The organism is Janthinobacterium sp. PSPC3-1, from assembly GCF_049896105.1.
Lineage (GTDB): Bacteria > Pseudomonadota > Gammaproteobacteria > Burkholderiales > Burkholderiaceae_D > Janthinobacterium.
On sequence record NZ_JAFCTQ010000010.1, the window covers coordinates 1 to 56,277 of the forward strand.

At 62.4% G+C, this 56,277-nt stretch carries 55 protein-coding genes and 1 pseudogene (1 of these 56 only partly in view); 29 read left to right on the forward strand and 27 right to left on the reverse strand.

Annotated features, from left to right (window positions below; genetic code table 11):
• Together ACP7B7_RS12585 and ACP7B7_RS12590 are read left to right on the forward strand one after the other, a co-directional pair.
• Positions 1 to 160: transposase domain-containing protein (locus ACP7B7_RS12585; protein ID WP_426076998.1), on the forward strand; the 160-nt coding region annotated here is incomplete at its 5' end.
• An 85-nt stretch (positions 161 to 245) separates the two neighbouring features.
• A pseudogene (locus ACP7B7_RS12590) lies at positions 246 to 617 on the forward strand (integrase core domain-containing protein); the annotation flags it as partial.
• A gap of 215 nt (positions 618 to 832) precedes the next feature.
• On the opposite strand, the gene ACP7B7_RS12595 reads toward ACP7B7_RS12590, so the two are convergent.
• Positions 833 to 1,141 carry an IS66 family transposase gene (locus tag ACP7B7_RS12595; protein ID WP_308925769.1) on the reverse strand — a complete coding sequence of 103 codons (309 nt, stop codon included), beginning with the start codon at positions 1,139 to 1,141 and terminating at the stop codon, positions 833 to 835.
• Entirely contained in the window at positions 1,026 to 1,427 is a 402-nt protein-coding gene (locus tag ACP7B7_RS12600) for a DUF6444 domain-containing protein (protein WP_426076999.1), read from the reverse strand. Before ACP7B7_RS12600 ends, ACP7B7_RS12595 begins: the two co-directional genes overlap by 116 nt.
• 134 nt (positions 1,428 to 1,561) lie before the next feature.
• Between ACP7B7_RS12600 and ACP7B7_RS12605 the strand changes: the two genes are divergently transcribed.
• The 4 genes from ACP7B7_RS12605 (at position 1,562) to ACP7B7_RS12620 (ending at position 3,564) form a co-directional block, all read left to right on the forward strand.
• Positions 1,562 to 1,927: a hypothetical protein gene (locus ACP7B7_RS12605; protein ID WP_426076897.1), complete on the forward strand. Its 366-nt coding sequence runs from the start codon at positions 1,562 to 1,564 to the stop codon at positions 1,925 to 1,927.
• 105 nt (positions 1,928 to 2,032) lie between these two features.
• Positions 2,033 to 2,395: a hypothetical protein gene (locus ACP7B7_RS12610; RefSeq protein WP_426076898.1), complete on the forward strand. Its 363-nt coding sequence runs from the start codon at positions 2,033 to 2,035 to the stop codon at positions 2,393 to 2,395.
• Between the two features lie 42 nt (positions 2,396 to 2,437).
• Entirely contained in the window at positions 2,438 to 3,079 is a 642-nt protein-coding gene (locus tag ACP7B7_RS12615) for a hypothetical protein (protein ID WP_308921234.1), read from the forward strand.
• Complete coding sequence (locus ACP7B7_RS12620) at positions 3,076 to 3,564, forward strand: GNAT family N-acetyltransferase (RefSeq protein WP_426076899.1); 489 nt, start codon at positions 3,076 to 3,078, stop codon at positions 3,562 to 3,564. The genes ACP7B7_RS12615 and ACP7B7_RS12620 overlap by 4 nt, the downstream gene beginning before the upstream one ends.
• A 79-nt stretch (positions 3,565 to 3,643) precedes the next feature.
• On the opposite strand, the gene ACP7B7_RS12625 is transcribed toward ACP7B7_RS12620, so the two are convergent.
• The 7 genes from ACP7B7_RS12625 to cyoA form a co-directional block, all read right to left on the reverse strand.
• Positions 3,644 to 4,201 (reverse strand): response regulator transcription factor, encoded by a 558-nt coding sequence (locus ACP7B7_RS12625; RefSeq protein ID WP_426076900.1) that lies wholly within the window; start codon positions 4,199 to 4,201, stop codon positions 3,644 to 3,646.
• The gene (locus ACP7B7_RS12630) at positions 4,191 to 5,540 is read right to left on the reverse strand and encodes an ATP-binding protein (RefSeq protein WP_426076901.1); all 1,350 of its coding nucleotides are present in this window, start codon (positions 5,538 to 5,540) and stop codon (positions 4,191 to 4,193) included. The genes ACP7B7_RS12625 and ACP7B7_RS12630 overlap by 11 nt, the downstream gene beginning before the upstream one ends.
• Complete coding sequence (locus tag ACP7B7_RS12635) at positions 5,524 to 6,348, reverse strand: SURF1 family protein (RefSeq protein WP_374694189.1); 825 nt, start codon at positions 6,346 to 6,348, stop codon at positions 5,524 to 5,526. Before ACP7B7_RS12635 ends, ACP7B7_RS12630 begins: the two co-directional genes overlap by 17 nt.
• The gene (cyoD, locus tag ACP7B7_RS12640) at positions 6,345 to 6,749 is read right to left on the reverse strand and encodes a cytochrome o ubiquinol oxidase subunit IV (RefSeq protein ID WP_308921239.1); all 405 of its coding nucleotides are present in this window, start codon (positions 6,747 to 6,749) and stop codon (positions 6,345 to 6,347) included. The genes ACP7B7_RS12635 and cyoD overlap by 4 nt, the downstream gene beginning before the upstream one ends.
• Positions 6,746 to 7,381, reverse strand: coding sequence for a cytochrome o ubiquinol oxidase subunit III (gene cyoC / locus ACP7B7_RS12645; RefSeq protein WP_308921240.1), 636 nt, complete (start codon positions 7,379 to 7,381; stop codon positions 6,746 to 6,748). Before cyoC ends, cyoD begins: the two co-directional genes overlap by 4 nt.
• The gene (gene cyoB / locus ACP7B7_RS12650; RefSeq protein ID WP_308921241.1) at positions 7,374 to 9,377 is read right to left on the reverse strand and encodes a cytochrome o ubiquinol oxidase subunit I; all 2,004 of its coding nucleotides are present in this window, start codon (positions 9,375 to 9,377) and stop codon (positions 7,374 to 7,376) included. Before cyoB ends, cyoC begins: the two co-directional genes overlap by 8 nt.
• Before the next feature lie 87 nt (positions 9,378 to 9,464).
• Positions 9,465 to 10,448, reverse strand: coding sequence for a ubiquinol oxidase subunit II (cyoA, locus tag ACP7B7_RS12655; RefSeq protein WP_308921242.1), 984 nt, complete (start codon positions 10,446 to 10,448; stop codon positions 9,465 to 9,467).
• 216 nt (positions 10,449 to 10,664) lie between these two features.
• On the opposite strand from cyoA, the gene ACP7B7_RS12660 reads away from it, so the two are divergent.
• On the forward strand, positions 10,665 to 12,011 hold the full coding sequence (locus ACP7B7_RS12660) for an MFS transporter (RefSeq protein ID WP_308921243.1): 1,347 nt from the start codon (positions 10,665 to 10,667) through the stop codon (positions 12,009 to 12,011).
• Between the two features lie 74 nt (positions 12,012 to 12,085).
• On the opposite strand, the gene ACP7B7_RS12665 is transcribed toward ACP7B7_RS12660, so the two are convergent.
• Positions 12,086 to 12,541, reverse strand: a complete 456-nt coding sequence (locus ACP7B7_RS12665; protein WP_308921244.1) for an Hsp20/alpha crystallin family protein — start codon at positions 12,539 to 12,541, stop codon at positions 12,086 to 12,088.
• A gap of 421 nt (positions 12,542 to 12,962) precedes the next feature.
• On the opposite strand from ACP7B7_RS12665, the gene ACP7B7_RS12670 reads away from it, so the two are divergent.
• The 4 genes from ACP7B7_RS12670 to ACP7B7_RS12685 are packed head-to-tail and all read left to right on the forward strand — an operon-like array spanning position 12,963 to position 21,043.
• Positions 12,963 to 16,454 (forward strand): response regulator, encoded by a 3,492-nt coding sequence (locus ACP7B7_RS12670; RefSeq protein WP_308921245.1) that lies wholly within the window; start codon positions 12,963 to 12,965, stop codon positions 16,452 to 16,454.
• Positions 16,454 to 17,365, forward strand: a complete 912-nt coding sequence (locus ACP7B7_RS12675) for a CheR family methyltransferase (RefSeq protein WP_308921246.1) — start codon at positions 16,454 to 16,456, stop codon at positions 17,363 to 17,365. Before ACP7B7_RS12670 ends, ACP7B7_RS12675 begins: the two co-directional genes overlap by 1 nt.
• Complete coding sequence (locus ACP7B7_RS12680; RefSeq protein WP_308921247.1) at positions 17,355 to 18,539, forward strand: hybrid sensor histidine kinase/response regulator; 1,185 nt, start codon at positions 17,355 to 17,357, stop codon at positions 18,537 to 18,539. Before ACP7B7_RS12675 ends, ACP7B7_RS12680 begins: the two co-directional genes overlap by 11 nt.
• 2 nt (positions 18,540 to 18,541) lie before the next feature.
• Complete coding sequence (locus ACP7B7_RS12685) at positions 18,542 to 21,043, forward strand: response regulator (protein ID WP_426076902.1); 2,502 nt, start codon at positions 18,542 to 18,544, stop codon at positions 21,041 to 21,043.
• On the opposite strand, the gene ACP7B7_RS12690 is transcribed toward ACP7B7_RS12685, so the two are convergent.
• Positions 21,040 to 23,481, reverse strand: coding sequence for a response regulator (locus ACP7B7_RS12690; protein WP_426076903.1), 2,442 nt, complete (start codon positions 23,479 to 23,481; stop codon positions 21,040 to 21,042). The genes ACP7B7_RS12685 and ACP7B7_RS12690 overlap by 4 nt on opposite strands.
• 165 nt (positions 23,482 to 23,646) lie before the next feature.
• On the opposite strand from ACP7B7_RS12690, the gene ACP7B7_RS12695 reads away from it, so the two are divergent.
• Genes ACP7B7_RS12695 through ACP7B7_RS12705 form a run of 3 tightly spaced genes read left to right on the forward strand, consistent with a single transcriptional unit; the run spans position 23,647 to position 25,198 of the window.
• Positions 23,647 to 24,552, forward strand: a complete 906-nt coding sequence (locus ACP7B7_RS12695; protein WP_308921250.1) for an alpha/beta hydrolase — start codon at positions 23,647 to 23,649, stop codon at positions 24,550 to 24,552.
• Positions 24,549 to 24,767 (forward strand): DUF7661 family protein, encoded by a 219-nt coding sequence (locus ACP7B7_RS12700; protein ID WP_308921251.1) that lies wholly within the window; start codon positions 24,549 to 24,551, stop codon positions 24,765 to 24,767. The genes ACP7B7_RS12695 and ACP7B7_RS12700 overlap by 4 nt, the downstream gene beginning before the upstream one ends.
• Complete coding sequence (locus tag ACP7B7_RS12705; protein ID WP_308921252.1) at positions 24,764 to 25,198, forward strand: DUF6678 family protein; 435 nt, start codon at positions 24,764 to 24,766, stop codon at positions 25,196 to 25,198. The genes ACP7B7_RS12700 and ACP7B7_RS12705 overlap by 4 nt, the downstream gene beginning before the upstream one ends.
• A 372-nt stretch (positions 25,199 to 25,570) precedes the next feature.
• Here the strand turns inward: ACP7B7_RS12705 and ACP7B7_RS12710 are convergent, their stop codons facing one another.
• Positions 25,571 to 26,080: an SRPBCC family protein gene (locus ACP7B7_RS12710; protein WP_308921253.1), complete on the reverse strand. Its 510-nt coding sequence runs from the start codon at positions 26,078 to 26,080 to the stop codon at positions 25,571 to 25,573.
• A 131-nt stretch (positions 26,081 to 26,211) separates the two neighbouring features.
• Between ACP7B7_RS12710 and ACP7B7_RS12715 the strand changes: the two genes are divergently transcribed.
• From ACP7B7_RS12715 to ACP7B7_RS12730, 4 genes are read left to right on the forward strand one after another with little or no spacing between them, the layout of a single operon-like run.
• Positions 26,212 to 26,646: a MarR family winged helix-turn-helix transcriptional regulator gene (locus tag ACP7B7_RS12715; protein WP_308921254.1), complete on the forward strand. Its 435-nt coding sequence runs from the start codon at positions 26,212 to 26,214 to the stop codon at positions 26,644 to 26,646.
• Between the two features lie 59 nt (positions 26,647 to 26,705).
• Positions 26,706 to 28,211, forward strand: coding sequence for a DHA2 family efflux MFS transporter permease subunit (locus ACP7B7_RS12720; protein WP_308925770.1), 1,506 nt, complete (start codon positions 26,706 to 26,708; stop codon positions 28,209 to 28,211).
• Positions 28,212 to 28,234: 23 nt separating this feature from the next.
• Positions 28,235 to 29,662 carry an efflux transporter outer membrane subunit gene (locus ACP7B7_RS12725; RefSeq protein WP_308921255.1) on the forward strand — a complete coding sequence of 476 codons (1,428 nt, stop codon included), beginning with the start codon at positions 28,235 to 28,237 and terminating at the stop codon, positions 29,660 to 29,662.
• A gap of 18 nt (positions 29,663 to 29,680) precedes the next feature.
• Entirely contained in the window at positions 29,681 to 30,841 is a 1,161-nt protein-coding gene (locus ACP7B7_RS12730) for an HlyD family efflux transporter periplasmic adaptor subunit (protein ID WP_308921256.1), read from the forward strand.
• 111 nt (positions 30,842 to 30,952) lie between these two features.
• On the opposite strand, the gene fusA is transcribed toward ACP7B7_RS12730, so the two are convergent.
• Complete coding sequence (gene fusA / locus ACP7B7_RS12735; RefSeq protein WP_426076904.1) at positions 30,953 to 33,058, reverse strand: elongation factor G; 2,106 nt, start codon at positions 33,056 to 33,058, stop codon at positions 30,953 to 30,955.
• A gap of 237 nt (positions 33,059 to 33,295) precedes the next feature.
• Between fusA and ACP7B7_RS12740 the strand changes: the two genes are divergently transcribed.
• A complete protein-coding gene (locus ACP7B7_RS12740) occupies positions 33,296 to 34,414 on the forward strand; it encodes a phospholipase A (protein WP_426076905.1) in 1,119 nt (372 codons plus the stop codon).
• A 57-nt stretch (positions 34,415 to 34,471) separates the two neighbouring features.
• Here the strand turns inward: ACP7B7_RS12740 and ACP7B7_RS12745 are convergent, their stop codons facing one another.
• From ACP7B7_RS12745 to mltG, 9 genes are all read right to left on the reverse strand, one after another.
• Positions 34,472 to 34,672, reverse strand: coding sequence for a hypothetical protein (locus tag ACP7B7_RS12745; RefSeq protein ID WP_426076906.1), 201 nt, complete (start codon positions 34,670 to 34,672; stop codon positions 34,472 to 34,474).
• A gap of 167 nt (positions 34,673 to 34,839) precedes the next feature.
• Positions 34,840 to 35,118: a hypothetical protein gene (locus tag ACP7B7_RS12750; protein WP_426076907.1), complete on the reverse strand. Its 279-nt coding sequence runs from the start codon at positions 35,116 to 35,118 to the stop codon at positions 34,840 to 34,842.
• Positions 35,119 to 35,188: 70 nt separating this feature from the next.
• The gene (locus ACP7B7_RS12755; protein ID WP_308921261.1) at positions 35,189 to 36,112 is read right to left on the reverse strand and encodes a methyltransferase domain-containing protein; all 924 of its coding nucleotides are present in this window, start codon (positions 36,110 to 36,112) and stop codon (positions 35,189 to 35,191) included.
• Between the two features lie 240 nt (positions 36,113 to 36,352).
• Positions 36,353 to 37,000 carry an ankyrin repeat domain-containing protein gene (locus tag ACP7B7_RS12760; protein WP_426076908.1) on the reverse strand — a complete coding sequence of 216 codons (648 nt, stop codon included), beginning with the start codon at positions 36,998 to 37,000 and terminating at the stop codon, positions 36,353 to 36,355.
• A 19-nt stretch (positions 37,001 to 37,019) separates the two neighbouring features.
• Positions 37,020 to 37,799 (reverse strand): TatD family hydrolase, encoded by a 780-nt coding sequence (locus ACP7B7_RS12765; protein ID WP_426076909.1) that lies wholly within the window; start codon positions 37,797 to 37,799, stop codon positions 37,020 to 37,022.
• Between the two features lie 236 nt (positions 37,800 to 38,035).
• Positions 38,036 to 38,551: a GNAT family N-acetyltransferase gene (locus tag ACP7B7_RS12770; RefSeq protein WP_308921264.1), complete on the reverse strand. Its 516-nt coding sequence runs from the start codon at positions 38,549 to 38,551 to the stop codon at positions 38,036 to 38,038.
• Between the two features lie 35 nt (positions 38,552 to 38,586).
• Positions 38,587 to 39,615, reverse strand: a complete 1,029-nt coding sequence (locus ACP7B7_RS12775; RefSeq protein WP_308921265.1) for a DNA polymerase III subunit delta' — start codon at positions 39,613 to 39,615, stop codon at positions 38,587 to 38,589.
• Between the two features lie 5 nt (positions 39,616 to 39,620).
• Entirely contained in the window at positions 39,621 to 40,262 is a 642-nt protein-coding gene (gene tmk / locus ACP7B7_RS12780) for a dTMP kinase (protein WP_308921266.1), read from the reverse strand.
• A 21-nt stretch (positions 40,263 to 40,283) separates the two neighbouring features.
• Positions 40,284 to 41,270 (reverse strand): endolytic transglycosylase MltG, encoded by a 987-nt coding sequence (gene mltG / locus ACP7B7_RS12785; protein ID WP_308921267.1) that lies wholly within the window; start codon positions 41,268 to 41,270, stop codon positions 40,284 to 40,286.
• 192 nt (positions 41,271 to 41,462) lie between these two features.
• On the opposite strand from mltG, the gene ACP7B7_RS12790 reads away from it, so the two are divergent.
• The 3 genes from ACP7B7_RS12790 to ACP7B7_RS12800 are packed head-to-tail and all read left to right on the forward strand — an operon-like array spanning position 41,463 to position 43,565.
• Positions 41,463 to 42,539, forward strand: a complete 1,077-nt coding sequence (locus ACP7B7_RS12790; RefSeq protein WP_426076910.1) for a YgfZ/GcvT domain-containing protein — start codon at positions 41,463 to 41,465, stop codon at positions 42,537 to 42,539.
• Between the two features lie 7 nt (positions 42,540 to 42,546).
• Positions 42,547 to 42,837 (forward strand): DUF4936 family protein, encoded by a 291-nt coding sequence (locus ACP7B7_RS12795; protein WP_308921269.1) that lies wholly within the window; start codon positions 42,547 to 42,549, stop codon positions 42,835 to 42,837.
• Entirely contained in the window at positions 42,828 to 43,565 is a 738-nt protein-coding gene (locus ACP7B7_RS12800; protein ID WP_308921270.1) for an NRDE family protein, read from the forward strand. The genes ACP7B7_RS12795 and ACP7B7_RS12800 overlap by 10 nt, the downstream gene beginning before the upstream one ends.
• A gap of 33 nt (positions 43,566 to 43,598) precedes the next feature.
• Here ACP7B7_RS12800 and ACP7B7_RS12805 read toward each other — a convergent pair whose 3' ends face one another.
• Positions 43,599 to 44,360, reverse strand: a complete 762-nt coding sequence (locus ACP7B7_RS12805) for a substrate-binding periplasmic protein (RefSeq protein WP_308921271.1) — start codon at positions 44,358 to 44,360, stop codon at positions 43,599 to 43,601.
• 246 nt (positions 44,361 to 44,606) lie between these two features.
• On the opposite strand from ACP7B7_RS12805, the gene ACP7B7_RS12810 reads away from it, so the two are divergent.
• The 6 genes from ACP7B7_RS12810 (at position 44,607) to ACP7B7_RS12835 (ending at position 51,711) form a co-directional block, all read left to right on the forward strand.
• Positions 44,607 to 45,608 carry a LacI family DNA-binding transcriptional regulator gene (locus tag ACP7B7_RS12810; protein WP_308921272.1) on the forward strand — a complete coding sequence of 334 codons (1,002 nt, stop codon included), beginning with the start codon at positions 44,607 to 44,609 and terminating at the stop codon, positions 45,606 to 45,608.
• Positions 45,609 to 45,638: 30 nt separating this feature from the next.
• Positions 45,639 to 47,120: a xylulokinase gene (gene xylB, locus ACP7B7_RS12815; protein ID WP_308925771.1), complete on the forward strand. Its 1,482-nt coding sequence runs from the start codon at positions 45,639 to 45,641 to the stop codon at positions 47,118 to 47,120.
• 12 nt (positions 47,121 to 47,132) lie between these two features.
• The gene (gene tal / locus ACP7B7_RS12820; RefSeq protein WP_426076912.1) at positions 47,133 to 48,086 is read left to right on the forward strand and encodes a transaldolase; all 954 of its coding nucleotides are present in this window, start codon (positions 47,133 to 47,135) and stop codon (positions 48,084 to 48,086) included.
• Positions 48,087 to 48,160: 74 nt separating this feature from the next.
• Positions 48,161 to 49,096, forward strand: a complete 936-nt coding sequence (locus ACP7B7_RS12825) for an ABC transporter substrate-binding protein (RefSeq protein ID WP_308921274.1) — start codon at positions 48,161 to 48,163, stop codon at positions 49,094 to 49,096.
• Between the two features lie 80 nt (positions 49,097 to 49,176).
• Complete coding sequence (locus tag ACP7B7_RS12830; RefSeq protein WP_426076913.1) at positions 49,177 to 50,676, forward strand: sugar ABC transporter ATP-binding protein; 1,500 nt, start codon at positions 49,177 to 49,179, stop codon at positions 50,674 to 50,676.
• A gap of 24 nt (positions 50,677 to 50,700) precedes the next feature.
• Positions 50,701 to 51,711 carry an ABC transporter permease subunit gene (locus ACP7B7_RS12835; RefSeq protein WP_308921276.1) on the forward strand — a complete coding sequence of 337 codons (1,011 nt, stop codon included), beginning with the start codon at positions 50,701 to 50,703 and terminating at the stop codon, positions 51,709 to 51,711.
• A gap of 107 nt (positions 51,712 to 51,818) precedes the next feature.
• Here the strand turns inward: ACP7B7_RS12835 and ACP7B7_RS12840 are convergent, their stop codons facing one another.
• The 4 genes from ACP7B7_RS12840 to ACP7B7_RS12855 form a co-directional block, all read right to left on the reverse strand.
• A complete protein-coding gene (locus tag ACP7B7_RS12840; protein ID WP_426076914.1) occupies positions 51,819 to 52,256 on the reverse strand; it encodes a GNAT family N-acetyltransferase in 438 nt (145 codons plus the stop codon).
• A gap of 60 nt (positions 52,257 to 52,316) precedes the next feature.
• A complete protein-coding gene (locus ACP7B7_RS12845) occupies positions 52,317 to 53,312 on the reverse strand; it encodes an NADP-dependent oxidoreductase (RefSeq protein WP_426076915.1) in 996 nt (331 codons plus the stop codon).
• An 83-nt stretch (positions 53,313 to 53,395) separates the two neighbouring features.
• Complete coding sequence (locus ACP7B7_RS12850) at positions 53,396 to 53,698, reverse strand: Dabb family protein (protein WP_308921279.1); 303 nt, start codon at positions 53,696 to 53,698, stop codon at positions 53,396 to 53,398.
• Between the two features lie 64 nt (positions 53,699 to 53,762).
• Positions 53,763 to 54,941, reverse strand: a complete 1,179-nt coding sequence (locus tag ACP7B7_RS12855) for an acetyl-CoA C-acyltransferase (protein ID WP_308921280.1) — start codon at positions 54,939 to 54,941, stop codon at positions 53,763 to 53,765.
• Positions 54,942 to 55,154: 213 nt separating this feature from the next.
• Between ACP7B7_RS12855 and ACP7B7_RS12860 the strand changes: the two genes are divergently transcribed.
• On the forward strand, positions 55,155 to 56,277 hold the 5' portion of the coding sequence (locus ACP7B7_RS12860; RefSeq protein ID WP_426076916.1) for an MFS transporter. It continues 578 nt past the right edge of the window; the window shows 1,123 of its 1,701 coding nt (coding positions 1-1,123); the start codon lies at positions 55,155 to 55,157; its stop codon lies off the right edge, out of view.

The window sequence follows — 56,277 nt, forward strand, 5'->3', positions numbered from 1 at the left end:
GGCGGCCGCGATCTACTCGCTGATCGGCACCGCCAAGCTCAATGGTATCGACCCCGAAGCCTGGCTGCGCCATGTGCTGGCCAACATCGCCGATCATCCGGTCAACCGGGTTGACGCCTTCCTGCCCTGGAACTGCACCGCGCAGCTCCCTTCAGCCTAAACAACACGCCGCTTCCCAGCGGTGTGAGGCCATCATCTAGCAAATCAACACCCAGTTCAAGACGGCGCTGGCTTTACGCTTACCCTCGTTCTGCGTGGATTGCCTGGAAGAGGCGCTGATCGGCCACGGCAAGCCAGACATCTTCAATACCGACCAGGGCGTCCAGTTCACGAGCCAGGCGTTCACCGGGGTGTTGCTGCGGGAAGGTGTGGCGATCAGCATGGACGGCCGGGGCCGGGCGCTGGACAACATCTTCGTCGAGCGCCTGTGGCGCAACGTCAAGCACGAAGATGTGTACCTGAACGGTTACGCGACGATGGGCGACCTGACGGTCGGGCTGACGCGCTATTTCACCTTCTACAACGAGGAGCGGCCGCACCAGTCGTTGAACTACCAGACGCCGGATGTGGTGTACGCCAGTGGCGAGGGCGGCGGCGCGATGATTGTGGATAAATACGGCGGGGCCTCGGTCACGACGGTGGTAATTTCAGGCACTGCGGCGGGGGATGGGGCTCCGCCCCAAACCCCGCCCTGCCGGGAGCGAGCCGCGATCAATTCTGCTGTCGCGGGAGTTGGAAATTAAGCAAGGCAGGACAGCGCTGTTCCGCTGTAAGCAGTGGCATGACCATAGCTTAAACTCTGGTACGAATTGTCTTGACGGTGGGGTCCACTTTATCCTGACGGGCCAGCGCTCGCCGGTGACCTCTTCAACATAAAGCAGCTCGCGCAGCAATAGGCATTGCACAGAGCGTGCGGGCCGGCTAGTTGCCAGTACGGCGCCCAGCAATTATGGATCAGTACGCCAAGCCGTTGCGGCAAAATCACTTGCGCGGTGATCGCCTCCATGCCGCGCTTGGCGGGTACGTCATACCAAGTGTGGCTGTCGTTGGCGGCCACATGCAAACAATGCAATTTCCCGGCGACGCGCAGAACCGATTCGTCGGAGTGCAGCAGGCGGGCAGTCGCAGCGCTCGCATTGATTGGACAGTTGGTGAATGTCGATCCGGCTCGGCTTGCCAATCTGTTTGAGTGTGCCGCCCTTGTGACCAGGCTGGGAGTTGGGCTTGTTGCCAGATGGCTCGCGCAGCGAATTGGTCTTGCGCAAGCCATCGGAAGACGGCGGCTGGCAGAAGTTGCGGCTGTTCTTGCCGACCTTCGATTCAAGCTCCTCCAGCCGCTCCCAAAGCGTCAATACGACGCCCTCAAGCTTGCCGCGCGTGAGCGCGGAGAGATCGGGAGGAGCGCGTTTTTGCGATGTTAGTATGATGAGCCGGTTTAAAAAGGGTTACAACTGTTTTGTAAAAAACGTTCATCCTGAACAGTGACGAATAATCTAGATATAAGAGCGTTCAACCACTTGCTACAACACAAGCGAAATTATCGAAATAGAAGGATTAAAGCATGCTGGGATGGTGGACCGTGATTTCAACTGAAACCCTGGCGCAGCGCGCCCTGCCCGGTGGCGGCAACAAGGAAGCAATCCTGGCGACCTGGGAAGCGGGTTTGGGCGGCATGGACTGGATTGTGGATCTGTGCAAGCAGGGCAAGGCCGAGCAGCACAGCTTTAACGGCTATCCGAACCGCTTTACGGCGCTGGCCAGCGAGATCACGCCGATTCTCGCGCAGGGCATTCCGGATGGCACCATGCGCGATTTCCATGGCAAAGGCCCGGTCGGCTGGAAAGGCAGCATCAAGGTCCATCAGGACCGGATCACGGCCTGCGCGCCGGATCAGCTGTTGACGGTGGAAGTGTGGGACCAGTCATAAGCGACGACGCCCACACAATCACAAGTTTCCCGCCAAAATCTCCCTGTGGAAATGCTAATATTGCTCAAAGCAATCCATCTCGCGATTGCACCACTGGAGAAGACCGTGATCATGAAAAAACTGGTGTTGGGCGCGGTTGCGTCCCTGTGCATGCTGGGTGCCCATGCCGAAGGCGTCGATGACTATATCGGCACCTGGCAACTGGCGCGCACGACCGTGCCGAACATGGTGGTGATCAAGAAGGATGGCACGGACCTGGTCGCCGTGCGCTACGTGCGCAATACGCTGACCGGCAAGCTGGTCGAGACGCGCTTTCCCGCCACCTATGCCGATGGCGCGGTCAACGTGCCTGCGCTTGAAGCGAAGCTGGAAACCGCGCTGGTCGCCGGCGCTCCCACATTGACGGTGATGGGCGAACCTTTCCAGAAAGTCTCGTCCGCCACCGGCACCTCCAAGCTCGGCAGCTAAGCTCCCACGCACACACTCACGGACCGAATAAGGAAACACAGCATGGGACTGGCAATTTCAGTCGGCGCACTGGCCGACCTGCAGGACGAAGACCCGGAAGGCGCGCAATGGCTGCAGGACGCCATCGGCGAGGCAAACGTCCTGCTGCAACAGGCAGGCCTGCCGCAGCATACGGAACCGGCGGCATTGCCTGACCTCGCTTCGCGGGCGATGCTCGACTCCTTCCCCTACAGCTTTTTGCACTATCTGCGTCGTGCCTACGCGCATGCGGCGCTCGACGGCCAATGGCGCGCCACGCCGCTGCCTGACGGCGAAGAGCCGGCCGACGATCCCGTACTCGACGAAGCCCAGACCATGTTCGACAGCCATCTGATCTGCCATTCCGACTGCGAAGGGTTTTATTTCCCCATCGTTTTCGACGACGTCATCTTTGCCGACGACGACCATCCGCTGCTGGGCGGCATGCTGGGCTCCTCCTACAAGCTGCGCGAAGAACTGGTGACGGTGGCGCCCGCGCTGGGCATCTTTTTGCTGGGCGATGTTCTCGGCGACGAGGAAGCCGAGCGCATCAACACGCGCATCGAGGCGGAAGAAGGACTCGATCGCGAGCTGGCGGCCTGGCTGGCGGCCTATGAAGCTTGCCGGCTCAGCATCGAGCACAAGACGGCGATCGTGTTCAATTGAAGCTGGTCATACGCGCCACCGAAGCGGCGGACTGGCAGGATCTGAAGACCACCCGCCTGGCCGCCCTGCTGGACGCACCGACCGCGTTTGGCGTCAGCCATGCCAGCGCGGCGGCCTACCTTGACGAGGACTGGCAACGCCGTGCAGCCAGTATGCCTGAGCGTGCCTTCCTGCTGGCGTATATCGCTGGCGTACCGGTCGGCATTGCCGCGCATGCCGTCAGCGGCAAGGGCGAATGCAATCTGCTGGCGATGTGGGTGCGGCCTGAGTATCGCGGCATGGGGATAGCGGCAGCGCTGGTCGACGCCGTCAAGCAGCGCGCCGTGGCCAGCGGCCATGATCGGCTGGTGCTTGATGTGTCGCCCGACAATGCGCGGGCGGTGGCCTTCTATGAAAAGCAGGGGTTTGTGTTTTTGCCGGAGTGGGAACCGCTGGACAGCCATCCGCATATCCAGGTGCAGAAGATGGAGTGGGTGGACAGTTAGCGTTACATCGACCCGAGACTAACATCCGGGGTCAGTCGCTTCGCGATCGTGGTGCGCCCCCAGTCCTTGCTTTCGGGTTTCACTTCACCCGCTGCTTCTCCAGCTTCCTCGCCAAAGTCCTGCGGTGCATGCCCAGCCGCCTTGCCGTTTCCGAAATATTGAAATCGGTCTCGGCCAGCATTTCGTGGATGCGTTCCCATTCCAGGGTCTTGATATTGGTGGCGCGGCTGGTCAGTTCGATTTCGGCGGCGCCGGCAATATGACCGAAAGCCGCTTCGATATCGTCGGTATTGGACGGCTTGGCCAGGTACTGGCAGGCGCCCAGCTTGATCGCCTCGACGGCCGTGCCGATGCTGGCGTAGCCGGTCAGCACCACGATCAGCATCTCGGGGTCGTGCTGGTGCAGCATCTGCACGCAGGCCAGGCCCGAGGTGTTGCCGTTCAATTTCAGGTCGACCACGGCGTAGTCGGGGCAATGCTGCTCCAGCAAGGCGCTGGCCTCGTCGAAATTGGTGGCCAGGATCACCTGGTAGCCGCGCCGTTCGAACGAGCGGCCCAAGGTGCGCGCAAAGGCGGCGTCGTCTTCGATGATCAGCAGCAGGCGGTCGTGGCTTGCTGGCTGTACTTCAGTGGTCATGGCTGTCGCTTTCTCTTTCCAGTTTGATGGCCGCCAGGGGCAAGGCCAGGTGCACGGCCGCCCCGCCCTGCACCCGGTTGCGCGCCGTCACGGTACCGCCCAGGGTGCGTGCCACGTTGACCACCAGGAACAGGCCAAGCCCACTGCCCGGCTTGCCCTTGGTCGACTGGTAGGGCTTGCCCAGGTGGTTCAGCATCGATGGCTCGAAGCCGGGGCCGGCATCCGTGACGATCAGGTGCAGCGCATCGGCTTCGCGCGTGGCCTCGAAACGCAGCCAGTCGGGCGACGCTTCCAGCGCATTGTCGAGCACATTGCAGATGGTCTGTTTCAGGGTGGAGTCGAACACCACCGGCACGTCATGCTCGATGCGGTTATCGTACTCGAAATTGTGGATCGGCCGGCTGCTGCGCCATTCGGCGGCCAGGTCATCCAGAAAGGTGTTGATGGTGGTTTTCACGGAAGACTCCCCGCGCGCCTCGCCGGCCGACAACAGAATGCCGCTGACGATGCTTTTGCAGCGCTGCAGCTGGGCCTGCATTTCGGTGATCTCTTCCAGCATCTCTTCGTTCTTGCTCAGTTCCGGCATGCGGCGCCAGTCGCCAAGGATCACCGACAAGGTGGCCAGCGGCGTGCCCAGCTCGTGCGCGGCGCCCGAGGCCAGCAGGCCCATGCGGATGATATGTTCTTCTTCGGCCGCGCGCTGGCGCAAGTCGGCCACCTTGGCGTCGCCGGCGCGCTGGTTGCGGTTGATGCGGGTGATGAACAACACCAGCAAGGCGGCGTTGAGCATGAAGCAGATGAGCAAACCCTGCACATACAGGCTGGCAAAACCGCGTTCGGGGTCGATCGGCAGGATCAGGGGGCCGGGCAGCAAGGCCAGGCCGGCCAGGCACAGGCCGGTGATGGCCACCATGATCCAGGTCGACCATACTTCCAGCAGCACCGCGCTGAGGATCACTTGCAATAAATACAGGAAGGCGAACGGGTTGCTGATGCCGCCGCTCAGATAGAGCTGGGCGGTCAGCACGGTGACGTCGACCAGCAGGGCCAGGAACAGCGCCGTGTTCGACACGGGCTGGCGTTCATGCCAGCGCAGCAGGCTGGCGAGGTTGAAGGCGATCAGGCAGGACAGCACTTCGAGCATGTAGGGCACGGGCAGTGCGATGCCCAGCCCCACGCCGACGCCGAAGATGGTGCTGATCTGGCCGATCACGGCCAGCCAGCGCAGCTGGATCAGCAGCTTCATGTTCTGGTGACCGGCCGGATGTTCCATCTCGGCCGCCACCGCGCCGCGCTCCAGTACTTCGCGGTTGGGGACTATTTCAATCTTGCCCGGCATGGTAGACAGGAGAGTTGGCGGCCACCGGCCGCCGGCGACGGCGTGCTTCGCGCACGATCCACCAGCTGATGCCGGCCACCATCAGGGCCAGCGCATACCAGGTCAGTGCATACACCAGGTGGCTGTTGTGGAAGGAAATCACGGTCAGCCCGCCCACCGGTGCGTCCGGTGCGCTTTCCAGTCCCTTGGCGGCATCCACAAAGTATGGCGCCACATTGGTCAGCATGTTCGACTGCGCAATGGCCGCCACGTCGCGCGAATACCAAAGCTGTTTGGCCGCATCGTTTTCACGCAGGAAGCCGCCACGCGGTTCGCTGATGCGCAGCAAGCCGTCGATGGTGACCGTGCCCGCCGGCGTGCCGGCGGCGATGCCCTTGCGGTCCTTCACGAAGCCGCGGTTGACCAGGATGGTCGTGCCGTCGGCCTGGCGCAGCGGCGTGATCAGCCAGAAGCCGCTGCCGAGTTCCGTGGTGGCTTGCACCAGGGTATTGAATAGGGGGAGATAGATACCGGAGAGGCGCACATGGCGGTACTCGTCCGTTTGCTGCGTGACATTGGCCCAGCTTGCGGGACCAGGTGCGTCCGTTGCCGGCGCATGTACACGTTGTTCGACGCGCTCGATCAGGTCAAGCTTCCATTGCAGGCGCATGACTTGCCAGGTGCCCAGGGCACAGAATCCGGCAAAAACGATCACCGCAAGCACGGCCAACGCAGTGCGTATGGCCGTGCCGCGTGGGCCTGGCATGGCATCTTGCGATGCCGTGCCAGGAGCGCGCCCGGTGTTGCCTGGGCGCGGTTGGTTCATCATGGAGCCGATTGCGAATGCATGGCGTCAGGCATCATGCTTGGCATCATGTTGTGGTTCATGTGGTACATGACCCACAGCGAACCGGCCATGGCGATGACGACGATCATGATGGTGAAGATCATCGCCATCATGTTCCAGCCGCCTTCCGATTTGCTGTTCATGTGCAGGAAGTACACCATGTGCACCACCACTTGCACCGCAGCGAAGCCCAGCAGGACCAGGCCCATGGTGCCGGTGTTGGTGATGGTTTTGTTCATCACCAGCCAGAACGGGATGGCAGTCAGGATCACCGACAGGATAAAGCCGATGGCGTAGGTTTTCAGGCTGCCATGGTCATGCTGGTCATGGTAGTGGCCGTCATGGCCGTGGCCATGGTCGTGGTGATTATCGTGGCCGCTCATGGCAGGACTCCCATCAGGTAGACAAAGGTGAAGACGCCGATCCAGATCACGTCCAGGAAGTGCCAGAACAGCGACAGGCACATCATGCGACGGCCGTTTTCCGGGGTCAGGCCATGCTTTTTCAACTGGAACATCAAGGTCACGAGCCAGATCACGCCGAACAGCACGTGCAGGCCGTGGGTACCGACCAGCGCGAAGAACGAGCTCAGGAAGGCACTGCGCTGCGGGCCGGCGCCTTCGTGGATCAGGTGAATGAACTCATACATTTCCAGCGACAGGAAGGCGACGCCGAACACGCCGGTGATGCCCAGCCACAGCAGGGTCGAGCCCAGGTTCTTGCGCTGCATCGCCAGCATGGCGAAACCGTAGGTAATCGACGACAGCAGCAACATGGCCGTGTTGACGGCCACCAGTGGCAGGTCGAACAGCGCGGCGCCGGTCGGGCCGTCCGCGTAGTTGCGGCCCACCACCGCGTAGGTGGCGAACAGACAGGCGAAGATCAGGCAATCGCTCATCAGGTAAAGCCAGAAACCCAGCAGGCTGCCGTTTTCCGGATGGTGCTCGCGCACAAAGAAGTTCTTGCGCTCTCCGGCGGCGGGTGCGCCGGTGTTATGGACGATGGTTTCAGACATGGCTGCTCAGCAATTTAGTGTAAGCGTTTTCGGTACGGATGACTTCGTCGGCCGAAATGTAGTAATCACGCTTGTAGTTAAAGGTGTGGACGATGATCGCCACCATCATGGCCAGGAAGCCGACACCGGCGACCAGCCACATTTGCCAGATCAGGCCAAAGCCGACCACGGCCGCCAGTGCGGAGACCACGAAACCTGCCCAGGTGTTCTTCGGCATGTGGATCTTCGTGAAGCCCGACGTCGGACGCTCGTAGCCGTGCTTCTTCATGTCGGTCCATGCATCGAGTTCATGCACTTGCGGCGTGAAGGCAAAGTTGTAGTCTGGCGGTGGCGACGAAGTCGACCATTCCAGCGTACGGCCGCCCCATGGGTCGCCGGTCACGTCGCGCAGTGCGGCGCGGTTGCGGAAGCTGACATAGAACTGCATGATCATCGAGCCGATGCCCAGTGCGATCGAAACGGCGCCAAACCAGGCGATGATGGTCCAGATCTGCAGCGATGGATCGGTGAAATGATTCATGCGGCGGGTCACGCCCATCAGGCCCAGCACGTACAGCGGCATGAAGGCCAGGTAGAAGCCGACCAACCAGAACCAGAACGAGCATTTGCCCCAGAAGGTGTCCAGCTTGTAGCCATAGGCTTTCGGGAACCAGTAGTTGATCGCGGCGAACACGCCGAACACCACGCCGCCGATGATGACGTTATGGAAGTGGGCGATCAGGAACAGGCTGTTGTGCAGCACGAAGTCGGCCGGTGGAACCGCCAGCAGCACGCCGGTCATGCCGCCGATGGTGAAGGTGACCATGAAGCCGATCGTCCACAGCATCGGCAGTTCGAAGCGGATACGGCCGCGGTACATGGTAAACAGCCAGTTGAAGATCTTCGCGCCGGTCGGGATCGAGATGATCATCGTCGTGATGCCGAAGAAGGAGTTGACGCTGGCGCCCGACCCCATGGTGAAGAAGTGGTGCAGCCATACCAGGTAGGACAGGATCATGATGACGCACGTCGCGTACACCATCGAGGCGTAGCCGAACAGGCGTTTCGAGCTGAAGGTGGCGACGACTTCCGAGAACACGCCGAAGATCGGCAGCACCAGGATGTAAACCTCAGGGTGACCCCAGATCCAGATCAGGTTGACGTACATCATGGCGTTGCCGCCCAGTTCGGTCGTGAAGAAATTGAAACCGGCGGTACGGTCCAGTGCCAGCATGGCCAGCACGGCCGTCAGCACAGGGAAAGCGGCAACGATCAGCACGTTGGTGCACAGCGCGGTCCAGGTGAATACCGGCATTTTCATCCAGGTCATGCCTGGCGCGCGCATCTTGACGATGGTGGCGATCAGGTTGACGCCGGACAGCAAGGTACCGACCCCGGCAATCTGCAAGGACCAGATGTAATAGTCCACCCCCACGTCCGGACTGGCGGCAATGCCCGACAGCGGTGGATACGCGAGCCAGCCGGTACGGGCGAACTCGCCGACGAACAGCGAGGCCATCACCAGCACGGCGCCCATGGTCGTCATCCAGAAGCTGAAGTTGTTGAGGAACGGGAAAGCCACGTCGCGCGCACCGATCTGCAGTGGCACCACGTAGTTCATCAGGCCCGTCACGAAAGGCATCGCCACGAAGAAGATCATGATCACGCCGTGAGCGGTGAAGACCTGGTCGTAGTGATGCGGCGGCAGGAAGCCGGCATTGTCGCCAAAGGCGATCGCCTGCTGGGTACGCATCATCAGCGCATCGGCAAAGCCGCGCAGCAGCATGATGATACCGAGGATCATGTACATGATACCGATTTTTTTATGGTCGATACTGGTGATCCAGTCGCGCCACAGGGTACCCCAGACGCGGAAATACGTCAGCGCCGCGACCAGCGCGATGCCGCCCAGGGCGACGCCTGCAAAGGTCGCCAGCAGGATAGGTTCGTGAAATGGAATTGCATCCCAAGTCAGACGGCCGAAGATAAGCTTCGTCAGATCAATATGGTCTAGCATTGTTACTCTCAGAAAAAAGGGAGGCGCCAGGCAAGCGGCGCCAGTATCTGCCGCGCTAACTGACGCGCGGCGGGATTCATGCGGTTGTTACTTGGCTTGAACGCCCTTTTCAACCACTGCATCGCCAGCGACTGCCGCCGTGACAGACGCTACCGGGCTATCCGCCAATGCCAGTTTGTAAGGCTGGACCGGCGTCACGCACAGCGCGTCGGAAACGATGGTGCGATTCAGGATGGCCTTGTACAGATCGACCGGCACATTGCTGTAGCGGCGCACGGGATCGCGCTCGCTCGGCTGGACCAGGGTCAGGTAATCGTCGCGGTTCAGCGCGCCGCCACCAGCACGGGTGGTCGCCACCCATTTGTCGAAGTCCGCATCGTTCACGCCATGGAACTTGAAGCGCATGCCCGAGAAGCCGGCGCCGCTGTAGTTGGCGGAGAAACCGTCGTAGACGCCCGGCTTGTTGATCACGGCGTTGAGCTTGGTCTCCATGCCCGGCATGGCGTAGATCTGACCTGCCAGCGCCGGAATGAAGAACGAGTTCATCACCGACTGGGCGGTAATCTTGAAGCGGATCGGACGATCGACCGGCGCATACAATTCATTGACTGTGGCAATGCCTTGCTCTGGATAGATGAACAGCCATTTCCAGTCCAGCGCGACCACTTCGACGATCATCGGCTTGGTGCTCTCCGGAATCGGACGATTCGCGTCGATACGGCTCAGCGGACGATATGGGTCCAGGGTGTGGGTGCTGATCCAGGTCAGCAGGCCCAGCACGATGATGATCAGCAGGGGTGCGCCCCAGATGATCAGCTCGAGACGCGTCGAGTGGTCCCAGTCCGGCTCATATTTGGCCGCGGTGTTGTTTTTTCTGTAGCGCCAGGCGAACAGCAGGGTGAGAGCGATTACCGGAACGATAATCAGCAGCATCAGCAGAGTGGAAATGACAATCAGATTGCCTTGCTGGACTGCGATGTCACCGGACGGATTCAGTACCACCGTATTGCAACCTGCCAATAAGGTAAGGGGTAACAGCGCCAGTCCGTGACGAACTTTGAGTGAAAACATACAGGAAAGTCCAGTACAGGGGATGAAGATATGGTACTTTATTCTTACTGGAGCACAATGGCAATTGGACGTTTTGTCCACCCCTGGGCTCGGACTCCATTCAGCAGTTAAGGACTTGTCCTACAGCTACTGTCTGAGTAGTCCTACTCCGGGCTTGAGACTCCTGGGGTAAGTTATACGTGTTGTCGAACTCGAAACTATATAAAGAGGCTCATCATGTCCAGCACGCGCACCCATAGCGGCGATGTACCCGCTGATTTCTCCCCCCACTCTCTGCGCGACGCACGCGGAGCCGGCACCGTCGAATCCCATATCGACCCCGGTGAGATCGCCGTTGGCGTGATCATCGGCCGCGCTTCCGAATACTTTGACTTTTTTGTCTACGCCATCGCCTCGGTGCTGGTGTTCCCGCAGGTGTTCTTCCCGTTCGAGGAACGCCTGGAGGGCACATTGTACGCGTTCCTGATCTTTTCCTTTGCCTTCATCGCCCGTCCCTTCGGCACCGTGATCTTCATGGAAATCCAGCGCCGGCTCGGGCGCAGCGCCAAGCTGACCATCGCCCTGTTCCTGCTGGGCGTGTCCACCGCAGGCATCGCCTTCCTGCCGACCTACTCGCACCTGGGCTTTGCCGCCATCGTCTGGCTGGCCGTCCTGCGCATCGGCCAGGGCGTGGCGCTGGGCGGCTCATGGGATGGCCTGCCGTCGCTGCTGGCCCTGAACGCGCCTGAAAACAAGCGCGGCTGGTATGCCATGCTGGGCCAGCTGGGCGCTCCGGTCGGTTTTTTGATCGCCGGCGGCCTGTTCTGGTACATGCTGACGGCCCTTTCCACGGAAGAATTCCTTGACTGGGGCTGGCGCTATCCTTTCTATGTGGCGTTCGCCATCAACGTGGTCGCGCTGTTTGCCCGCCTGCGCCTGGTGTCGACCAATGAATACGCCAAGCTGCTCGACGAGCGCGAGCTGCAGCCCGTCAGCGTCTTTGAAATGAGCCGCGGCCAGGGCCGCAACGTGATGATCGGCGCGCTGGCCGCGCTGGCCAGCTACGCGCTGTTCCACCTGGTCACCGTGTTCCCGCTGTCGTGGGTCTCGGTCTACCAAACCCGCGCCGCCTCGGACTTCCTGCAGGTGCAGATGGTGGGCGCGATACTGGCCGCCGTCGGTATCGTGCTGTCGGGCCTGCTGGCCGACCGTTTCGGCCGCCGCACCACCCTGGGCACGCTGGCCGTGCTGATCGCCATCTTCAGCGCCTTTATTCCCAGCCTGATGGGTGGCGGCAATACCGGCCAGGACGCCTTCATCCTGATCGGCTTCAGCCTGCTGGGCCTGTCGTATGGCCAGGCAGCCGGCGCCGTGACGGCCAACTTCCCTGCCCGCTTCCGCTATACCGGCGCGGCGCTGACGTCGGACCTGGCCTGGCTGGTCGGCGCCGGTTTCGCCCCGCTGGTGGCGCTGGGCCTGTCGGCCAACTTCGGCCTGGCCTACGTCAGCTTCTACCTGCTGTCGGGCGCCGTCGCCTCGCTGGCGGCACTGAGCCTGAACCGGGCGCTGGAGATACGCAACTGAGTGCTATATAAGTAGCGAAAAAAACGGGACCCGATCGGGTCCCGTTTTTTATTGCCTGATGATTTACACCGTCATTATTGTATTTGCAGCTGCTTGCCGCCCGTCCCCGCTTTTTTCTGCAGGGTCAGCTGCAGCACGCCGTCCACATAGCGGGCTTGCGAATTGCTGTCGTCGACTTCCTGCGGCAGGCTGAAGCTGCGGTATTGCTGGCCATACATCCTTTCGTTGCGCACCGCCTTGCCGGCCTCGCCATCCTCATGCTCCTGTTTCAGTTCGGCGCTGATCGACACGCGGTGGCCGTCGATGGCCACCTTGATGTCGTCGCGGTTGACGCCGGGGATTTCGGCCTTGACCAGGTAGGCTTGCTCGGTTTCGGAAATATCGACGCGCATGCGCGGCACGGCGTCGCGCGCGCGCAGCACGGGGCTGAAAAAATCGCGCATCAGCTCGTCCATGTCGCTGAAGGGATCGAAACGGCTCAGTGCATGAAAGGGATCGCGCGGATCGCGGGACATCAGTTGATTGGCCATGATAATCGCTCCTGTTCGGTTGGTTGCGGCGGCAGGCCGCGCCTATTAATACTAGGCGGGCAACGCACGCAATGTTTGAGACCGATCAAATAAGCACCACGCCATTATGCTAGCGTCCGCCTCTCCCCACGCAGGATGTCAAGGCACCATATCATCCGCCCCGCCACTCTGTGGCTGCATCGGTGCCTTGCCGCCGGCATCGACGCCCCCTGCCGGAATGTTTCACGCGCCCGGCTTTCTGGCAGCGCGCAAATGACCGGTTTCCCTGACATGATTCCTCATCTTTTTGATCACACCGCACGCGTGCGTCATTGCCGCGCTCGCGCCGCCTGCTATGCTAGCGCCTGCCGCACGTTTGCGCCTCAGAAATATTGCTTTTCAGTTAAAATTATTTACCTCTGATTATTCTTCCACGGACCCGATGAATACCAAGACCCCGATCGACACTTTCAGTTTCCGGCGCATTCTTGCCCGTAATGTTACCTTGCCGCTGGTGGTCGGGGTGCTGACCGCCCTGGTCTTCGTCGGCCTGATTGCCTATTTGCTCAGTGCGCTGCGCTCGGTCGAGCATTCCGAGCGCGTGATCGGCAACGCCAATGAAGTGATGAAACTGTCGGTCGACCTGGAAACGGGCATGCGCGGCTATCTGCTGACGGGCGACGAGACCTTCCTGGCGCCGTATAAATCGGGCAAGGCCAAGATCGCGGTGGAGATGACGACCTTGCTGGAGCTGGTGGCGGACAGCCCGATCCAGCAGGATCGCCTGCGCCGCATCCGCGCGCTGCAAAGCCAGTGGACCGAGTACGCCGAATCGATCATCAGCCAGCGCCGCAACAACCAGGAATACCTGGCGCGCGTGCGCCAGGGCGAAGGCAAGCTGGAATTCGACGAAATCCGCCGCGAATTCCTGTCCTTCCTGGGCATGGAACAGCGTTTGCGCCAGGAGCGCGGCGACTCGGCCGAAGCGCGCACCATGATGGCGGTGGTGGTCTTCCTGCTGCTGAGCCTGGGCTTGTCGGGCTTGCTCGCCTTCCTGGGCCGGCGCGAACTGATGCGCTTGTCCGATATCTACAATGCGGCGCTGGAGCAGCGCGGCAAGGATAACGATGTGCTGCAGGAGCAAGCCTGGCTGCGCACCGGCCAGACCGAACTGGCCGACTACACCAGCGGCCAGCTGGCCCTGCCGCAGCTGGGCCGGCAGGTGCTGGACTTCCTGGCCAACCGCCTCGAAGTGGCGGTGGCGACGATCTATGTCACCGAAGACGACGGCAGCCTGCGCCGCGCGGCCGTGTATGGCTTCAGCGACCAGCATATCCAGGACAAGCAGGTCTTCAAGCAAGGCGAAGGCCTGGTCGGCGAAACCGCGCGTGAAAAACGGCTCAAGCATATCAAGCAGGTCCCCGACAATTATCTGATGGTGAACTCCAGCCTGGGCCACGGTTCGCCGCTGGAACTGGTGCTCACGCCGGTGGACAACGAAGGCGTCGTCAACGGCGTGATCGAACTGGGCTTTACCCGCCCCGTGGCCCAGCGCGAACTGGAACTGCTGCGCCTGATCGCCGCCAACGTCGGCACCTCGCTGGAAGCGGCGCTGTACCGCCAGCGCCTGCAGAACGTGCTGGAAGAAACCCAGCAGTTGAATGAAGAACTGGAAGTGCAGCAGGAAGAGCTGCGCACCGCCAATGAAGAGCTGGGCGAGCAGTCGCGCGTGCTGGAACAATCGCAGTCGCACCTCGAAGAGCAAAAAGCGGCGCTGGAGCAATCGAACGAGCAGCTGGCCGTGCAGGCCCTGGCGCTGGACCAGAAGAACGTCGCCATCGGCCAGGCCCACGACCAGCTCGAAGCGCGCGCCGAAGAGCTGCAGCGCGCCAGCCGCTACAAGTCGGAATTTTTGGCGAATATGTCGCACGAGCTGCGCACGCCGTTGAACAGCTCGCTGATCCTGTCCAAGCTGCTGGCCGACAATAGCGGCGGCAACCTGACACCGGAGCAAGTGACGTTTGCGCAAACCATTTATTCGGCCGGCAATGACTTGCTGACCCTGATCAACGATATCCTCGACATTTCCAAGGTCGAGGCGGGCAAGCTGGACCTGACGCCGGAAGCCATCCCCTTCAATGAACTGCTGAGCAGCCTGAAGATGCTGTTCGGCGCCCAGGCACAGCAAAAGAAACTCGCTTTCACCGTCGCGGTCGCGCCTGGCACGCCGCCGTCGTTCGTCAGCGACCGCCAGCGCCTGGAACAGATCCTGAAAAACCTGTTGTCGAACGCCATCAAGTTCACCGATACCGGCAGCGTCTCGGTGCAGGTGGCGGCGGACGCGGCCGGCCATGTGCGCTTCCAGGTACAGGACAGCGGCATCGGCATCGCCGACGATCAGCAGCAAAAAGTCTTCGACGCCTTCCACCAGGCCGATGGCACCACCAGCCGCCGCTACGGCGGCACGGGCCTGGGCCTGTCGATTTCGCGCGACCTGGCCACCCTGCTGGGCGGCGCCATTGAATTGTCGAGCACGCCGGGCCAGGGCAGCACATTCACCCTGGTGCTGCCGATCGACTGGCAGGAACGCGCCGTGCCGGAGGATGAGGCACCGGTGCCCGCCAGGTCCGCGCCGCCGGCCCATATCCGTACCAGCGCGGCCGCCATCGCGCCCCTGCCCGTGCCGAAACCGGTGCCGGTCGCCACCTTCAAGGATGACCGCGAAAGCGTGCCGGCCACGCGCAGCGGGCAGCGCTCGGTGCTGGTGATCGAGGACGAGCCGGCGTTTGCCGGCATCCTGTTCGACCTGGCGCATGAAATGCATTACCAGTGCCTGGTGGCGCACGGCGCCGAGGAAGGCTTGCGCCTGGCGGCCGAGTTCCTGCCCGACGCCATCCTGCTCGATATCGGCCTGCCTGACCGTCCGGGCCTGCTGGTACTACAAAAGCTCAAGGAAAACCCGCTGACCCGCCATATCCCCGTGCATATCGTCTCGGGCAATGACCAGGTGCAGGCGGCGATGCAGCTGGGCGCCGTCGGCTACGCCACCAAGCCGCGCACGCGCGAGCAATTGAAAGACGTGTTCCTCAAGCTGGAATCGAAATTTACGCAGAAAATGAAACGCATCCTGCTGGTCGAGGATGACGAACGCCAGCGCGAAAGCGTGGTGCACCTGATCAGCGACGACGATGTGGAAATCACCGCCGTGGCGCTGGGCGAAGAAGCGCTGGCCCTGCTGAAAACGCAGATTTTCGACTGCATGATCATCGACCTGAAGCTGCCCGATATCCAGGGCAACGAGTTGCTGGAGCGCATGGAGCATGAAGAGCTGTGCTCGTTCCCGCCCGTGATCGTGTATACCGGCCGCAACCTGAGCCGCGAAGAAGAAGCCGACCTGATGAAGTATTCGCGCTCGATCATCATCAAGGGCGCCCGTTCGCCCGAGCGCCTGCTCGACGAAGTGACCCTGTTCCTGCACAAGGTGGAGTCGGAACTGTCGACCGAGCGCCAGGGCATGCTGCAGCAGGTGCGCAGCCGCGAGCGCGTGTTTGAAGGGCGCAAGATCCTGCTGGTCGACGACGACGTGCGCAATATCTTTGCCTTGACCAATGCGCTGGAGCAAAAAGGCGTGGTGGTGGAAATCGGCCGCAACGGTTTTGAAGCGATCAGCAAGCTCAATAGCGTGGACGATATCGACCTGGTGCTGATGGATGTGATGATGCCGGGCATGGACGGCCTGGAAGCGACGCGCCAGATCCGCGCCGACGGCCGCTACAACAAGCTGCCGATCATCGCGATTACCGCCAAGGCCATGAAGAACGACCAGGAAGAATGCCTGCAGGCCGGCGCGTCCGACTACCTGGCCAAGCCGATCGACCTGGACCGCCTGTACTCGCTGCTGCGCGTCTGGATGCCGAAGATGGAACGCATCTGATGCTGATCGACTACACGGAGGCGCAGCTGCAGGCGTTGATGGATGCCATCTATCAGCGCTACAGCTACGATTTCCGTGATTATTCCGCGCCCTCGCAACGGCGCCGCCTGAACCACGCCTTGGGTCGCCTGCACTGCAGCACCCTGGACGAGCTGCAACGCAAGGTGCTCAAGGATGCGGGCGCCTTTGGCCAGCTGCTGCAGATGCTGACCGTGCCCGTCACCGAGATGTTCCGCGATCCGGCGTTTTTCCTGGCCCTGCGCGAACAGGTGGTGCCGGTGCTGAAAACCTATCCGTCGCCGAAGATCTGGGTGGCAGGCTGCTGTACTGGCGAGGAGGCGCTGTCGCTGGCCATCATCCTGCACGAGGAAGGCTTGCTCGAGCGCAGCCTGATCTATGCCACCGACATCAATCCGGTGGTGCTGGACAAGGCCCGCCTGGGCGTTTATCCGCTGCTCAGCATGCAAGACTACGGCGCCAACTACACGGCGGCAGGCGGCCTGGGCAGCCTGGACGAGTATTACACGGTGGAACATGCGACGGCGCGCTTCGACAGCCGCCTGCTGGACCGCATCAATTTTGCCGACCACAGCCTGGCCACCGACAGCGTGTTTGCGGAAACGCAGTTGATCTGCTGCCGCAACGTGCTGATCTATTTTAATAAAGCCCTGCAGGACCGCGCCCTCGGGCTGTTCCATGAATCGCTGTGCCACCGGGGATTCCTGGGGTTGGGCAGCAAGGAAAGCACGAATTTCAGCGCCTTTGCCACGCAATTCGAGCAGCAATCAGGACCGGAAAAGCTGTACCGCAAGCGCCCTTCGTTCGGCGCCCAGCGACAAGAGACGCGGCACAAGCCGCGCCAGGATGCACAGCGAGACGAAGCAACACCAGGAAACCGCCATGATGAATGAAACCCGCACCAAACTATTGATCGTCGACGACCTGCCGGAAAACCTGCGCGCGCTGAACGCGCTGATACGCGAAAACGACCGCAGCGTCTACCAGGCCTCGTCCGGCGAAGAAGCGCTGGCCTTGCTGCTGGAACACGATTTCGCGCTGGCCATCCTCGACGTGCAGATGCCGGAAATGGACGGCTTCGAGCTGGCCCAGCTGATGCGCGGCACCGACAAGACGCGCCATATCCCGATCGTGTTCGTCACGGCGGCCGGCAAGGAAATGAATTTCTCGTTCCAGGGCTATGAAAGCGGCGCCGTGGACTTTTTGCACAAGCCGCTCGATATCAATGCCGTGCAAAGCAAGGTCAATGTCTTCGTTGCCCTGCACCAGCAGCGTGCCGAGACGCGGCGCCAGGTGCAGGCGCTGGAACACAGCCGCCAGCAGCAGGAAGCGCTGCTGCAAGAGTTGCGCGCGACGCAGGCCGAGCTGCAGCGCTCCCTGCGCATGCGCGACGAATTCATGTCGATGGTGGCGCACGAGCTGCGCACGCCGCTCAACACCCTGTTCCTGGAAACCCAGATGCGCACCCTGAACCTGGAACGCGGCAACCTGGCCGCTTTCGCGCCGGAAAAATTGCCGAAGATGGTGGCGCGCGACGCACGCCAGATCCGCAGCATGGTGCGGCTGATCGACGACATGCTCGACGTCTCGCGCATCAGCAGCGGCAAGCTGTCGATACGGCGCGAACCGGTCGACCTGGCCGCGCTGGTGCGGCGCGTGGCCGAGGACCTGGCGCCCGGCCCGGACCAGTTGCGGGTGCAGGTGCAGGAAGACGCGTGCATCGAAGGCTATTGGGACGGTTTCCGCGTCGAACAGATCGTCGTCAACCTGATCAGCAACGCCCTGCGCTATGGCGACGGCAAGCCGGTCGACATCAGCCTGGCGAAAACCCGCAACAGCGCGGTGATCGAGGTGCGCGACCATGGCATCGGTATCGGCCCCAAGGACCAGGAGCGCATCTTCGACGCCTTCGAGCGCGTGATGCACCAGGACCGCACGGGCGGCCTGGGCCTGGGCCTGTTCATTACCAAGCAGCTGGTCGACGCCCACGGCGGCGCCATCACCCTGCAAAGCCAGCCCGGCCATGGCGCGCTGTTCAGCGTGACCCTGCCGCTGGCGGGATCGTGACCATGGCGACCATCCCTGCCCCGGCGCAGTTCCCTGCGCAGTTCCATGATTTCCTGTTGCGGCTGGACCGCAGCCTGCGCCAGCTGGAAGATACCGGCGAAATCCTCTCCGTCTCGGCGCGGCTGCTGGGCCAGCAATTGCAAGCCCAGCAAGTGGCCTGCTTCGATATCGGCCAGCAGTTGCGCTATGCCACCTTGCAACATGCCTGGAGCGACGGCCTGGCGCCCGGCGCGGCCGGCGAATATTTCCTCGGTGAATACGCCGCCGGCCTGGCGGCCGAGCTTGAAGCGGACCGCCCGGTGGCGGTCGACGATGTGAGCGGCGACCCGCGCACGGCCGCGCCAGGCGCCCTGGCCACCTTCGCGCGGCTGGGCATCCAGGCCTTTTTGAATATTCCCATCGTCAAGGACGGCCGGCTGGCGGCCTTGTTCGTGGTGCACAGCCGCGCGCCGCGCGCCTGGCAGGCGGTCGAGATCGCGCTGGCCGTGCAGGCGGCCGAACGCATCTGGGCCAGCTTGCTGCGCGCCCAGGCAGAGGCGCAACTGCGTGCCCTGAATGCCGACATGGAACGGCAAGTGGCCGAGCGCACGCGCGAATTCGGCCTGACCTGGCGCATCAGCCCCGATTTGCTGGGCGTGCTGAACCTGGAAGGCCGCTTCGAGCATCTCAATCCCGCCTGGGAAACCACCCTGGGCTGGTCCGAGCAGGAAGTGCGCAACATGGCCTTCATGAGTTTGATCCACCCTGACGACCGCGACGCCACCCTGGCGGTCTGGCAAGCGCTGCTGCAGGGCCAGCCCGCGCTGCGCTTTGAAAACCGCTACCGCGACAAGGCCGGCGGCTGGCACTGGCTGCAATGGGTGGCGGTGCCGGAAAATGGCAAGATCTATTGCAGCGCGCGCGACATCAGCGAAGAAAAGGACGCCGCGCAAGCCTTGCGCGCGGCCCAGGAATCGCTCGACCATAGCGTTTCGGCCCTGCTGCAATCGCAAAAGCTCGAAGCGCTGGGCAAGCTGACCGGTGGCGTGGCGCATGATTTCAACAATGTGCTGCAGATTATCTCGGGCAATCTGCAACTGCTGCAGATCACGGTCGGCAGCGATCCGCAGGCGGCCAAGCGCATCGCCAGTTCCAGCGCCGCCGTCGAACGGGGCGCCAAGCTGTCGGCGCAATTGCTGGCCTTTGCCCGCCGCCAGCCCCTGAAACCGCTGGTCACCGACCTGAAGGCGCTGCTGCGTTCGACCGAAGACCTGCTGCGGCGCGCCGTCGGCGAGACGGTCGACACGCAGGTGCATGTCGCCGGCGACGCCTGGCAGGCGCTGGTCGACCCGAACCAGCTGGAAAACGTGATCCTGAACCTGGCCATCAATGCGCGCGACGCGATGGATGGCCGCGGCAAGCTGACGGTGTCGCTCTTCAATTGTGCGCTCGACGGCACGGAAGACCTGGCGGCCGGGCAATACGTGCAGCTGTCCATCAGCGACACGGGCAGCGGCATCGCGCCGGAGCTGATCGACAAGATCTTCGAACCGTTCTTTACCACCAAGAAAGAAGGCGAAGGCTCGGGCCTGGGCTTGTCGATGGCCTATGGTTTCCTGAAGCAAAGCGGCGGCCACCTGCGCGTCGAAAGCACGCTCGGCGCGGGAACCACCTTCCGCATCTACCTGCCGCGCTCGCTCGACGGCGTGACGGAACTGCCTTTGCAACTGACGGGGCCAGTGCTGGGCGGCAAGGAAACCATTTTGGTGGTGGAAGACGATCCGCACGTGCAAACCACCGTGGTCGACATGTTGCACGGCCTGGGCTATAGCGTGCTGAAGGCGTCCGATGGCCAGGGCGCGCTGAACATCGTCGCCGGCGGCGTGCCGGTCGACCTGCTGTTTACCGACGTGGTAATGCCCGGCCCCGTGGCCAGCACGGAACTGGCGCGCCAGGCACGGCAGCTGCTGCCCGAACTGGCCGTGCTGTTTACCTCGGGTTATACGCAGGACGCCATCATGCATGGCGGGCGGCTCGATGCGGGCGTGGAGTTGCTGAGCAAACCCTACAGGCGCGAAGACCTGGCGCGGCGCATCCGCCATCTGCTGGCCAACCGCCAGCATGTGGCCCGCCTGCAGCAGGAACTGGAGCAACCATCGCCCCCCGCCACCGTGCGGACAGGCGGACGCAGCATTTTGCTGGTGGAAGACAACGACGACGCGCGCGCCATGACCAGCGAATTGCTGGACATGCTGGGCCATGACGTGACGGCGGTGGGATCGGCCGAAGAAGCGCTGCCGCTGCTGGCCATGCAGGGCCTGGAAATCTTGCTCACCGATATCAGCTTGCCGCGCATGTCAGGCACCGAGCTGGCCATGCTGGCGGCCAGGGACCATCCGCACCTGCAAGTGGTGTTTTCCACCGGCCACGCGCCGGCCAATTCCGGCGTGCAAGATCCGTCGGCCCGCTTCCTGCTCAAGCCGTTTTCGGTGGAGCAGTTGCAGCAAGCCTTGCAGGCAGACTAGGAACGTTTCAGCGCGGCGGCCAGCTCTTCCAGGCCGAACGGTTTTTGCAGGAAACGCGCCTGGCGGCCATGCGCCAGGCTGGCCGCCCAGCCGTGGCCGGACGCGAAAATCACCTCCAGCTGCGGCGCTTCGGCGCGCGCGCGGCGCGCCAGTTCCAGGCCGGACATGGCGGGCAGGCTGATATCGGTCAGCAATATCTCCAGGTCAGGCAGCGATAACAGCGGCAAGGCTTCCTCGGCGCTGGCCGCGCCATGCACCGTATGGCCCAGCATATTGAGCATTTCCATGCTCATCTCGCGCGCGTCGTCATTGTCTTCCACCAGCAGGATGCGGCGCCCCGACGGATCGGGTGCGCCGGGCAAGCGCCGGTCCGCCAGCAGATGGCGGATGCGCCGCGCCAGGTCTTCGCGCCGGTACGGTTTGCTGAGCAACTCGACGCTGGGTGCCAGCCGCCCGCCCTGCATGATGGCGTTATAGGTATAGCCCGAAGTAAACAGCACGGCCAGCCCCGGCAGCAGCAGTTTCGCCTGGCTCGCCAGTTCGGTGCTGTCGACCGGACCGGGCATGACCACGTCGGTAAACAGCAGGTCGACCCTGGCGCCGGCCTGCAATTGCCGCAGCGCACTGTCGCCATCGTGGGCGTGCAATACTTCATAGCCCAGGCCGCGCAGCATGTCGACCACCGTGTTGCGCACGGCCGCATCGTCCTCCACCACCAGGATGGTCTCGGCGCCACCGAGCACCGGGCCGGCGCGCCACTGCGGCAGGTCGGCCAGCGGTTCGAGCGAGCGCGGCAGGTAGATCTTGAAGGTGGTGCCGGCGCCGGGCGCGCTTTGCACGCGGATATGGCCGCCGCTCTGGCGGATAAAGCCATACGCCATGGAAAGCCCCAGGCCGGTGCCCTCGCCTTCTTTCTTGGTGGTAAAGAAGGGCTCGAAGATCTGCTCGATCACGGCCGCCTCCATGCCATGGCCCGTGTCGGTAATCGTCAGCAAGACGTGTTGGCCGGGTAGCGCATCGGCATGGCCGGCCGTCGCGGCCTGATCCAGGGTAACGTTACTGAGGGAAAAGGTCAGGCGGCCGCCCTGTTCCATCGCGTCGCGCGCATTGATGGCCATGTTCAGCAGCACGTTTTCCATCTGGTTCGGGTCGACCAGCACATGCCACAGTCCCACGCTGACAAAGGTTTCCTCGAAAATCAGTTCGCCCAGCGCGCGCCGTATCAATTCCTGCATGCTGACGAGCAAATGGCCGAGATTGGTGGCCAGCGGGCGCAAAGGTTGGCGGCGGGCAAACGCCAGCAGTTGCAAGGACAGCTTGGCGCCCCGTTCGACGGCGGAGGCGGCCGAATCGAGACGGCTGGCCGCCTGCGGATTGCCGGCCACGGTCAGTTTCAGCAGTTGCAGATTGCCCGAGATAATTTGCAGCACATTATTGAAGTCATGCGCCACGCCACCGGTCAGCTTGCCGATCGATTCGAGCTTTTGCGCCTGCAGCAAGGCTTGCTCGCTGCGCAGCAGGGCCAGGCGCGCCTCTTTCTCGTCGGTCACGTCGCGCCCGACGGCATGGATCAGCTGCTCGGCCGGCACGGCGGTCCAGGCGATGCTGCGGTATTCGCCGTCACCACACCGGTAGCGGTTTTCCATACGCAAGGTGGTGGCGCTGCCAGCCAGTTTTGCCAGGTCCTGCAAGGTGGCCGCGCGGTCGTCCGGATGCACCAGGCTGATGAAGTCCATGCCCAAGGCATCGCTTTCCGCGCGCGCGAGGATGCTGGTCCAGGCCGGATTGACGGCAATGATCACGCCGCGCAAATCGGCCACCAGCATGATATCGGTGGCCAGGCGCCACATGCGGTCGCGCTCGGCCGTGCGCTGCACCATGCGGTTTTCCAGCGCGGCATGATGGCCGGCCAGTTTTTCCAGCCGGCCCCGTTCGATCACGTGCGAGATGCAGCGGGCCGCCACGCTCATGCGGTCGATATCGGCCTGGGTCGGGTGGCGCGCCACCTGGGAAAACTGCCCCAGTACGCCCAGCACATGGCCACGCGCGCCAAACACGGGCGCGACCCAGCAGGCGCGATAGCCATGCAGCATCGCTTCCTTGCGCCCGGCGCTCCAGCCCGGCTCGCGCACGATATCGCCGCAATACACGGGCGCGCCCGTAAACGCCGCCGCGCCAAAGGGCGAAGGATGCGGCCCGTCGTCATCGTGCCGCAAGGCCAGCTGCAAGTCGTCCGGCAAGCTGGGGGCGCACAGGCCGCAAAAGCGGTCGGCCTCGTCAATGAGCGCGACGCAGCCATGCAACTCGTCGCCACTGTCATCGCCTTGCAGCGCCAGCAACAACTGCGCCAGCGCGTCTTCCAGGACCGCACCAGCCGCAACAGAGCCAAGCGCCCTGTGTTCCGCGTCCAGCAAGTGAAGTATGTCGTGTGCGTGCACCGTATCCGTAAGGCTGAGATTGAAGCTGGAATATACCACGGAGCAAAGTTTCTTAGAATGCAATACAGAACACTGTTTTTAAAAAAGGCGACCTGCAAGCAGGTTTTTGCACCATGGCCGCCATGCTAGAGTGTTGCTTTCCTTTTATCTGCCGGAAGCCGCCTGATGACCTTGCCCTCCTCCCTGATCGCCACCGCCCTGCTGGCCGCAGCACAAGGCGCCGTCGCCGCCCCCATGACCTTGGACAACTACCTGGCCCTGAACGGCCCGCAAGCAACGGCGCAGATCGTCTATGGCCCGGCCTCCTCGCAGTACGCCCAGCTGTTCCGGCCCAGCGGTGCGGGCCCGTTCCCGGTGGTGGTGCTGGTGCATGGCGGCTGCTGGACAGTCCAGTTCGGCGGCATCAAGCAGATGCGCAACGTCGCCAACGCCCTCAGCAGCCAGGGCATTGCCGTCTGGAACGTCGAATACCGCCGAGTCGACGAAGAAGGCGGCGGCTACCCCGGCACCTACCAGGACATGCATGCCGCGCTCGACAGCCTGCAACACCACGCCAGCCAGTATCAACTCGACACCAGCCGCATCGTCGCCATGGGCCACTCGGCCGGTGGTCAGCTGGTGCAATGGATTGCAGGAAGAGCAAAACTTCCCAAGACCAGCCCCCTGTACCAGGAGAAATTCCTGCCGATCAACAACATCATCAGCCTGGGCGGCCTGGCCGACCTGCGCCACGAAGAAAAGCTGATCAAAAGCAGCTGCGACCGCGACATCCCCCAGCTGGCAGGCAGCGCCAGCACTGACCGCCCCGACATCTACAGCGACACCAACGCCGCCGACCTGATCCCCAACGGCACGCGTACCGTCCTGATCACCGGCGAGCTCGACACCATCTCCCCCCCGCGCGTGGCACATGATTACGCAGCGAAAGCCGTGAAGGCCGGCGACCATGCGGAGGTGCTGATTTTACCGGGAGCCAGTCATTACGACGAGATCGCGGCGACGTCGCCGGCGTGGAAGATGGTTTTGCCGGTGATCAAACAGATGCTGGGCCTGCAGGGCGACAGCCTATGAAATCCCTGAAATTCAATATCTTCGGCACCCTGATCGCGGTGACAGGTTCTCCCGGCGCATGGCGTGCTTTTTATCCGGGTGCCGATGGAAAGCGCCGGCCAGCCGACTTTATCGTGCCGGACCACGTCGAGGAACATGATCTGTGCGAATACCTCGCCGACCTGTTCCATGAAGAAGCGACACCGCGCAACAACACGGCAAGTCAGATAGCATGAATCAACTGCCCACCGCCGGCAGCGGCCACGACGATGCCATCCGCAAGAAAATCGACGCCGCCGTCTCGAACAGAAACCTGTCGCGCGCCGCGAACAATACGAAGTGGGATGAGCTGATCCACCATTTCCGCCAGCGCGAAGACTGGTGGCCGTCCTACCGCTATAAAGCAGTGACCGGCTTTATCTCCGGCTGGGACGTGGAGTGGCTCTACCACCTGCCGTTCCCGTTCGCCCTGGTCGAATGGTTCGATATCGGCTTGAAAGAACTGGAACCGTCCAAAGGCATGCTGCTGCCACGCACCTATATCGACCATACGGAAGAAATATCCGGCGTGGTCAGGAAAATCGGACTGGAATTCGAGGTGCACGGGGATGTGTTGAGGATCTGGGGGTATTTGCCGAAGTCCCATGACGACTTTCCGCCGGTATAGACGTAGAGACAAAGAAAAACACAAACCAAGCATACAGATAAAGTACGAATCGGCCCAAGCCTCAAGCCAGGGCTTCCCGGGCCAAGCGGGCCTGAAAAATGTCGAGGGCAAGGCGCGGCGACGAAGACAGTACGCATGTACGGCGAGGAGCCGCAACGCAGCCATCGGCATTTTCTCAGGTCTGCGACTCCGGCCCGCTCTCTATAAGTTTTGCGGCATGCGTACCAGCCAAGCATCACGGAAAAATGCCGAGGGCAAGGCGCGGCGACGAAGACAGTACGCATGTACGGCAAGGAGCCGCAACGCAGCCATCGGCATTTTCTCAGGTTCGCGTCTCCGGCCCGCTTTTTTAAAGCTTGTAAAGCAACTCACTCACTGGACACGTGCAAGATACGCTGCCAACTGAGCGAAGGTGGCACCAAATCCTTGCCTCATCGACTCATGCCCCTCCTTGAACGTCGCATGCTCCTGCTCGGAAGCCTCATGCGGCACCGACCGTAGCGTCATCGTCGTCTTGCCACCCTCCTCGGACAACGTCATCGTGTTATGCGCCTTGAGTGGCCAAGTGGCGCTAACCGGATGCGGCACCACATTCCCCTCCCGATCCGCAAACGACAAGATGGAAACAATCTTCTCCGGCGCCTCGATCGCATGATAGGTAAATTTGCCCCACATCTCATAGCCATTGTCGGCCCGCATGCCGTAGTGAAAAATGCCTCCCGGCTTGAGTTCCAGCGCCAGCACGCTGAGCTCGAACCCCACCGGCCCCCACCATTGGGCCAGGCGCTCCGGTTCGACCCAGGACTGGAACACCAGTTCGCGTGGGGCGTCAAACGTGTGGGTAATCACAAAATCGCTGCTGCCCTGCTCTGCTGTAGTCATGACTGTACTCCCGATAAAATGGACCAACCCTGAATGTAGCAGCGTCTGGAAAAATCATAAAGCCCTGCACGTTCAGCATTTCCTAGTGGTAAAATAATAGTTAGACACCTAACCATTAGACGACTTATCTTATGATTTCTATTGAAGAGCGCTTCTCCGCCGCGCTCCACAAGACGGCGCGCGGCTGGCGCCATGCGATCGACCGGCGACTGAAAGACCTGGACCTGGGGCAAGCGAGCTGGATGTGCATCGCCATGATCGCCAAATCGCCCCAGCCGCCGTCGCAAAGCGAGCTGGCCCATCAGCTGGGGGTGGAGAACCCGACCATGGTGTCAATGCTGGACCGGCTCGTGAAATCCGGCTTCGTGCAGCGCCAGCCATCGGAACTCGATCGGCGCGTCAAGCTGGTGGTGCTGACCGATGCGGGCATGCAAGTGTATGAAACGGTGCGCAAGGAAGCGGACAGTTTCCGCAAGGAGCTGCTGCAGGGTATAGCTGCGGAGCAGCTGCTGGCCGCCACCGAATTGCTGGAAGCCTTGCAGGCGGCCACGGAGAAGTCGGCGTGAGTTCCATCACCGCAGCATCTCCCCTTCCAGCCTCGGAGGACCCCACGCTGAACCGGCGCATGATCACGATCTCGATCATGCTCGCCACCATCATCCAGGCGCTCGACGGCACCATCGCCAACGTGGCCCTGCCGCACATGCAGGGCAGCTTGTCCGCCTCGCAAGACCAGATCACCTGGGTGCTGACCTCGTTTATCGTGGCGGCCGCGATTGCCACGCCGTTGACCGGCTGGCTGTGCGACCGCTTTGGCCAGAAGAAAACCTTTCTCGTCTCCGTAGCCGGTTTTACGATCGCCTCCGTGCTGTGCGGCCTGTCCGGCACTTTGTCCGAAATCGTTGCCGCCCGCCTGCTGCAGGGCGTATTCGGCGCGGCGCTGGTGCCGCTGTCGCAAGCCGTGCTGCTGGACATCAATCCGCGCGAAAAGCACGGCTCGGCCATGGCCATCTGGGGCATGGGCGTGATGATCGGCCCTATCCTGGGCCCCACCTTGGGTGGCTGGCTGACGGACAGCTATAGCTGGCGCTGGGTCTTCTTCATCAATATCCCGATCGGCGCGATGGCCTTCTATGGCATCTGGCGCTATATCCGCAAGGACCCGCCGAACCGCCGCATGAATTTCGACATGTTCGGCTTTGCCACCCTCAGCCTGTCGATCGGCGCGCTGCAGATGCTGCTGGACCGGGGCGAGCAGAATGACTGGTTTTCGTCGACCGAAACGTGGATCGAGGCCATCGTGCTGGCCATGAGTTTGTGTTATTTCATCGCCCATACGGCCTTGCGTCCGGCCGGCAAGTCCTTCCTCGACTACCGGCTGCTGAAAAACTCGAACTATGTCAGCGGCCTGCTGTTCATCTTTATCGTCGGCCTGGTGCTGTTCGCTACCCGTGCGCTGACGCCGTCGATGCTGCAGGGGCTGATGAATTACCCGGCCGCGATTGCCGGCCTGGTGACGGCGCCCAGCGGCCTGGGCACCATGATGGCGATGCTGATCGTCGGCAAGCTCACCGGCAAGGTCGATACGCGCGTGCTGCTGGGCGTGGGGTTTTCGATCACGGCCTTTTCGCTGTGGCAGATGGCCAATTTCACCCTGGACCTGGTGCCGAAGACCGTGGTGTGGAACGGCATTATCCAGGGCATCGGCCTGGGCCTGGTGTTCGTGCCGCTGAGCGCAGCCACCTTTGCCACCCTGTCGCCGCAGATGCGGGCGGAAGGCACGGCCATCTACAGCCTGGTGCGCAATATCGGCAGCAGTATCGGCATTGCGCTGGTGCAGACTTTACTGGTGCGTAATACGCAGATCGCCCATGCGTCGCTGACCGAACACATCAATATCGCCAACCCGGCCCTGCACGACCCGGCGGTCGCCAGCGTGTTCGACTTGTCATCCGGTGCGGGAATGGCGGCCCTGAATGGCGAGATCAACCGGCAGGCGTCGATGATCGCCTACCTCGATGATTTCTGGCTGATGATGTGGCTGACCATCCTGGTGCTGCCACTGCTGCTGCTGATCAAGCCACCGAAGAAAAACGCGCCCGTCGTGGTCGACCACGCGGCGATGGAGTAACCATCATGTCCAGGAAACCAACCATGAAGCTTTCCCTTGTTGTGCTTGCGCTGGCCCTGGCCGGCTGCGCCAGCATTCCGCCAGACACCCATGTATTGCCGCAGCAGGATCTGGCGACAAAGCAGCTGGCGTCCGATATCCACCTGGCCAGCGAAGGCTGGCCGGCCGCCCAGTGGTGGCGCCAGTTCCAGGACAGTCAACTCGACGGCCTGATCGAACAGGCGCTGTCCGCCAGCCCCAGCCTGGACGTGGCCAATACCCGCATCGGCTCGGCCTTGTCCGCTTTCGACTACCAGCATGCGGACCGCGACCCGCGCGTGGACGTCAACGCCAGCATCAACCGCCAGCGCTATTCGGCCCATGGCCTGACGCCCGCGCCGATCGGCGGCAATTACTACAACGAGGCGGCCGTCACGGTGCAAGCCCATTACGACCTCGACTGGTGGGGCAAGCACAAGGCGCAGATCGCGTCGGCCCTCGGTGAAGTCAACGCGCGCCGCGCCGAGTATGCGATGGCCGAACAGATGCTGGCGGCCGAAATCGCCCGCCATTACTTCAGCATGCAAAACAGCTGGGCCCGCATGGACAATCTGCATGCGCTGGTGGCCTTGCAGCAAGCCCTGGTGACGGACAAGGAAAAGCGCATCGCCAACGGCCTGGGGGTCAACGACGACCATCTGTCCGCGCAAACGCGCTTGAGCCTGATCGAGCAGCAGATCGCCTTGCTGGAAACCCAGATCGTTACCGAACGCGAAGCGCTGCGGGCGCTGCTCGGTGCGGACGGCACGGCGCTGGCCAGCCTGCAATTGCGCGAAGCGCAAGCCTTGCCGCATATGCTGCCCGGCAAGCTGGGCATGGAGCTGCTGGCGCGCCGGCCCGACCTGCAGGCGGCACGCTGGCGGGTGGAAGCGTCGCTGAACCGCATCGAAGCGTCGCAGGCCGCGTTCCACCCCGATATCGACCTGGGCGCATCGTTCGGCCTCGATGCGATCCGGCTCGGCAAGCTGCTCGAAGCCGGCAGCCGCACCCTGTTCGTCGGTCCGGCTTTATCTCTGCCGCTGTTCGACAGCGGCCGCCTGCAGGCGCAGTTGAATGGCGCGCGCAGCGAACGCAATGAGCTGATCGCCGACTATAACCAGAACGTGTTCAATGTGGTGCGTGACGTGGCGCAAGCCGGCGCCAGGATCCAGGGCGTGGAAAACCAGCTGCGCCTGCAGGGCGAGAGCCTGCGCGCCAGCGAGGCGCAGCTGCGCAATGCCAACGCCCGCTTGAAACAAGGCCTGGCCGACCGCGCCACCGTGCTCAATGCGGAAATGACCGTGCGCGGCCAGGTGGACCTGGGCATGCAATTGCAGAACCAGCGCCAGAACGCGGAAATCAACCTGAACGTGGCACTGGGCGGCGGCTACCGCGGCGCCAGCGATTTTGCTTCCACAACAACTACCAAATAATCCATCAGAGAACCGACCATGAGCACCGACAACAATATCGCTACTGAAAACCCCGGCAAGCGCAAGACCGTGCTGATCGCCATTACTGCAGCCTTCGTGCTGGCCGGCCTGGGCTGGGCCGTGTATTACAACCTGGTGTGGTCCAAAGAGGAAGTCACCGACAACGCCTATGTGGGCGGCAACCTGGTGACCCTGTCGGCCCAGGTGACGGGCAATGTCGATGAAATCCGCGCCGACGAAACGCAGATGGTAAAAGCCGGCGCGCCGCTGATTACCCTGAACGCCATCGATGCGGACCTGGCCCTGCGCCAGGCCGAAGCGCGGCTGGGCAATATCGTGCGCCAGGAGCGTGAGCGCTATTCCAGCGTGGCGCAATACGACGCCGTGATCGAGCAGCGCCGCCTGGCCTTGAGCACGGCCCAGGGCAATCTGTCGCGCCGCGCGCCGCTGGCGCTTGACCACACGATTTCCGGCGAAGACCTGGCCCATGCGAAACAGGCGGTCGACGATGCGAAAGCGGCCCTGATCGTTGCCCAGCGCCAGGCCGAGTCCGCCAAGGCCGGCGTGGCCGGCGTGAGCCTGGCCAGCCATCCGGCCGTATTGTCCGCCAAGGGCGACGTGGTGCAAGCCTGGCTGGCCGTGCGCCGCAATGCCGTGATTGCCCCGGTCTCGGGTTACGTGGCCAAGCGCAGCGTGCAGCTGGGCAGCCATGTCACGCCCGGCACGCCGCTGATGTCGATCGTGCCGCTGGACCAGCTGTGGATTGACGCCAATTTCAAGGAATCGGAATTGCGTAATATCCGCATCGGACAACGCGCCACGATAGAAACCGATCTGTACGGCAGCAAGGTGGTGTATCACGGCAAGGTGCTGGGCATGTCGGCCGGCACCGGCAGCGCATTTTCCCTGTTGCCGGCACAGAATGCCACCGGCAACTGGATCAAGGTGGTGCAACGCGTGCCGGTGCGCATCACCCTGGACCCGAAAGAACTGGCCGCCCATCCGCTGCGCATCGGCCTGTCCACCACCGTGACCGTGGACACCAGTCACGCGGAAGGCGCGACCCTGGACCAGCCGATGGTGGCGTCGGCCTTGTACACCACCAGGGCATTGAGCCAGCCGGTGGCGGATGCGGAGAAGATTGCCGATACGATTATTGCGCAGAATTTGGCGCATTAAGCACCAGCGTGATAAAACCGTAAGTCGGATTAGGCCAAAGGCCGTAATCCACAACATTGTTGGCCGAGGCCGGTGGTGTTGTCGGATTACGCGCTTGCGCGCTAATCCGACCTACCTGGTTTTTCCTGCGGCTACTTGGTCAAGAATATGCTTGGGCACGGCCACATAATGCTTGAACTCCATGGTATAGGTCGCCCTGCCCTGCGTCAGCGAACGCAGGGTGGTGGAGTAGCCGAACATCTCGGCCAGCGGCACCAGCGCGCGCACGATGCGCCCCGACCCGCCGGGGATATCGTCGACGCCCTGCACCATGCCGCGCCGCGCCGTCAGGTCGCCCATCACATTGCCCATGAAGTCTTCCGGGGTTTCCGCCTCGACCTGCATCATCGGTTCCAGCAGCACGGGCGCGGCCTTGCGCATGCCTTCCTTGAAGGCGATCGAGCCGGCCATGCGGAACGCGTTTTCGTTCGAGTCGACGTCATGATAGGAGCCGAAAGTCAGGGTGGCTTTCACGTCGACCACCGGGTAGCCGGCCAGCACGCCTGATTTCAGGGTTTCGATGATGCCCTTGTCGACGGCCGGAATGAATTCGCGCGGCACCACGCCGCCCTTGATGGCGTCGACAAACTGGTAGCCGGTACCCGGTTCCAAAGGTTCGAGTTTCAAAACCACATGGCCGTACTGGCCGCGTCCGCCCGACTGCTTGACGAACTTGCCTTCGATATCCTCGACCATGCGCGTGATGGTTTCGCGGTAGGCCACCTGCGGCTTGCCCACATTGGCTTCGACGCCGAATTCGCGCCGCATGCGGTCGACCAGGATCTCCAGGTGCAGCTCGCCCATGCCCGACATGATGGTCTGGCCCGATTCCTCGTCCGTATGCACGCGGAAGGATGGGTCCTCCTGCGCCAGCCGGTTCAGGGCTATGCCCATCTTTTCCTGATCGGGCTTGGTTTTCGGCTCCACCGCCTGCGAAATCACGGGTTCCGGGAAGATCATCTTTTCCAGCACGATGATATGGTCGAGCGCGCACAAGGTATCGCCGGTGGTCACCGCTTTCAGGCCGACGGCGGCGGCGATGTCGCCCGCATACACTTCCTTGATTTCCTTGCGTTCATTCGCATGCATCTGCAGGATGCGGCCCAGCCGCTCGCGCGCGCTCTTGGTGGGGTTGTACACCATGTCGCCCGAGTTGACCACGCCGGAATAGACGCGGAAAAACGTCAGCTGGCCGACGAAGGGGTCGGTCATGATCTTGAAGGCCAGCGCCGAAAAATGTTCGTCGTCGGCCGGGTGGCGTTCCACCTCGTTGTCGTGCTCGTCATGGCCCATGATGGGCGGCACTTCGATGGGTGACGGCAGATAGTCGATCACCGCGTCCAGCATCGCCTGCACGCCCTTGTTCTTGAAAGCGCTGCCGCACAGCATCGGCACGATTTCATTGCGGATGGTGCGCGCGCGCAAGGCCTGTTTCAGTTCGTCTTCGGAGAACGCGCCGCCGTCCAGGTAGCGCTCGGTGAATTCGGGCGTTGCCTCGGCCGCCTGTTCGACCAGCTTGTCGTGCCATTCCTGCGCCTGGCCTTGCAGCTCGGCCGGAATATCGCCATAAGTAAACTGCACGCCCTGGCTGGCGTCGTCCCAGGTAATCGCGCGCATTTTCACCAGGTCGATCACGCCCGTGAAATGGTCTTCGGCGCCGATCGGCAGCTGGATCGGCACGGCCACGCCTTTCAGGCGGTCACGGATCTGCTGGCGCACGCGCAGAAAGTCCGCGCCGACCCGGTCCATCTTGTTGATGAAGGCGATGCGCGGCACATGGTATTTGTTGGCCTGGCGCCAGACGGTTTCCGATTGCGGCTGCACCCCGCCGACGGCGTCATACACCATCACGGCGCCGTCCAGCACGCGCATCGAGCGCTCCACTTCAATCGTGAAGTCCACATGGCCGGGCGTGTCGATGATATTGATGCGGTGTTCGGGGAAGTTGCCGGCCATGCCTTTCCAGAACGCGGTGGTGGCGGCCGAGGTGATCGTGATGCCCCGCTCCTGTTCCTGCTCCATCCAGTCCATGGTGGCCGCGCCATTGTGCACTTCGCCAATCTTGTGATTGACGCCCGTATAGAACAGGATGCGTTCGGTGGTGGTGGTCTTGCCGGCATCGATATGGGCGCTGATGCCGATATTGCGGTAGCGTTCGATGGGGGTTCTGCGGGTCATCACACTCTCCTTGCCAGGGCCGGGAAAATCAACGATGCGGGTCTTTCAGTGTAGCAGACAAGGCCCATAAGCACGCAAGCGGCCCGGTGTTTACCATGCGCACAACACAGCATGGGGTGCGCACGCCAGCGGGCCGGAATAATCAGGGCTTTCAGCTATACTTTCCGGTGAATAAGATTAACAAAGTTTAATCTAGATCAAAACGCGCTGCATTCACCGACCTGTCCCTTTAGCCCTATGAAAATCGATCCAAGAAAAATAATTATTTGCACGCTGCTGGCCTCGCCAGCCTTTGCCATGGCCGGCGAGCTGGAGCAACAAATGCAGCGCTGCGCCGTGCTCGGTGACGCCAGCGCCCGCCTGGGTTGCTTCGACGTGCTGGCCAAGGCCGTGGAAGAAGCGACCATCGCCACCGGCGGCAATGCGCACGCCACCGGCGCCACCCTGGCCGTGGCGGGCGCCGCCACGCCAAGCACGGCGGCCAATCCGGCCGGCGTGGCCACCCCGGAAGCCGTCAATGCGGCCGTGCCCGCCGTGGCCCAGACTGGCGCCGCGCCACCGGAAGCGCCGATTTCGCGCGTGACGCAGTTGTGGGAGCTGGACGATCCATCGAAACGCGGCATGTTCAATATCCGCCCGCACCGCGACAATTATTTGCTGCTGGCCAATTACAGCAATGCTTCGAACGACCAGCCGTTCAAGGAATTCACGCCGGGCGGCGTCGAGACCCAGCACGTGGAGCTGACATATCAGCTGAGTTTCAAGATGAAGATGCTGGAGGATATCGCCTCCACGCCGGTCGACCTGTGGTTCGGCTATACCCAGCAAAGTTTCTGGCAGGCGTATAACCGCAAGGCATCGAGTCCGTTCCGCGAGACCAACTACCAGCCGGAAATGATGCTGGTGATGCCGATCAACAAGCGCTTTGCCGGCGTGGATTTCCGCTATGCCAACCTGGGCTTTGTGCACCAGTCGAATGGCCAGACCTCGACCCTGTCGCGCAGCTGGAACCGCGTGTATGCGGAACTGGGCATGGAACGCGACAACCTTGCCGTCACGGCGCGCTACTGGAAGCGTCTGGACAACAGCAAGTCGGACAATGACAATATCGACATCATCGACTACATGGGCCACGGCGACGTGCGCGTCAGCTACCGCAACGACGGCCATGAATTCTCGGCCACCTTGCGCCGCAACTTCAGCAAGAACCATGGCTCCGTGCAGGCAGGCTGGGCTTTCCCGGTGAAAGCCAACCTGAAAGGCTATCTGCAGCTGTTTTCCGGTTACGGCCAGAGCCTGATCGATTACAACTATTCGCAGAAGTCGATCGGCGGCGGTTTCCTGGTCGATTTCTGATCAATTTACACAATGCAAAAATGGCGCCGACGGCGCCATTTTTTATGCAAGACAAGATCAGCGGCGGCTGCCGCCACCCAGCACCCGCGCCGGCAACATCAGGATGGCGCGCAGCAATTCGAATACGCCTTCGACGCCGATGCCGATCAGGCGGAAAGGCAGCAGGATCAGCCAGGCCAGCGGATACAGCACGAGGGCCAGCAAGGCCAGCGGCCAGCACACGATCAACAGCAGCAGCCACAGCACGAATCCAAGCATTGTCGTCTCCCGAAATAAATGTGCGGAGCAAGCCGCGCTTGCCCCGCTACCGAGACACCACTATAAAAACATGCTGGCGTTGCGGCAACGGCAATGCGACGGAATGCAGGCTGGCGCGACGGGAGGAAGAAAAACGGGAATGGACGGCGGCCGCTGGTTGCCCGGGCTTATTGCCCGACGCAGATCACTTTCGTGACGTATTCGTGGGCGTTGGGTTTCTTGCTGGTGGCCCATTTGATGGCCTGGTTGGCTTCGGCGATGGTCATCACCGTGGCTTTCTCTTTTGACTTGATAAAGGATACGCCCTCGAAGACGCCTTCCTTGCTGCGCATGACCTTGGCAAACACGGGCGGCCTGGTTTCACCGTCGCTGATTTTGTTTTGCTGTACGAGGTAGCGCTGATCGATCTGTTCCATAGTAATAAAGCTGTCCGGTGGGTAAAACACGGAATATACCCTGAATGGCGCAACGCCGCAGGAGGAAATGCTGCGGCGTTGCCATCGTCACAATGCAGCGTCAGGCGTAGACGACCGTCTGCGGGGCCGGCTGCAGGTTGACGTCGTACAGCACCTGCACGTTCATCGAGGCCTCCAGCGAAGGAATCGAGCCGCCGGCGCGGTACTGGAAGCTCACTTGCAGCACATCGCCCGCCTTCACCGTCATGGCCTGCGGCAATGGCAGGCACATATAGTGATTGAGCCAGTCGATGGTGGTCGAACGCTCGGGCACCACCGCCAGGATATTCTTGGTCACGAAACGCAGGGCGTTCAAGGTACCACTGCGCTCGACGACAAACTTGCCGTCAAAGCCGAACAAGGTGTCGGTCGGCTGCGTAAAGTCGATGATGCTGTAGACCGCCGGCGGCGCCAGTTCCAGCACGCCGGGGTGGATGGCGGTGGTTTCCTGGAACTGCACGATCGGCGCATAAAAGCCTTCGAAATCGTATTCCTGCTGCATCGGCTGCACCGCCATGATCACCGCTTCCGGCACGAACAGCGGCAGCGGGCCGCCGAAGCGGGCCAGGTAGCGGCGCTTGAACGATTCGATCACTTCCACCTGCTTTTCGCGCAGCATGCCGACATGGATCATCTCGCAGATGACCACATCGACCGGCTCGGGCGGCAGGTACTCGAAGGCGTCGGCATGGACGACTTCGACCTTTTCGCCATTGGCGTTGAGGGCGAGCATCTTGCGCGCTTCCTTGACCATGTCGGGATTGAACTCCACGCACCAGACCTTGTCGGCCTTGGCGGCCGCAAAGCACGACAGCACGCCGGTGCCGCCGCCCAGTTCCAGCACCTTCATGCCCGGCTTGACCGCATAATCGATGGCCGACTTGAAGCCATGCATGCGGTTCTGGTCCATCAGCATATTGTGATGGTAATGCACGGGGATGAATTGCCCCAAGTAACAACTCTCGATCTCGCGTTCATTCAGCATGGGTGTCCTCATGGGGGCTGGTTCCGTGTTCGGTTCGATTTTGTCGTTCCAGAAAGCAGTGACATCGCATGGGCTGCGTGCGGGCCGGCGGCAAAACAGCCGGCGCCTGGCGTAAAAGGGACTGCCCATTGCGTGACTCCTGATTAATGCGACACAGGCATTATCGTCAATCAGGACCCAACACCATCGGCGGAGATGAGGGGGAATTCCGTGCCAGTTCGGAAATGGTTGCCGGCCGCGTCAGTTGCGGCGGCTGCGTTCCTGTTGGAACTTGTCGATAATCGCGGCCACGCCGGGCTTGTCTGCCGCCAGCGCAAACTGGGCCGCGGTCCAGCCGTGGCTGCTTTTCAAGGTGGCATCGGCGCCCGAGGCCAGCAGCAGTTTGACGGCCTCTTCCTGCCCTTCGCGGGCGGCAAACATCAGCGGCGTGATATTGGTCGGCGCAAACGCATCGACTTTGGCGCCACGTTGCAGGAACACCTGCATGATGGGCAGGTCACCGGCCGAGGCCGCATAGTGCAGCGCCGTCCAGCCGCTCTGGTTGACCTTGGCGCCCTTGGCCAGCAAGGCATCCACGGCCTCGCGCTTGTGCTTGTAGGCGGCCATCATCAGCGCCGTATTGCCATTCGCCGAGCGCGCTTCCAGGTCGATGCCAGGGGTTTCCAGCAGCACCTTGAACACCTTGTCGGCGTCGTCGCGCAGCGCAATCACCAGCGCGATATCGCCGCGCTGTTCATCGGGCAGGTTGGGATTCATGCCCTCATACAACATCTTGCGCACGCCACCCGCATTGTCGATCGACACGGCGCGGAAGAAACTGACCGGATCGGGCGCGGCCAGCACTGCCGTGGAAACGCACAGCAAGGCGGAAGCCACCATATGACGCATGAGAGTTTGCATGAGGACTTTACGCTACCTGGTTGAAAAGCTTGAAGAAGTTGCTAGTCGTCTGCTCGGCAACCTGGGCCAGCGGGATGCCTTTCAGCGACGACAGATATTCCGCCACATGGGCAACATAGCCCGGTTCATTCATGCGGCCGCGAAACGGCACCGGCGCCAGGTAGGGCGAATCGGTCTCGATCAGAATCCGATCCAGCGGCACTTCCAGGGCGACGGCCTGCAGGTCTTTTGCGCTCTTGAAGGTGACAATGCCGGAAAACGAAATATAGAACCCCATGTCGATCGCCGCTTTCGCCACCTCCAGCGACTCCGTAAAGCAATGCATGACACCGGCCACACCGCCGTCCGCCACGCCGGCACCTTCTTCGCGCATGATGCGGATGGTGTCCTCGCTGGCCGCTCTTGTGTGAATAATCAAGGGCTTGCGGGTGATTCTTGAAGCTTTGATGTGAGTACGAAAGCGCTCGCGCTGCCATTCCAGGTCACCGGTCAAACGGAAATAATCGAGCCCGGTCTCGCCGATCGCAATGATCTTAGGATGATCGGCCAGCCGCACCAGGTCTTCGACGGACGGCTCCGGCGTTTCCTCATAATCGGGATGGACGCCGACCGAAGCGAAAATATGCGGATATTGTTCCGCCAAGGCAAGCACCTGCGGAAAATCGGGCAAGTCGACCGACACGCACAAAGCGTGCGTCACCTTGTTCTCGGCCATTTTGGCCAGAATTTCAGGCATGCGAGCAGCCAGCTCGGGGAAATTGATATGGCAGTGGGAATCGATATACATAAGGAGAATTGTACCGGACGCAGACGAACGACGTTGAAGATGACCCTGCGGAAGACGCCAACCGTGGCGCATGAAGCAGCAAAAGTCACAAGCGAAGGCTCTCGGGCCAAGCGGGCCTGAAAAATGTCGAGGGCAAGGCGCGGCGACGAAGACAGTACGCATGGTCGGCGAGGAAGCCGCAACGCCGCCATCGGCATTTTCTCGGGCTCGCGTCTCCGGCCCGCCGTTTTTAAAATCTAAGCAACACGTTTGCCCAGAATAATCAGATCGCGTTCGACACCATCAAGATTCGCCACCTTGGGCAAATTCGCCCAAACCTCAAAGCCAAACTTGCGGAACAAACCCAGCGACGGCGCATTATGCCCAAAAATAAACCCCAGCACCGTATGCACGCCAACAGAGGGCGCATGCGCGATGGCTTGCGTCAGTCCGTAAGCGCCGATCCCCTTGCCGCGCGCCTCCGGCGCAATATAGACGGACAACTCCGCCGTCCCCGAATACGCGGGCCGGCCGTAAAAATTCGAGTACGACAACCAGCCCAGGACAGCAGGCGAAGCGGAATCATCAGTAGAAGACTCAATAATCCACAGCGGCCGGCGCTCCGGCGTATGGTCGTGAAACCACGCCAGGCGCGACTCCACCGTGACCGGCTCCGTATCGGCCGTCACTTCGCGTGAAGCAATCGTGGTGTTATAGATGGCGACGATGGCAGGCAGGTCGTCGATGGTGGCAATGCGATGGCGATAGTTCATGTGTTATATAAGATAGTGAATGCAACTCTTTGATTTTATTGACAGCTTGCCGCATAGTCGAGCAGCATGTCTTCCAGAAACAGCTTGGGCGACAGCGGATGGTCGGCAATCGCGCGCCGCTCGTTGGCGGCCTTGATGGCGGCCATCAGGCGGCTGACATTGATGCGCGCAGCCAAGGCCTCCAGCTCGCGCCGGTGGCGCGGATAGTAGCGGATGGTGCCGGCCAGCTTCATTGAAAACACGTCATACAGCCAGCGCTGCAAGGACGCCACCAGCGGCGCCAGGGGCGACTTCTGCAGCTTGTCGGCCGCTTTCAACGCCGCTTCCACGCCCGGATGGGCCAGCACCTGCAGCAGTTGTTCGGTTTCCTCGCGGCCACCCGATTCGGACTGGGCCAGCGCCGCCAATGGCGCGCCGCCCTGCTCGCGCAGCCAGCTGTCGGCGTCATTCAGACCCTGGGTTTTCAGCCAGGCCAGCGCCTGTTCATGGCTGGGCATGGGCAGGGCGAACTTGCGGCAACGCGACAGAATGGTCGGCAGCAGACGGTCCAGGCTGTTCGACGCCAGCAGGAACAAGGTGCCCGGCGGCGGCTCCTCCAGGGTTTTCAGCAAGGCGTTCGAGGCCGGCGTATTGAGCGCCTCGGCCGGATACAGCACCACCACGCGCAAGCCCTGGCGGTGGGTCGAGATGTTCATGAAGTCGGCCAGGTTGCGGATCTGCTCGATCTTGATGTCTTTCGACGGCGTCCTGGTCTTGGCGCTTTTCTTGGCGGTTTCCTCGCCTTCGCCGTCCTCAGGCACGTCGTCTTCCAGCGCTTCCGGGCGCACGCGGCGGTAGTCGGGATGGTTGCCCTGCACAAACCAGCCGCAGGAAGCGCAAGCGCCGCAGGCATGGCCGTCGGCGCGCACGTCTTCGCACAGCAGGGCCTGGGCGAAATGTTCGATAAAGTCGGCCTTGCCGATGCCTTGCGCGCCATGGAACAGGATGGCGTGCGGCATGCGCGGGCGCAAGGCTTGCAATTGCCGCCAGGCGTCCTGCTGCCAAGGATAGAGTGAATTGGTCATCTCAATCAACCACTTACGGAATTAGTCTCAAGCAAAACATCAAGCAGCTTTGCCAGTTCGACTTGAATATCGGCGATGCTTTGCGTGGAATCGATGATGCGGAAACGCTGCGGAAACTCGGCCGCGCGGCGCAGGTATTCATTGCGCGTGGCGGCGAAAAAGTCGGCTTGCTCCTGCTCGAACTTGTCGAGCGACCGCGTGGCGTCCAGGCGGGCGCGGGCCACGGCCAGCGGCACGTCGAACAGGAACGTCAGGTCCGGCTGCAACTGCGGGTGGACCCAGGCTTCCAGCGCCTCCATCTTGCGCAAGTCCATGCCGCGCCCGCCGCCCTGATAGGCAAAGCTGGCGTCGGTAAAACGGTCGGAAATGACCCACTCGCCACGCGCCAGGGCGGGCGCGATCACTTGCGCGATATGTTCACGGCGGCTGGCAAACATCAGCAGGGCTTCCGTTTCCAGGTGCATTTTTTCATGCAGCAGCAGTTCGCGCAGCTTTTCGCCCAGGCTGGTGCCGCCCGGTTCGCGCGACGAGACCAGTGTCACGCCGCGCTGGCGCAGGTAATCGGCGACAAAGCCGATATGGGTCGACTTGCCCGCGCCATCGATACCTTCGAAGGTGATAAAACGGGCGGTAGATGTTTGAGTCATGAAGCAACTTATCTTGAAATGTTAACGCTGGTATTTGTTCACGGCGCGGTTATGGTCGGGCAAGTTATTCGAAAACTCGCTGGTGCCATTACCGCGCGCGACGAAATACAGGGCTTGGGTACGGGCCGGCGCCAGCGCGGCCGTCAGCGACTGGGCGCCGGGCAAGGCGATCGGCGTGGGCGGCAAGCCGCCGCGCGTATAGGTATTGTACGGGGTGTCCGCTTCCAGGTCGCGCTTGCGGATCTTGCCCTGGTAGGCATCGCCCATGCCGTAGATGACGGTCGGGTCGGTCTGCAGCAGCATGCCGGTCTTCAGGCGGTTGACAAACACGCCGGCGATCATGGCGCGCTCGGACTTTTGCCCGGTTTCCTTTTCCACGATGGAGGCCATGATCAAGGCCTCATATGGGTTCTTGTACGGCAAGGCCGGATCGCGCTTGTCCCATGCTTCCGACAGGCGGGCGATCATCGCCACATGCGCCTGCTTGAAGATCTGCATCTCGCTGGCGCCCTTGGCGAACAAATACGTGTCCGGGAAGAACAGGCCTTCGGGCTGCGGATACTCGGGGCTGATCTTGGCCATCAGCTCGCGGTCGCTCAATTGCTCGGTATCGTGCTTGAGGCCCGGGTGGCTGGCCATGATCTGGCGCATCTGCCTGAAGGTCCAGCCTTCGATGATGGTCAGCGACTCCTGCGCAAATTCGCCACGCGCCAGTTGCGTGATCAGGCGCTGCGGCGAGGTGCCGGGCTTGAGTTCATACGAGCCCGCCTTGATCTTCGAGGTCTTGCCCTCGATGCGGGCCAGCAGGTTGAATAGCAAGGGCTCGATCGGGATGCCGGCGTCGGCAATCTGCTGGCCGGCCGCGTGGGCGCCGCTGCCAGGCATGATGGCGAACGGGATCACCTCGCCTTCGGTGGTGATGGGCTGCTGGGCCCAGTACACAAAGGTGGCGCCGGCGCCGATGGCGGCGATGACGGTACAGACTACCAGTTTTTTAAAGAAAGCCATTGTTCCAATTCTTGTGATGCGCATCAGACTAGGGTAAAGGCCGGACGCGCTGACCATGATCATTCATTTGTGAATAAAACCCGCTGAAAGCGCCGCTAACTGGACGATTCTGTCCGCTGCCGACGCGTTTGACGCGACATCACTATAATGAACCCGTAATCATAATGCTTAATTGCTGATCTAATGGAAATTATGAATAACTGGAATCAATTTTTACTGGCGCAAGGCGCCCGCAGTGCCGATACCGGTACCGCCGACATTGCCGATTTTGGCACCGCCTTGAGCGTGGCCCAATTGCAGGACGGCTTCGTGGCGCCGGTCACCGACCAGGGCCTGATCGGCGTAAACGGCGACGATGCCGCCAGCTTCCTGCACAGCCAGCTGACCAATGATGTGGAACACTTGAACCAGGAGCAAGTGCGCCTGGCCGGCTATTGCACGCCGAAAGGCCGGCTGCTGGCGAGCTTTTTGATGTGGAGAAACGCCACCACCGTCTACCTGCAGCTGTCGCGCGGCATCCAGGCGCCTGTCCAGAAGCGCTTGCAGATGTTCGTGCTGCGGGCCAAGGCCAAGCTGCATGACGCCAGCGGCGACGAGGCCAACCAGGTGATCCTGGGCCTGGGCGGCAAGCATGCCTCCGCCGTGCTGCCGCAATGGTTCGACAGCCTGCCGGCCACGCCGTTCAGCAAGGTCGAAGGCAATGCGGGCACCTTGCTGCGCGTGGCCGATGCGTTTGGCCTGCCGCGCTACCAGTGGCTCACTTCCGCCGCCAACGCCGAAGCCATCTGGCCGCAACTGACCGAAAAACTGGCCAAGGGCGGCAACGATGCCTGGCATTTGTCGGAAATCCATGCCGGCGTGCCGCAGATCAGCCAGGCGACACAAGAGCAGTTCGTGCCGCAGATGGTCAATTTTGAATTGCTGGGCGGCGTCAATTTCAAGAAGGGCTGCTACCCGGGCCAGGAAATCGTCGCGCGCAGCCAGTACCTGGGCAAGCTCAAGCGCCGCACCACGCTGGTCAGCATCGCTGATGCCAAGGCAGTTGCCGGGAACGAACTGTTTGCCGTCAGCGACCCGCAGCAGCCTTGCGGCATGATCGTCAACGCGGCCGCCAATGGCGACGGCGGCGTCGATGCGCTGGTGGAAATGAAGCTGGCGGCCATCGAAGAAGGCGGCAGTACGCCAGGCGCCGTCAGGCTCGGTTCCGCCGAGGGCGCCGCCGTGCGCTTCCTGGCCATGCCGTATGTGCTCGACGCACTCGACCTGTGAGGACGCCATGAAAGACTTGTATATCTATTACCAGGTAAAAGAAGAGCATGCGCAGGCGCTGGAAGCGCGCGTGCGTTCCTTGCAGGCAAAACTGGCGGCCGGCTCGGGCGTCTCGCCCCAGCTGAAACGCCGCCCGGAAAGCCGCGACGGCCTGCAGACGTGGATGGAAATCTACCCGGTGGTCGGCGAAGGCTTTGCCGAACAGCTGGCGGCCGCCGCCGACGAGGCCGGCTTGCTGAGCCTGACGGCAGGCGGGCGCCACGTGGAAACCTTCATGGACTTGCCCCCATGTGCCTGATCGTTTTTGCCTGGAAAGTCAATCCGCACGTACCGCTGATTGCCGCCGCCAACCGCGACGAATTCTATGAACGCGCCAGCGCCCCGGCCGGCAGCTGGCCGGAACACCCGCAAGTGTATGCGGGCCGCGACCTGCAGGCCGGCGGCAGCTGGATGGGCATCACGCAAATGGCGGCAGGCGCCTCGCGCTTTGCGGCCATCACGAATATCCGCAGTCCGCAGGACCACCGCGCCGATGCCCCCTCGCGCGGCGCGCTGGTGGCCGACTACCTGGCCGGCTCCATGTCGGCGCACGATTATGTCTCGCAGATCCGTCCCGGCTGCGCCGCCTACAACGGTTTCAACCTGGTGCTGGGCGACGCCGAGACCCTGATCTGGTTTTCCAACCGCGGCGACGGCGACCCGCGCAACGGCCAGCCACTGGAACCGGGCATCTACGGCCTGTCGAACGCTCTGCTCGACGCGCCCTGGCCCAAGGTGCTGAAAACCAAGGCCCAGTTCGCCAGCCTGATGTGCCTGGGCGCGCCGGACGACGCGTATTTCGAGATGCTGGCCGACACCACCCGCGCACCGGACTTCCGCCTGCCGGACACGGGCGTGCCGCTGGACCTGGAACGGGTCCTGTCGGCCGTCTGCATCGAGACGCCGGGCTACGGCACCCGCACCTCGACGGTGGTCAAGCTGTTCCCGGACGCGCCGGGCGAGCTGCACGAGCTGCTGATCCAGTAAGGAGCCGGCAAGGATCAGGTAAAGGTCCGATAACTACAGTGGCGTCACCTGGTAGCGCGCGCCCAGTTCGCGCAGGAAAGGCGTGCCGCGCAGCTGCTGGTACTGGCCGCGCAGCGCTTCCACCGTGGCGGCCGGCGTGGCCAGGCTGGCCGCCAGGTAGTAGTCGGAATCGTCCGACAGCAAGATGGTGCGCTTGAGTGCGCTTTCCGGCACGCCGGCCTTGGCGCACAGGCCACGGATGGAAAAGGGATTGCCGGCAATCAGGTCGACCCGTCCCACCAGCAATTTCCTCATGCTCGACAGTTCGCTATTGGCCAGGTCCAGCCGCCCCGCACGCGCCAGGCCCAGCGCCGTGAGCTGGGTTTGCGCCACATCGTCGCGGTTCACTGCGGTCCTGTAGCGCGCCAGGTCGGCCAGCGTGCGCACATTGATGTCGTTGCGCTTGCTCAACTGGTACAGATACACCTGCCGCCGGGCCAGCGGCGCGATCCACTGGAACTGCTTTTCGCGCTCGGCGGTCCTGGCCATGCTGAAAATCAGCACATTCGGCAGTTGCTGGGCCATGCGGTAGGCGCGCGCCCACGGGTAGGACGCCATCGCGTAATCATGGCCGCCACGCCCCAGCAGCTCGCGCACCAGCTCCACGCTGTAGCCGGTCAGCTTGCCCTGCTCGAAAAAATTGAAGGGTTCAAACTCTTCCGTCACCACGCTCAGCTTCGCCCGGGCCAGCACCGGCCGCTCCCCGGCCCAGGCCGGCAGCCACAGTGTCGCCAGGCATAGCGCGATGCTTCCCATACCCCGTCTTCTTGCCCGCATCGCCCTGTCGTTCCCTATCAATAAAGTCATTCGATGACCGCGCCTCGCACAGGACAGGACCACGGCAGGACCCATGACAATACACGATCATGCAAACAAGTTAACAAGAAACTTCGTGAAAAATAAAAAGAAAGCGCTTGCGCAAGCGCTTTCTTTTATTTAGCATGTCATATAACAGCAAAGCAGCAAATAAAAACAGCGGTACCAAAAAACACAGGAGACACCATGGCCACCATGGAAGATGTAGCGCGGGCGGCGGACGTATCGCTGTCGACCGTCTCGCACGTAGTCAACGGCACCCGCAAGGTCAGCCCGAAAACCGTCGCCGCCGTCAACACGGCGATGCAGCAGATCGGCTATGTGCCGAACATGCTGGCGCGCGCCCTGGCTGGCTCGTCTTCCGGCACCATTGGCGTGGCCATCTCCGCGTTTACCAATCATTACTTCAGCGAAACCGTGCGCGCCATCGAGGCGGCCTGCACGCGCCATGGCCTGATGATGCTGTTTTCCGATACCCATGACGACCCCGAGCAGGAACTCAAGGTGGTGCAGAACCTGCACCAGCGCCGGGTCGACGGCATCGTGCTGGCGCCGTCGGGCGATCCGCACAACCGCGCGCTGGACTATCTGAACAGCAACAAGATCGCCTCGGTGCTGGTCGACCGCATGTCGCCGCTGGCCTTCGACCAGGTCGGCGTGGAAAATATCGAAGCCACCTGCGAACTGGTCAGCCATCTGATCACCGTGCACGGCCACCGCCGCATCGGCTTTATCGCCGGCGCGCCCGGCCTGTCGACCACCGACGAACGCATCGACGGTTATCGCCTGGCGCTGGCGCGCGCCGGCCTGCCGTTCGACCCGGCCCTGCTGCAATGGGGCCATTCCAATCTCGAGCGCAGCGGCGCGGCCACGCGCGAACTGCTGGCGCTGCCGCAGCGCCCGACGGCGATTGTCGCCGGCAATAACCTGATGACCATCGGCACCATGCATGCGCTGCGCGACGCCCATGTGGCCGTGCCGCAAGACGTGGCGCTGGCCGGCTTCGATGATTTCGACTGGGCCGATTACTTCAGCCCGCGCCTGACCGTGATGGCCCAGCCGCTGGAAGAGCTGGGCGCGATGGCGGTCGACCTGCTGATCGAGCGGCTGGCCCATCCACAACGTGCGCAATATGTGCAGCGCTTGTCGCCGGTGCTGCGCGTGCGCAACTCATGCGGCTGTTCCTGATTCCTTGACCTGAAGACCATGACCAACAAAATTTCCCTCGGTATCGATCTCGGTACTTCCGAACTGAAAACCGTGCTGATGGACAGCCACGGCGCCATCCGCGGCCAGGCCTCGGTGCGGCTCGACGTGTCGCGCCCGCACCCGGGCTGGTCCGAACAGGCGCCGCAGGACTGGTGGGATGCCTGCGTGGCGGCGCTGGCGCAATTGCGCGCCGCCTGTCCTGACGAGTTTGCCGCAATTGCCTGCATCGGCCTGTCGGGCCAGATGCATGGCGCGGTGCTGCTCGACTGCGACAACGCCTGCATCCGGCCCGCCATCCTGTGGAACGACGCGCGCGCCCATGCCGAGGCGGCGCAACTGGCGCATGACTACCCGGCCTTTGCTGAAGTCACCGGCAGCCTGGCGATGGCCGGCCTGACGGCGCCAAAACTGCTGTGGCTGCAAAAACACGAGCCGCAGGCGTTTGCCGTGATCGACTGCGTGTTGTCGCCGAAAGACTATCTGCGCCTGCGTTTGACGGGACAGAAAATCACCGACATGTCCGATGCGGCCGGCACCTTGTGGCTGGACGAAGCGCGCCGCGCCTGGTTCGCGCCCATCGTCGAAGCGTGCGGCCTGCGCCTGGAGCAATTGCCTCCGCTGGTCGAAGGCGATGCCGCCACCGGCACCGTGCTGGCGACTATCGCCAAACGGCTGGGCTTGCCAGAGAACGTGGTGGTGGCCGGCGGCGGTGGCGATAACCCGGTCTCGGCCGTGGGCATCGGCGCCGTCCATGCCGGCGACAGCTTTATTTCGCTGGGCACCAGCGCCGCCATCGTCTCGGTCACCGAGCAGCCGCTGGGTAATCCGAACGGCGGCGTGCACAGCTTTTGCCACGCCCTGCCCGGCCGCTGGTACGCCATGGGCGCCATCTTGTCGGGCGCCAGCTGCCTGCGCTGGGCCACGGGCGTGCTGAACCAGGCCGGCGAAGCGGCGCTGCTGGCGCTGGTCGAGGCCGATATTCCGTTAAGCCAGACCGTCACGCCCGGCGCGCCGCTGTTCCTGCCGTATTTGTCGGGCGAGCGCACGCCGCACAACGATCCGCAAGTGCGCGGCGCGTTTTTGCAATTAGGCCATGATAGCAATCCGGCGCAGCTTGGCTATGCTGTACTGGAAGGGGTGGCGTTTGCCTTGCGCGACGCGATGGCGGCAGTCATCTCGACCGGCGCCACCGTGCCGCACTGCCTGCTGGTCGGCGGCGGCGCGCGCAGCCAGTACTGGGCGCAATTGCTGGCCAACGTGCTGGGCCGCGAAATGCGCACCCTGCACAACAGCGAATTGTCGGCCAGCATGGGTGCGGCCAAGCTGGGCTTTGCCGCCATCGGCCACACCGGCCTGCTGGCGACGGGACTGCCGATCAAGAACAGCTTCGCACCGGATGCCGCGCAACATGCCGCGCTCACCATCCGCTATAACAAATACCGCAGCCTTTTTCCTGCCGTTCAGGCCCTGCATCAACTGTCGTCTACCTAAGGACAAGTCACGATGAATCAACTGCAACAACTGAAGCAAGCGAGCACCGTCGTCGCCGACACCGGCGATTTCTTGCAATTGGCCCGTTTTGCGCCGCAAGACGCGACCACCAATCCTTCCCTGATCCTGAAAGCGGTGCTGCAGCCCGATTACGCGCCCTTGCTGGCCAGCACGGTCGCCGACCACAAGGGCGCCTCGCTCGACGATATCGTCGACCAGGTGCTGGTGCGTTTTGGCCTGGAAATCCTGAAAGTGGTGCCGGGCCGCGTCTCGACCGAAGTCGACGCCCGCCTGAGCTTTGACCGCGCCGCCACCGTGGCCCGCGCCCGCCGCCTGATCGCCCTGTACGAAGCGACCGGCATCACCCGCGAACGCGTGCTGATCAAGATCGCCGCCACCTGGGAAGGCATCCAGGCCGCGCGCGAACTGGAAGCGGACGGCATCTTCTGCAACCTGACCCTGCTGTTCGCCTTCTGCCAGGCGGTCGCCTGCGCCGACGCCAAAGTGCGTTTGATTTCGCCTTTTGTGGGCCGTATCTACGACTGGCACAAGAAGTCGCTCGGTGCATCGTGGGACGAAGCGGCCCGTTCGCTGTCCAACGATCCAGGCGTGCAGTCGGTCACCCGCATCTACCAGTATTACAAGCAGCATGGCATTGCGACCCAGGTGATGGGCGCCAGCTTCCGCAACACGGGGCAAATTACCGCCCTGTCCGGCTGCGACCTGCTGACCATCAGCCCCGACCTGCTGGCGAAACTGGAAGCCTCCGACGAACCGTTCGAGCGCGCGCTGGGTGCGGACCATGGCGCGCCGCAAGCGGCCATTACGTACGACGAAGCGGCTTTCCGCTACGCCCTGAACGATGATGCGATGGCGACCGAAAAGCTGGCCGAAGGCATCCGTGGCTTCGCCGTCGATGCGGCCAAGCTCGACAAGATGATCGAGAGCCTGCGCCAGGCCGCCTGAAGATGATTTTTACCCCCTTGTTTTTCACCCGTAGCACAACTTGTTTTTCACAATAAGAACCTCTGGAGATACTCATGAAAAAAGTTATTACCGCCTCCCTGCTGTTGTCCGCCGCCTGCGGCGCTTTTGCCGCCGACAAGCCATTGAAATCGATCGGCGTCAGCGTGGGTGACCTGGCCAACCCGTTCTTCGTGGCGATCGGCCGCGGCGCCGAAGAAAGCGCAAAGAAAATCGGCGGACCTGGCGTGAAAGTGACCACCGTGTCGAGCAAATATGACTTGAACACCCAGGTCGACCAGATCGAGAACTTCATCGCGAATAAAACCGACATCATCATCCTGAACGCCGTCGACTCCAAGGGCATCGCCCCGGCCATCAAGAAAGCGCGCAACGCGGGCGTGACCGTGATCGCCGTCGACGTCGGCGCCGTCGGCGCCTCGGCCACCGTGATGTCCGACAACACCATGGCCGGCGACGTCTCGTGCGCCTACCTGGCCAAGCAGATCGGCGGCAAGGGCAATGTGGTGATCCTGAACGGCCCACCGGTGACCTCCGTGATCGACCGCGTCAACGGCTGCAAGAAAACCCTGGCCGGCTTCAAGGACATCAAGATCCTGTCCGACAACCAGAACGCCGGCGGCAGCCGTGACGGCGGCATGACGGTGATGTCGAACCTGCTGACGGCCCATCCGAAGATTGACGGCGTGTTCGCCATCAACGATCCGACCGGCATCGGCGCCGAACTGGCGATCAAGCAAGCCAAGCGCACCGACGTGAAACTGATCACCGCCGTCGACGGCGCGCCGGACGGCCAGAACGCCCTGAAAAACAAGGCAGGCCTGTTCGCCGCCACCTCGGCGCAAAACCCGTACCGCATGGCCACCGAGGCAGTGCAGATGGGCTACGACATCATGAACGGCCGTACGCCGAAGCAAACCATGGTGTTGCTGCCGACCCCGGCCATCACCAAGGAAAACGTCGCCACCTACACCGGCTGGGTAAAAAACTGATCTGGCTGACCTGAACCACGTGCCGTCCACCCCGGCCCCGCCGGTGGCGGGCGGCAGTTTCAAAGCAAGGAAGGACAGTCATGAGCGACGAAATCATTTTTGAAATGCGCGGCATCGAGAAGCGCTTTGGCGCCACGCGCGCGCTGCGCGGCGTGCACCTGACGGTGCGCAAAGGCGAAATCCATGCCGTGATGGGCGAAAACGGTGCCGGAAAAAGTACCCTGATGAAGATTTTGTCCGGCGTCTACACGCCGGACGCCGGGGAAATCATCCTGGACGGCAAGCCGATCAAGATCCGCAATCCGGGCGAAGCCCGCGCGCTGGGCATCAACCTGATCTACCAGGAACTGAGCGTGGCCAAGAACATGACGGTGGCGCAGAACGTCTTCATGGGCAGCGAGCCCAAGGGACCGTTCTGGACCGTCAAGGGCGGCGAGATGCGCGCCCGCACCAATGCCATCCTGGCCGACCTGGGCTCGCGCTTCAATGCCGACACCATGGTCGCCACCCTGTCGATCGCCGAGCAGCAGCAGGTGGAAATCGCCCGCGCCCTCGTGCACGAAAGCCGCATCCTGATCATGGACGAGCCGACGGCGGCGCTGTCCGACCGTGAAACCGAACAATTGTTCCGCATTATCGAAGAGCAGCGCGACAAAGGCCTGGCGATTCTCTACATCAGCCACCGCATGGCCGAGGTGGAGCGCCTGGCGCGCCGCATCACGGTGCTGCGCGACGGCGCCTATGTGGGCGAGCTGGGCAAGGACGAACTGGACCAGAAGAAAGTCGTGCAGATGATGGTGGGCCGCCCCGCCGACGACTTTTATTCGCACCAAAGGCGCACCACGCGCGGCGCCGAGCGCCTGCGGGTGGAAAACGTCGGCGCCGGCAAGGTCAAGCCGGCCAGCTTCGTGCTGCACGCCGGTGAAGTGACGGGCCTGGCCGGCCTGGTGGGCGCCGGCCGCACGGAACTGGCGCGCCTGATCTTTGGCGCCGACAAGAAGCAATCGGGCCAGGTCTGGCTCGACGGCAAGGAAGTCCATATTGCCGAACCGCTGGCGGCGATCCGCCACGGCATCGGCTACCTGCCGGAGGACCGCAAGAGCCTGGGCCTGTTCATGCAGCTGTCGGCCATGGAAAACATGTCGATGAATATATTGTCGCAGCACGCCACCGCCGGCGTGGTCGACCGCCGCGCGCTGACCAGACTGACGCGTGAATCGATCGGCAGCCTGAACGTGAAAGTATCGGGACCGGAAGGCATCGTCGGCGGCCTGTCGGGCGGCAACCAGCAGAAAGTGCTGCTAGCGCGCTGGCTGGCGATCAAGCCGAAAGTGCTGATCCTCGACGAGCCGACGCGCGGCGTCGACGTCGGCGCCAAAAGCGAGATCTACAAGATCATCCACCAGCTGGCGGACGCGGGCACGGCGGTGCTGTGCATTTCCAGCGAACTGGCCGAACTGGTCGGCATCTGCGACCGCGTGATGGTGATGTGCGAAGGCAGGCTGACCGGCGAAGTGACGGGCGACGACATCACGCAGGAAAAGATCCTGGCCTACGCCACCCATCTGGACGCCGCTTAAAACATCAATACAGGGAGAATCATCATGACCACGACCACCACCGGCGGCGCCGCAAGCGCCAGCCAACCTTTCAATGCCTCGAACCTGATGCGCCGCCTGGGCATGCTGCCCGTGCTGGTGGTGCTCTACCTGGCCATGTACGGCCTGACCGTGTATTTCTCGGCCGATGGCGAATCGACCTTCATGACCAGCACCAACACCATGAATATCTTCCGCCAGGTGTCGATCAATATCGTGCTCGCTTCCGGCATGACCTTCGTCATCCTCACCAGCGGCATCGATCTGTCCGTCGGCTCCGTGCTGGCCGTGTCGGCCGTGGCCGGCATGCTGATGTCGCTGTCGGCGCAGTTCGCCGGCTTTTCGATCCCCACCTTTTTGATCGTCGGCCTGCTGCTGGGCGCACTGAACGGCGTGCTGGTGGCGCTGGTGGGATTGAATCCGTTCGTGGTGACCCTGGGCACCATGACGGCGCTGCGCGGCGCGGCCTATCTGCTCGCTGACGGCACCAGCGTGCTGAACACGGAAATCCCGAGCTTCGAATGGATGGGCAACGGCAGCTTTCTGGCGATCCCGTGGCTGATCTGGCTGGCCGCGCTGGTGGTGATCCTGACCTGGTTTATCCTGCGCAAGACCACCCTGGGCCTGCATATCTACGCCGTCGGCGGCAATATCCAGGCTGCACGCCTGACCGGCATCAAGGTCGGCCTGGTCCTGATGTTTGTCTACACGATCAGCGGCCTGTTCGCCGGCCTGGGCGGCGCCATGTCGGCCAGCCGCCTGTACGCCGCGAACGGCAACTGGGGTACCGGCTACGAGCTCGACGCAATCGCGGCAGTAGTGCTCGGTGGCACCAGCCTGATGGGCGGCGTCGGTTCCGTCTGGGGCACCGTGATCGGCGCCCTGATCATCGGCGTGATGAACAACGGCCTGACCATCCTGGGACTGTCGTCGTTCTGGCAGTATGTGGCCAAGGGCGTGGTGATCGTGCTGGCGGTGATACTGGACAAATGGCGCCAGTCGCACGCGCAGAATTGATGGTAAAGGTTGTTGTCGGGTTACGCGCTGCGCGCTAACCCGACCTACGGTTTACACCGCATGTCGGGTAGGTCGGATTAGCGCCTTGCGCGTAATCCGACGTTCTCTCAGAATTCCAGGCGCATTTCAATATGCGCGATCCCCGCCTCCGCAAACTCTTCCCCCTGCTGCACAAAACCATGGCGCGCATAGAACGGCGCGGCCACGGTCTGGGCATTGAGCACCACGGCCGCATCGCCGCGTTCGCGCGCTTTCTCCATTAATTTCTGCAGGATGGCGCCGCCGACGCCGGTGCCACGGCCCGCCTTGCGCACGGCCATGCGGCCGATATGGCCGTCGGGCAGCAAGCGGCCCGTGCCGATGGCGTGACCGTCGTTGTCATAGGCGACGGCATGCAGGCAGACGGCGTCCATCTCGTCGAGCTCGATCTCGGCGGGAACCTTCTGTTCGTCGACAAAGACTTCAAAGCGGATGGCGGAGGCGTCGTGGCCCAGGGTGGCCCAGTCGCCGAGGCGGATAGTGTAGTTGCTGATATCGGTGCTCATGATGGCGTGGAAGTGGAAACAGGCCGCCATTGTCGCACGGCCTCTTCCACCAGAACAATATCAGGAGAGCTTGACCAGCTGCTTGCCGAAGTTACGTCCCTTCAACAAACCGATAAACGCTTCCGGCGCATTCGACAGCCCTTCGGCGATGGACTCGCGGAATTTCAGCTTGCCTTCCGCCACCAGCTTGCCCAGCTCAGCCAGGCCTTCCGGCCACAGTTCCGGCTGTTCCGAGACGATAAAGCCGCGCACCGTCAGGCGGTTGATCAGGATCAGGCGGAAATTGTCGATCGGCGTAGGCTGACCGTCATAGCCGGCAATCCAGCCGCACAGGGCGATGCGGCCAAACGCGTTGGTGCGCGCCAGCGCCGTATCGAACACCTTGCCGCCGACGTTTTCAAAGATGGCGTCAATGCCGTCCGGGGTAGCGGCTGCCAGGTCCGCTTCCAGATTGCCTGCCTTGTAGTCGACGCAAGCATCGAAGCCCAGCTCGTCGACCACATACGCGCATTTTTCCGGGCCGCCGGCGATGCCGACCACGCGGCAGCCTTTCAGCTTGGCCAGCTGGCCCACCACGCTGCCCACCGCGCCGCTGGCGGCCGACACGACCACCGTTTCGCCCGCTTTCGGCGCCATGATATGGTTCAGGCCGTACCAGGCCGTCATGCCGGGCATGCCCACCGAACCGAGGTAGGCCGATTCGGGAATATGCGTGGTGTCGACCTTGCGCAGCATGGTGCCGTCGGACACCGCCACTTCCGTCCAGCCCAAAGTACCGACGACGGTATCACCAACGGCAAACTTCGCATGCTTCGATGCGATCACCTCGCCGATGGTGCCGCCGATCATGGTTTCATCGATGGCCTGCGAAGCGGCGTAGCTCTTGCTCTCGCTCATGCGGCCACGCATGTAGGGGTCCAAGGACAGGTAATGGTTGCGTACCAGCAGTTCGCCGTCCTGGATGGCGGGCATCTCGACGGTTTCCAGGCGGAAGTTGTCAGGCTGGACTTCGGCTTTGGGGCGGGAGGCGAGGACGATGCGTTGATATGTGGTCATGTGTGCTCCTGATGATCGGTGGAATCAGCAGAGGGCTGGGGTCAGACCCGGCGGGTCTGACCCCGGATTTCTGCTGCGTTAAGTTAAACTTCGTAGTCCATGCACTGCCGCGCTTCACGCACGGCGCCAAAAAACGGCTTGATCTTCACGTGTTCCGGATGGTTCTGGTAGGCGTCAAGCGACTCGCGGCTGTCGAATTCGCTGTACAGCACGATGTCGTAGGTCGCTTCCAGGCCGGGCTGGGCCACGGCCGCTTCGAATTTCAAAATGCCGGGCACGAGAGCAGAGCAGCTGTCGAGCAGGGCCTTGAGTTTCAGGGCGTTGGTGGCGCGGTCGGCGCCTTCGGCGTGGTCCTTGAGTTTCCAGAAAACGATGTGCTTGATCATGATGTGCAATGGAGTACGAAAGAGAGCCAATACTGTAACCGCTATCGGCTCACTCTGCAGAACACTAGGCCACTTCGAACAAACCGGCCGCGCCCTGCCCGCCGCCGATGCACATGGTCACCACCACATATTTGACGCCGCGGCGCTTGCCTTCGATCAGCGCGTGGCCCGTCAGGCGCGCGCCCGATACGCCGTAAGGGTGGCCGACGGCGATCGCGCCGCCGTTCACGTTCAGGCGGTCCAGCGGGATGCCCAGGGTGTCGGCGCAGTACAGCACTTGCACGGCGAACGCTTCATTGAGTTCCCACAGGCCGATATCGGCCACCGTCAAGCCGGCTTTTTTCAGCAGCTTCGGAATCGCAAACACGGGGCCGATGCCCATTTCGTCAGGTTCGCAGCCGGCCACGGCAAAGCCGCGGAAGATGCCCAGCGGTTGCAGGCCCTTCGCTTCGGCCACTTTCGCGTTCATGACGATGGCCATCGCCGCGCCGTCGGAAAACTGGCTGGCGTTGCCGGCGCTGATCACCCCGCCCGGCACGGCCGGACGGATTTTCGACACGCCTTCATAGGTGGTGTCGGCCCGGATGCCTTCGTCGGCGGATATCGTCACTTCGCGCGTGGTCAGCATGCCGCTGGCCTTGTCGGCCACGCCCATGGTGGTGGTCATCGGCACGATTTCCGCATCGAACAGGCCGGCGGCCTGGGCGCTGGCGGCCCGCTGCTGGCTTTGCGCGCCGTAATGGTCCTGGCGCTCGCGCGAAATGCTGTAGCGCTGGGCCACCGTTTCGGCCGTTTGCAGCATGGGCCAGTACAGGGCTGGCTTGTTTTCCTGCAGCCACACTTCGCGGTACATATGCTTGTTCATTTCGTTCTGCACGCAGGAAATCGATTCGACCCCGCCGGCCGCATAGATATCGCCTTCGCCGGCGATGATGCGCTGCGCCGCCGTGGCGATCGCCTGCAGGCCCGAGGAACAGAAGCGGTTGATGGTCATGCCGCCCGTCGTGACCGGGCAGCCGGCGCGCAGGGCGATCTGGCGCGCGATATTGCCGCCGGTGGCGCCTTCGGGAAAGGCGCAGCCGGCCAGCACGTCTTCCACTTCGCCCGCCTCGATGCCGGCGCGTTCGATGGCGGCGGCCAGCACATGGCCGCCCAGGGTGGCGCCATGCGTCATGTTGAACGCGCCTTTCCAAGACTTGGCCAGGCCCGTGCGGGCGGTCGATACGATGACGGCTTCATTCATGTGATGTCTCCTGGGTGATAGTAAGTAGGTGGCTGAGAATAGCATAGATAAGTACGGTCGTTCGCTCCTGCAAAGACCTTGCAAAGGCTGTGCAAATGACTGCAATTGTAAGCGCCGCGTAAGGTTCCAGGGACAGACTGGCCCGTAGCTGTTGCAAGAATGGTCAGCAAGACCTCGGCAACGGTTCACTATAAAACATAGGGAGACAACACCATGGCAACACCATCCGGCTCGGCCGACGTCAGGAAATTCGCGGCCAAAGGGGCGCCGATGACCAAGGAGGAACGCAAGGTCATCTTTGCTTCCTCGCTCGGCACCGTCTTTGAATGGTACGACTTTTATCTGTACGGTTCGCTCGCATCGATTATCGCCAAGCAATTCTTTATCGGTGACCCCAGCACCACCTTCATTTTCGCGCTGCTGGCGTTTGCCGCCGGCTTTATCGTGCGTCCGTTCGGCGCGCTCGTGTTCGGCCGCCTGGGCGACATGATCGGCCGCAAATACACCTTTTTGATCACCATCCTGATCATGGGCGGTTCGACCTTTATCGTCGGCCTGCTGCCGGGCCATGCCTCGATCGGCATCGCGGCGCCTATCATCCTGGTCATCCTGCGCATCCTGCAGGGCCTGGCGCTGGGTGGCGAATATGGCGGCGCGGCCACCTATGTGGCCGAGCATGCTCCCGAAGGCAAGCGCGGGGCGTTCACGGCCTGGATACAGACCACCGCCACGCTGGGCTTCTTCCTGTCGCTGATGGTCATCCTGGGCACCCGCCTGGCGACCGGCGAAGCGGAGTTCGAGGCCTGGGGCTGGCGCGTGCCCTTCCTGGTGTCGGTGGTGCTGCTCGGTATTTCCGTCTGGATCCGCCTGGCCATGGATGAATCGCCGGCATTTGCCAAGATGAAGGCCGAAGGCCGTACCTCGAAAGCCCCGCTGACCGAAGCGTTCGGCCAGTGGCGCAACCTGAAAATCGTGATCCTGGCGCTGATCGGCCTGACCGCCGGCCAGGCCGTGGTGTGGTACACGGGCCAGTTCTACGCCCTGTTCTTCATGATCCAGACCCTGAAGGTGGACCTGGCCACGGCGAATATCCTGATCGCCATCGCGCTGCTGCTCGGTACGCCATTCTTCCTGTTCTTCGGCAGCCTGTCGGACCGCATCGGCCGCAAGTACATCATTCTCGGTGGCTGCCTGATCGCCGCCGCCACCTACTTCCCGCTGTTTAACGGCCTGACGCACTTTGCCAATCCGCAGCTGGAAGCGGCCCTGAAGAACTCGCCCGTGGTGGTGGTGGCCGATCCGGCTTCCTGCCACTTCCAGTTCAACCTGACCGGCA

Coding starts and splice junctions, on each gene's coding strand:
- ACP7B7_RS12850 (WP_308921279.1), bottom strand. CDS start 53,698: ATGATCAAGCACATCGTTTTCTGGAAACTCAAGGACCACGCCGAAGGC.
- tmk (WP_308921266.1), bottom strand. CDS start 40,262: ATGACTCAAACATCTACCGCCCGTTTTATCACCTTCGAAGGTATCGAT.
- ACP7B7_RS12685 (WP_426076902.1), top strand. CDS start 18,542: ATGGCGACCATCCCTGCCCCGGCGCAGTTCCCTGCGCAGTTCCATGAT.
- ACP7B7_RS12745 (WP_426076906.1), bottom strand. CDS start 34,672: ATGCTTGGATTCGTGCTGTGGCTGCTGCTGTTGATCGTGTGCTGGCCG.
- cyoB (WP_308921241.1), bottom strand. CDS start 9,377: ATGCTAGACCATATTGATCTGACGAAGCTTATCTTCGGCCGTCTGACT.
- ACP7B7_RS12675 (WP_308921246.1), top strand. CDS start 16,454: ATGCTGATCGACTACACGGAGGCGCAGCTGCAGGCGTTGATGGATGCC.
- ACP7B7_RS12800 (WP_308921270.1), top strand. CDS start 42,828: ATGTGCCTGATCGTTTTTGCCTGGAAAGTCAATCCGCACGTACCGCTG.
- ACP7B7_RS12625 (WP_426076900.1), bottom strand. CDS start 4,201: ATGACCACTGAAGTACAGCCAGCAAGCCACGACCGCCTGCTGCTGATC.
- ACP7B7_RS12670 (WP_308921245.1), top strand. CDS start 12,963: ATGAATACCAAGACCCCGATCGACACTTTCAGTTTCCGGCGCATTCTT.
- ACP7B7_RS12695 (WP_308921250.1), top strand. CDS start 23,647: ATGACCTTGCCCTCCTCCCTGATCGCCACCGCCCTGCTGGCCGCAGCA.
- ACP7B7_RS12795 (WP_308921269.1), top strand. CDS start 42,547: ATGAAAGACTTGTATATCTATTACCAGGTAAAAGAAGAGCATGCGCAG.
- ACP7B7_RS12705 (WP_308921252.1), top strand. CDS start 24,764: ATGAATCAACTGCCCACCGCCGGCAGCGGCCACGACGATGCCATCCGC.
- ACP7B7_RS12825 (WP_308921274.1), top strand. CDS start 48,161: ATGAAAAAAGTTATTACCGCCTCCCTGCTGTTGTCCGCCGCCTGCGGC.
- ACP7B7_RS12765 (WP_426076909.1), bottom strand. CDS start 37,799: ATGTATATCGATTCCCACTGCCATATCAATTTCCCCGAGCTGGCTGCT.
- mltG (WP_308921267.1), bottom strand. CDS start 41,270: ATGGCTTTCTTTAAAAAACTGGTAGTCTGTACCGTCATCGCCGCCATC.
- ACP7B7_RS12660 (WP_308921243.1), top strand. CDS start 10,665: ATGTCCAGCACGCGCACCCATAGCGGCGATGTACCCGCTGATTTCTCC.
- ACP7B7_RS12630 (WP_426076901.1), bottom strand. CDS start 5,540: ATGCCGGGCAAGATTGAAATAGTCCCCAACCGCGAAGTACTGGAGCGC.
- ACP7B7_RS12635 (WP_374694189.1), bottom strand. CDS start 6,348: ATGATGAACCAACCGCGCCCAGGCAACACCGGGCGCGCTCCTGGCACG.
- ACP7B7_RS12700 (WP_308921251.1), top strand. CDS start 24,549: ATGAAATCCCTGAAATTCAATATCTTCGGCACCCTGATCGCGGTGACA.
- ACP7B7_RS12760 (WP_426076908.1), bottom strand. CDS start 37,000: ATGCGTCATATGGTGGCTTCCGCCTTGCTGTGCGTTTCCACGGCAGTG.
- ACP7B7_RS12770 (WP_308921264.1), bottom strand. CDS start 38,551: ATGAACTATCGCCATCGCATTGCCACCATCGACGACCTGCCTGCCATC.
- ACP7B7_RS12665 (WP_308921244.1), bottom strand. CDS start 12,541: ATGGCCAATCAACTGATGTCCCGCGATCCGCGCGATCCCTTTCATGCA.
- ACP7B7_RS12810 (WP_308921272.1), top strand. CDS start 44,607: ATGGCCACCATGGAAGATGTAGCGCGGGCGGCGGACGTATCGCTGTCG.
- ACP7B7_RS12605 (WP_426076897.1), top strand. CDS start 1,562: ATGCTGGGATGGTGGACCGTGATTTCAACTGAAACCCTGGCGCAGCGC.
- ACP7B7_RS12730 (WP_308921256.1), top strand. CDS start 29,681: ATGAGCACCGACAACAATATCGCTACTGAAAACCCCGGCAAGCGCAAG.
- ACP7B7_RS12715 (WP_308921254.1), top strand. CDS start 26,212: ATGATTTCTATTGAAGAGCGCTTCTCCGCCGCGCTCCACAAGACGGCG.
- ACP7B7_RS12790 (WP_426076910.1), top strand. CDS start 41,463: ATGAATAACTGGAATCAATTTTTACTGGCGCAAGGCGCCCGCAGTGCC.
- ACP7B7_RS12615 (WP_308921234.1), top strand. CDS start 2,438: ATGGGACTGGCAATTTCAGTCGGCGCACTGGCCGACCTGCAGGACGAA.
- ACP7B7_RS12840 (WP_426076914.1), bottom strand. CDS start 52,256: ATGAGCACCGATATCAGCAACTACACTATCCGCCTCGGCGACTGGGCC.
- ACP7B7_RS12775 (WP_308921265.1), bottom strand. CDS start 39,615: ATGACCAATTCACTCTATCCTTGGCAGCAGGACGCCTGGCGGCAATTG.
- ACP7B7_RS12855 (WP_308921280.1), bottom strand. CDS start 54,941: ATGAATGAAGCCGTCATCGTATCGACCGCCCGCACGGGCCTGGCCAAG.
- cyoD (WP_308921239.1), bottom strand. CDS start 6,749: ATGAGCGGCCACGATAATCACCACGACCATGGCCACGGCCATGACGGC.
- ACP7B7_RS12710 (WP_308921253.1), bottom strand. CDS start 26,080: ATGACTACAGCAGAGCAGGGCAGCAGCGATTTTGTGATTACCCACACG.
- tal (WP_426076912.1), top strand. CDS start 47,133: ATGAATCAACTGCAACAACTGAAGCAAGCGAGCACCGTCGTCGCCGAC.
- cyoA (WP_308921242.1), bottom strand. CDS start 10,448: ATGTTTTCACTCAAAGTTCGTCACGGACTGGCGCTGTTACCCCTTACC.
- ACP7B7_RS12805 (WP_308921271.1), bottom strand. CDS start 44,360: ATGGGAAGCATCGCGCTATGCCTGGCGACACTGTGGCTGCCGGCCTGG.
- ACP7B7_RS12845 (WP_426076915.1), bottom strand. CDS start 53,312: ATGACCACATATCAACGCATCGTCCTCGCCTCCCGCCCCAAAGCCGAA.
- ACP7B7_RS12835 (WP_308921276.1), top strand. CDS start 50,701: ATGACCACGACCACCACCGGCGGCGCCGCAAGCGCCAGCCAACCTTTC.
- ACP7B7_RS12755 (WP_308921261.1), bottom strand. CDS start 36,112: ATGCTGAATGAACGCGAGATCGAGAGTTGTTACTTGGGGCAATTCATC.
- ACP7B7_RS12725 (WP_308921255.1), top strand. CDS start 28,235: ATGAAGCTTTCCCTTGTTGTGCTTGCGCTGGCCCTGGCCGGCTGCGCC.
- cyoC (WP_308921240.1), bottom strand. CDS start 7,381: ATGTCTGAAACCATCGTCCATAACACCGGCGCACCCGCCGCCGGAGAG.
- fusA (WP_426076904.1), bottom strand. CDS start 33,058: ATGACCCGCAGAACCCCCATCGAACGCTACCGCAATATCGGCATCAGC.
- ACP7B7_RS12680 (WP_308921247.1), top strand. CDS start 17,355: ATGATGAATGAAACCCGCACCAAACTATTGATCGTCGACGACCTGCCG.
- ACP7B7_RS12740 (WP_426076905.1), top strand. CDS start 33,296: ATGAAAATCGATCCAAGAAAAATAATTATTTGCACGCTGCTGGCCTCG.
- ACP7B7_RS12830 (WP_426076913.1), top strand. CDS start 49,177: ATGAGCGACGAAATCATTTTTGAAATGCGCGGCATCGAGAAGCGCTTT.
- ACP7B7_RS12720 (WP_308925770.1), top strand. CDS start 26,706: ATGATCACGATCTCGATCATGCTCGCCACCATCATCCAGGCGCTCGAC.